Origin of the sequence: Polluticoccus soli (assembly GCF_029269745.1) — a bacterium.
In the GTDB taxonomy this organism is placed as follows: Bacteria; Bacteroidota; Bacteroidia; order Chitinophagales; family Chitinophagaceae; genus Polluticoccus; species Polluticoccus soli.
Map to the genome: position 1 here is coordinate 1 of NZ_JARJHT010000001.1, position 53,670 is coordinate 53,670.

Annotated in this window: 65 protein-coding genes, 1 tRNA gene and 1 rRNA gene (1 of these 67 only partly in view); 32 read left to right on the plus strand and 35 right to left on the minus strand. The window is 46.0% G+C overall.

All coding sequences use genetic code 11. The features are described 5' to 3' along the window. Nucleotides 1-164 (minus strand): 16S ribosomal RNA (locus P2W83_RS00005); the annotation flags it as partial. A gap of 734 nt (nt 165-898) precedes the next feature. Here P2W83_RS00005 and P2W83_RS00010 point away from each other — a divergent pair. The 3 genes from P2W83_RS00010 (at nt 899) to P2W83_RS00020 (ending at nt 5,281) form a co-directional block, all read left to right on the plus strand. Further along, the gene (locus P2W83_RS00010) at nt 899-1,300 is read left to right on the plus strand and encodes a hypothetical protein (RefSeq protein ID WP_276131616.1); all 402 of its coding nucleotides are present in this window, start codon (nt 899-901) and stop codon (nt 1,298-1,300) included. A 34-nt stretch (nt 1,301-1,334) separates the two neighbouring features. Next, a complete protein-coding gene (locus P2W83_RS00015) occupies nt 1,335-2,345 on the plus strand; it encodes a retropepsin-like aspartic protease (RefSeq protein WP_276131617.1) in 1,011 nt (336 codons plus the stop codon). A 74-nt stretch (nt 2,346-2,419) separates the two neighbouring features. Continuing rightward, nucleotides 2,420-5,281, plus strand: a complete 2,862-nt coding sequence (locus P2W83_RS00020; RefSeq protein ID WP_276131618.1) for a TonB-dependent receptor — start codon at nt 2,420-2,422, stop codon at nt 5,279-5,281. A gap of 60 nt (nt 5,282-5,341) precedes the next feature. On the opposite strand, the gene P2W83_RS00025 is transcribed toward P2W83_RS00020, so the two are convergent. Beyond that, nucleotides 5,342-5,902: a TraR/DksA family transcriptional regulator gene (locus P2W83_RS00025; RefSeq protein WP_276131619.1), complete on the minus strand. Its 561-nt coding sequence runs from the start codon at nt 5,900-5,902 to the stop codon at nt 5,342-5,344. A 73-nt stretch (nt 5,903-5,975) separates the two neighbouring features. Here P2W83_RS00025 and P2W83_RS00030 point away from each other — a divergent pair, with 73 nt between their 5' ends. Further along, nucleotides 5,976-6,623 carry a hypothetical protein gene (locus P2W83_RS00030; protein WP_276131620.1) on the plus strand — a complete coding sequence of 216 codons (648 nt, stop codon included), beginning with the start codon at nt 5,976-5,978 and terminating at the stop codon, nt 6,621-6,623. Here the strand turns inward: P2W83_RS00030 and ileS are convergent. After that, complete coding sequence (gene ileS, locus P2W83_RS00035) at nt 6,620-9,994, minus strand: isoleucine--tRNA ligase (protein ID WP_276131621.1); 3,375 nt, start codon at nt 9,992-9,994, stop codon at nt 6,620-6,622. The two genes, P2W83_RS00030 and ileS, sit on opposite strands and share 4 nt — an antisense overlap. A 428-nt stretch (nt 9,995-10,422) precedes the next feature. On the opposite strand from ileS, the gene P2W83_RS00040 reads away from it, so the two are divergent. Then, on the plus strand, nt 10,423-10,848 hold the full coding sequence (locus tag P2W83_RS00040) for a S1 family peptidase (protein ID WP_338090245.1): 426 nt from the start codon (nt 10,423-10,425) through the stop codon (nt 10,846-10,848). Nucleotides 10,849-10,947: 99 nt separating this feature from the next. Here P2W83_RS00040 and P2W83_RS00045 read toward each other — a convergent pair whose 3' ends face one another. The 4 genes from P2W83_RS00045 to P2W83_RS00060 form a co-directional block, all read right to left on the minus strand. Continuing rightward, nucleotides 10,948-11,454: a hypothetical protein gene (locus P2W83_RS00045; RefSeq protein ID WP_276131622.1), complete on the minus strand. Its 507-nt coding sequence runs from the start codon at nt 11,452-11,454 to the stop codon at nt 10,948-10,950. A gap of 186 nt (nt 11,455-11,640) precedes the next feature. Beyond that, complete coding sequence (locus tag P2W83_RS00050; protein ID WP_276131623.1) at nt 11,641-12,285, minus strand: HNH endonuclease domain-containing protein; 645 nt, start codon at nt 12,283-12,285, stop codon at nt 11,641-11,643. After that, nucleotides 12,263-13,486 carry an AAA family ATPase gene (locus P2W83_RS00055; RefSeq protein ID WP_276131624.1) on the minus strand — a complete coding sequence of 408 codons (1,224 nt, stop codon included), beginning with the start codon at nt 13,484-13,486 and terminating at the stop codon, nt 12,263-12,265. Before P2W83_RS00055 ends, P2W83_RS00050 begins: the two co-directional genes overlap by 23 nt. A 25-nt stretch (nt 13,487-13,511) precedes the next feature. Beyond that, nucleotides 13,512-13,964, minus strand: coding sequence for an OB-fold protein (locus P2W83_RS00060; RefSeq protein ID WP_276131625.1), 453 nt, complete (start codon nt 13,962-13,964; stop codon nt 13,512-13,514). A gap of 140 nt (nt 13,965-14,104) precedes the next feature. Here P2W83_RS00060 and P2W83_RS00065 point away from each other — a divergent pair, with 140 nt between their 5' ends. Beyond that, a complete protein-coding gene (locus tag P2W83_RS00065; protein ID WP_276131626.1) occupies nt 14,105-14,662 on the plus strand; it encodes a dihydrofolate reductase family protein in 558 nt (185 codons plus the stop codon). Nucleotides 14,663-14,679: 17 nt separating this feature from the next. Here the strand turns inward: P2W83_RS00065 and P2W83_RS00070 are convergent, their stop codons facing one another. Then, complete coding sequence (locus P2W83_RS00070) at nt 14,680-15,003, minus strand: hypothetical protein (RefSeq protein ID WP_276131627.1); 324 nt, start codon at nt 15,001-15,003, stop codon at nt 14,680-14,682. A gap of 249 nt (nt 15,004-15,252) precedes the next feature. On the opposite strand from P2W83_RS00070, the gene P2W83_RS00075 reads away from it, so the two are divergent. Then, nucleotides 15,253-15,939, plus strand: a complete 687-nt coding sequence (locus tag P2W83_RS00075) for a terminase small subunit (RefSeq protein WP_276131628.1) — start codon at nt 15,253-15,255, stop codon at nt 15,937-15,939. Nucleotides 15,940-16,008: 69 nt separating this feature from the next. Here the strand turns inward: P2W83_RS00075 and P2W83_RS00080 are convergent, their stop codons facing one another. The 4 genes from P2W83_RS00080 to P2W83_RS00095 all read right to left on the minus strand — a co-directional run bounded on the left by P2W83_RS00080 (nt 16,009) and on the right by P2W83_RS00095 (nt 17,940). Continuing rightward, nucleotides 16,009-16,452 (minus strand): DUF1801 domain-containing protein, encoded by a 444-nt coding sequence (locus P2W83_RS00080; protein ID WP_276131629.1) that lies wholly within the window; start codon nt 16,450-16,452, stop codon nt 16,009-16,011. 50 nt (nt 16,453-16,502) lie between these two features. Then, nucleotides 16,503-16,844 carry an ADP-ribosylation/crystallin J1 gene (locus tag P2W83_RS00085; RefSeq protein ID WP_276131630.1) on the minus strand — a complete coding sequence of 114 codons (342 nt, stop codon included), beginning with the start codon at nt 16,842-16,844 and terminating at the stop codon, nt 16,503-16,505. A gap of 67 nt (nt 16,845-16,911) precedes the next feature. After that, entirely contained in the window at nt 16,912-17,445 is a 534-nt protein-coding gene (locus P2W83_RS00090) for a hypothetical protein (RefSeq protein WP_276131631.1), read from the minus strand. A 24-nt stretch (nt 17,446-17,469) separates the two neighbouring features. After that, nucleotides 17,470-17,940 carry a cupin domain-containing protein gene (locus P2W83_RS00095; RefSeq protein WP_276131632.1) on the minus strand — a complete coding sequence of 157 codons (471 nt, stop codon included), beginning with the start codon at nt 17,938-17,940 and terminating at the stop codon, nt 17,470-17,472. A 177-nt stretch (nt 17,941-18,117) separates the two neighbouring features. Here P2W83_RS00095 and P2W83_RS00100 point away from each other — a divergent pair, with 177 nt between their 5' ends. Beyond that, nucleotides 18,118-18,681, plus strand: a complete 564-nt coding sequence (locus P2W83_RS00100) for an HdeD family acid-resistance protein (protein ID WP_276131633.1) — start codon at nt 18,118-18,120, stop codon at nt 18,679-18,681. 87 nt (nt 18,682-18,768) lie between these two features. Here P2W83_RS00100 and P2W83_RS00105 read toward each other — a convergent pair whose 3' ends face one another. Further along, on the minus strand, nt 18,769-19,377 hold the full coding sequence (locus P2W83_RS00105; protein WP_276131634.1) for a hypothetical protein: 609 nt from the start codon (nt 19,375-19,377) through the stop codon (nt 18,769-18,771). 254 nt (nt 19,378-19,631) lie between these two features. On the opposite strand from P2W83_RS00105, the gene P2W83_RS00110 reads away from it, so the two are divergent. Beyond that, complete coding sequence (locus P2W83_RS00110; protein WP_276131635.1) at nt 19,632-20,030, plus strand: VOC family protein; 399 nt, start codon at nt 19,632-19,634, stop codon at nt 20,028-20,030. 17 nt (nt 20,031-20,047) lie between these two features. On the opposite strand, the gene P2W83_RS00115 is transcribed toward P2W83_RS00110, so the two are convergent. Together P2W83_RS00115 and P2W83_RS00120 are read right to left on the minus strand one after the other, a co-directional pair. After that, complete coding sequence (locus tag P2W83_RS00115) at nt 20,048-20,515, minus strand: OsmC family protein (protein ID WP_276131636.1); 468 nt, start codon at nt 20,513-20,515, stop codon at nt 20,048-20,050. Next, entirely contained in the window at nt 20,512-20,712 is a 201-nt protein-coding gene (locus tag P2W83_RS00120) for a YgaP family membrane protein (RefSeq protein ID WP_276131637.1), read from the minus strand. The genes P2W83_RS00115 and P2W83_RS00120 overlap by 4 nt, the downstream gene beginning before the upstream one ends. A gap of 493 nt (nt 20,713-21,205) precedes the next feature. On the opposite strand from P2W83_RS00120, the gene P2W83_RS00125 reads away from it, so the two are divergent. Both P2W83_RS00125 and P2W83_RS00130 read left to right on the plus strand, forming a co-directional pair. After that, entirely contained in the window at nt 21,206-22,516 is a 1,311-nt protein-coding gene (locus tag P2W83_RS00125) for a hypothetical protein (RefSeq protein ID WP_276131638.1), read from the plus strand. Nucleotides 22,517-22,608: 92 nt separating this feature from the next. Further along, nucleotides 22,609-22,902 (plus strand): NIPSNAP family protein, encoded by a 294-nt coding sequence (locus P2W83_RS00130; protein WP_276131639.1) that lies wholly within the window; start codon nt 22,609-22,611, stop codon nt 22,900-22,902. 116 nt (nt 22,903-23,018) lie between these two features. Here the strand turns inward: P2W83_RS00130 and P2W83_RS00135 are convergent, their stop codons facing one another. Further along, nucleotides 23,019-23,312, minus strand: a complete 294-nt coding sequence (locus tag P2W83_RS00135; protein WP_276131640.1) for a hypothetical protein — start codon at nt 23,310-23,312, stop codon at nt 23,019-23,021. Between the two features lie 65 nt (nt 23,313-23,377). Further along, nucleotides 23,378-24,325 (minus strand): class I SAM-dependent methyltransferase, encoded by a 948-nt coding sequence (locus P2W83_RS00140; protein WP_276131641.1) that lies wholly within the window; start codon nt 24,323-24,325, stop codon nt 23,378-23,380. A gap of 41 nt (nt 24,326-24,366) precedes the next feature. Between P2W83_RS00140 and P2W83_RS00145 the strand changes: the two genes are divergently transcribed. Beyond that, entirely contained in the window at nt 24,367-25,584 is a 1,218-nt protein-coding gene (locus P2W83_RS00145) for an MFS transporter (protein ID WP_276131642.1), read from the plus strand. Here P2W83_RS00145 and P2W83_RS00150 read toward each other — a convergent pair. Further along, a complete protein-coding gene (locus P2W83_RS00150) occupies nt 25,559-25,831 on the minus strand; it encodes a DUF4242 domain-containing protein (RefSeq protein WP_276131643.1) in 273 nt (90 codons plus the stop codon). The genes P2W83_RS00145 and P2W83_RS00150 overlap by 26 nt on opposite strands. A 242-nt stretch (nt 25,832-26,073) precedes the next feature. Between P2W83_RS00150 and P2W83_RS00155 the strand changes: the two genes are divergently transcribed. Then, nucleotides 26,074-26,781, plus strand: a complete 708-nt coding sequence (locus P2W83_RS00155; RefSeq protein WP_276131644.1) for a cupin domain-containing protein — start codon at nt 26,074-26,076, stop codon at nt 26,779-26,781. Between the two features lie 10 nt (nt 26,782-26,791). Here P2W83_RS00155 and P2W83_RS00160 read toward each other — a convergent pair whose 3' ends face one another. Both P2W83_RS00160 and P2W83_RS00165 read right to left on the minus strand, forming a co-directional pair. Beyond that, nucleotides 26,792-27,595, minus strand: coding sequence for a carbon-nitrogen hydrolase family protein (locus P2W83_RS00160; protein WP_276131645.1), 804 nt, complete (start codon nt 27,593-27,595; stop codon nt 26,792-26,794). Between the two features lie 36 nt (nt 27,596-27,631). After that, nucleotides 27,632-28,696 carry a ligand-binding sensor domain-containing protein gene (locus tag P2W83_RS00165; protein ID WP_276131646.1) on the minus strand — a complete coding sequence of 355 codons (1,065 nt, stop codon included), beginning with the start codon at nt 28,694-28,696 and terminating at the stop codon, nt 27,632-27,634. 137 nt (nt 28,697-28,833) lie between these two features. Here P2W83_RS00165 and P2W83_RS00170 point away from each other — a divergent pair, with 137 nt between their 5' ends. The 5 genes from P2W83_RS00170 to P2W83_RS00190 all read left to right on the plus strand — a co-directional run bounded on the left by P2W83_RS00170 (nt 28,834) and on the right by P2W83_RS00190 (nt 33,619). Then, entirely contained in the window at nt 28,834-29,613 is a 780-nt protein-coding gene (locus P2W83_RS00170; protein WP_276131647.1) for an oxygenase MpaB family protein, read from the plus strand. A 66-nt stretch (nt 29,614-29,679) separates the two neighbouring features. Further along, nucleotides 29,680-30,105 (plus strand): DUF1801 domain-containing protein, encoded by a 426-nt coding sequence (locus P2W83_RS00175; RefSeq protein ID WP_276131648.1) that lies wholly within the window; start codon nt 29,680-29,682, stop codon nt 30,103-30,105. Between the two features lie 349 nt (nt 30,106-30,454). Beyond that, nucleotides 30,455-31,696: a DEAD/DEAH box helicase gene (locus P2W83_RS00180; RefSeq protein ID WP_276131649.1), complete on the plus strand. Its 1,242-nt coding sequence runs from the start codon at nt 30,455-30,457 to the stop codon at nt 31,694-31,696. A gap of 17 nt (nt 31,697-31,713) precedes the next feature. Beyond that, the gene (locus tag P2W83_RS00185) at nt 31,714-33,042 is read left to right on the plus strand and encodes a DEAD/DEAH box helicase (RefSeq protein ID WP_276131650.1); all 1,329 of its coding nucleotides are present in this window, start codon (nt 31,714-31,716) and stop codon (nt 33,040-33,042) included. A 22-nt stretch (nt 33,043-33,064) separates the two neighbouring features. Further along, nucleotides 33,065-33,619, plus strand: coding sequence for a hypothetical protein (locus P2W83_RS00190; RefSeq protein WP_276131651.1), 555 nt, complete (start codon nt 33,065-33,067; stop codon nt 33,617-33,619). 7 nt (nt 33,620-33,626) lie between these two features. On the opposite strand, the gene P2W83_RS00195 is transcribed toward P2W83_RS00190, so the two are convergent. Together P2W83_RS00195 and P2W83_RS00200 are read right to left on the minus strand one after the other, a co-directional pair. Beyond that, the gene (locus P2W83_RS00195) at nt 33,627-34,061 is read right to left on the minus strand and encodes an SRPBCC family protein (protein WP_276131652.1); all 435 of its coding nucleotides are present in this window, start codon (nt 34,059-34,061) and stop codon (nt 33,627-33,629) included. Further along, nucleotides 34,058-34,402 (minus strand): hypothetical protein, encoded by a 345-nt coding sequence (locus P2W83_RS00200; RefSeq protein WP_276131653.1) that lies wholly within the window; start codon nt 34,400-34,402, stop codon nt 34,058-34,060. Before P2W83_RS00200 ends, P2W83_RS00195 begins: the two co-directional genes overlap by 4 nt. Before the next feature lie 307 nt (nt 34,403-34,709). Between P2W83_RS00200 and P2W83_RS00205 the strand changes: the two genes are divergently transcribed. The 6 genes from P2W83_RS00205 (at nt 34,710) to P2W83_RS00230 (ending at nt 40,244) form a co-directional block, all read left to right on the plus strand. Next, a complete protein-coding gene (locus P2W83_RS00205) occupies nt 34,710-35,531 on the plus strand; it encodes a hypothetical protein (RefSeq protein ID WP_276131654.1) in 822 nt (273 codons plus the stop codon). A gap of 50 nt (nt 35,532-35,581) precedes the next feature. Beyond that, the gene (locus P2W83_RS00210) at nt 35,582-35,845 is read left to right on the plus strand and encodes a hypothetical protein (RefSeq protein WP_276131655.1); all 264 of its coding nucleotides are present in this window, start codon (nt 35,582-35,584) and stop codon (nt 35,843-35,845) included. Nucleotides 35,846-35,965: 120 nt separating this feature from the next. Beyond that, complete coding sequence (locus P2W83_RS00215) at nt 35,966-36,568, plus strand: hypothetical protein (protein WP_276131656.1); 603 nt, start codon at nt 35,966-35,968, stop codon at nt 36,566-36,568. Between the two features lie 165 nt (nt 36,569-36,733). Then, nucleotides 36,734-38,191, plus strand: a complete 1,458-nt coding sequence (locus P2W83_RS00220) for a tetratricopeptide repeat protein (protein ID WP_276131657.1) — start codon at nt 36,734-36,736, stop codon at nt 38,189-38,191. Between the two features lie 83 nt (nt 38,192-38,274). Continuing rightward, complete coding sequence (locus tag P2W83_RS00225; RefSeq protein ID WP_276131658.1) at nt 38,275-38,970, plus strand: hypothetical protein; 696 nt, start codon at nt 38,275-38,277, stop codon at nt 38,968-38,970. A gap of 122 nt (nt 38,971-39,092) precedes the next feature. Next, nucleotides 39,093-40,244, plus strand: coding sequence for an alpha/beta fold hydrolase (locus P2W83_RS00230; protein WP_276131659.1), 1,152 nt, complete (start codon nt 39,093-39,095; stop codon nt 40,242-40,244). Nucleotides 40,245-40,304: 60 nt separating this feature from the next. On the opposite strand, the gene P2W83_RS00235 is transcribed toward P2W83_RS00230, so the two are convergent. Further along, complete coding sequence (locus tag P2W83_RS00235) at nt 40,305-40,703, minus strand: DUF4890 domain-containing protein (protein ID WP_276131660.1); 399 nt, start codon at nt 40,701-40,703, stop codon at nt 40,305-40,307. Between the two features lie 120 nt (nt 40,704-40,823). Here P2W83_RS00235 and P2W83_RS00240 point away from each other — a divergent pair, with 120 nt between their 5' ends. Beyond that, entirely contained in the window at nt 40,824-41,006 is a 183-nt protein-coding gene (locus tag P2W83_RS00240) for a hypothetical protein (protein WP_276131661.1), read from the plus strand. A gap of 16 nt (nt 41,007-41,022) precedes the next feature. On the opposite strand, the gene P2W83_RS00245 is transcribed toward P2W83_RS00240, so the two are convergent. Genes P2W83_RS00245 through P2W83_RS00260 form a run of 4 tightly spaced genes read right to left on the minus strand, consistent with a single transcriptional unit; the run spans nt 41,023 to nt 44,844 of the window. Then, nucleotides 41,023-41,295: a DUF4342 domain-containing protein gene (locus P2W83_RS00245; RefSeq protein WP_276131662.1), complete on the minus strand. Its 273-nt coding sequence runs from the start codon at nt 41,293-41,295 to the stop codon at nt 41,023-41,025. Nucleotides 41,296-41,341: 46 nt separating this feature from the next. Further along, nucleotides 41,342-42,709 carry a c-type cytochrome gene (locus P2W83_RS00250; protein ID WP_276131663.1) on the minus strand — a complete coding sequence of 456 codons (1,368 nt, stop codon included), beginning with the start codon at nt 42,707-42,709 and terminating at the stop codon, nt 41,342-41,344. 15 nt (nt 42,710-42,724) lie between these two features. Then, entirely contained in the window at nt 42,725-43,891 is a 1,167-nt protein-coding gene (locus P2W83_RS00255; RefSeq protein ID WP_276131664.1) for a THUMP domain-containing class I SAM-dependent RNA methyltransferase, read from the minus strand. A 47-nt stretch (nt 43,892-43,938) separates the two neighbouring features. After that, nucleotides 43,939-44,844 carry a diacylglycerol/lipid kinase family protein gene (locus P2W83_RS00260; RefSeq protein WP_276131665.1) on the minus strand — a complete coding sequence of 302 codons (906 nt, stop codon included), beginning with the start codon at nt 44,842-44,844 and terminating at the stop codon, nt 43,939-43,941. A gap of 79 nt (nt 44,845-44,923) precedes the next feature. On the opposite strand from P2W83_RS00260, the gene surE reads away from it, so the two are divergent. Further along, the gene (gene surE / locus P2W83_RS00265) at nt 44,924-45,658 is read left to right on the plus strand and encodes a 5'/3'-nucleotidase SurE (protein WP_276131666.1); all 735 of its coding nucleotides are present in this window, start codon (nt 44,924-44,926) and stop codon (nt 45,656-45,658) included. Between the two features lie 270 nt (nt 45,659-45,928). Here the strand turns inward: surE and P2W83_RS00270 are convergent, their stop codons facing one another. Further along, nucleotides 45,929-46,078 carry a hypothetical protein gene (locus P2W83_RS00270; RefSeq protein WP_276131667.1) on the minus strand — a complete coding sequence of 50 codons (150 nt, stop codon included), beginning with the start codon at nt 46,076-46,078 and terminating at the stop codon, nt 45,929-45,931. A gap of 82 nt (nt 46,079-46,160) precedes the next feature. On the opposite strand from P2W83_RS00270, the gene P2W83_RS00275 reads away from it, so the two are divergent. After that, entirely contained in the window at nt 46,161-46,595 is a 435-nt protein-coding gene (locus tag P2W83_RS00275; RefSeq protein ID WP_276131668.1) for a hypothetical protein, read from the plus strand. 79 nt (nt 46,596-46,674) lie between these two features. Beyond that, complete coding sequence (locus tag P2W83_RS00280) at nt 46,675-47,574, plus strand: phosphatase PAP2 family protein (RefSeq protein ID WP_276131669.1); 900 nt, start codon at nt 46,675-46,677, stop codon at nt 47,572-47,574. 66 nt (nt 47,575-47,640) lie between these two features. Here P2W83_RS00280 and P2W83_RS00285 read toward each other — a convergent pair whose 3' ends face one another. Next, nucleotides 47,641-47,922 carry a hypothetical protein gene (locus P2W83_RS00285; RefSeq protein WP_276131670.1) on the minus strand — a complete coding sequence of 94 codons (282 nt, stop codon included), beginning with the start codon at nt 47,920-47,922 and terminating at the stop codon, nt 47,641-47,643. Between the two features lie 143 nt (nt 47,923-48,065). Between P2W83_RS00285 and P2W83_RS00290 the strand changes: the two genes are divergently transcribed. Beyond that, nucleotides 48,066-48,138, plus strand: a tRNA-Gly gene (locus P2W83_RS00290). A gap of 8 nt (nt 48,139-48,146) precedes the next feature. On the opposite strand, the gene P2W83_RS00295 is transcribed toward P2W83_RS00290, so the two are convergent. Then, the gene (locus P2W83_RS00295; RefSeq protein WP_276131671.1) at nt 48,147-48,401 is read right to left on the minus strand and encodes a hypothetical protein; all 255 of its coding nucleotides are present in this window, start codon (nt 48,399-48,401) and stop codon (nt 48,147-48,149) included. A gap of 25 nt (nt 48,402-48,426) precedes the next feature. Then, nucleotides 48,427-48,657, minus strand: coding sequence for a hypothetical protein (locus P2W83_RS00300; protein ID WP_276131672.1), 231 nt, complete (start codon nt 48,655-48,657; stop codon nt 48,427-48,429). A 99-nt stretch (nt 48,658-48,756) separates the two neighbouring features. Between P2W83_RS00300 and P2W83_RS00305 the strand changes: the two genes are divergently transcribed. Beyond that, complete coding sequence (locus P2W83_RS00305) at nt 48,757-48,933, plus strand: hypothetical protein (RefSeq protein WP_276131673.1); 177 nt, start codon at nt 48,757-48,759, stop codon at nt 48,931-48,933. A 74-nt stretch (nt 48,934-49,007) separates the two neighbouring features. On the opposite strand, the gene P2W83_RS00310 is transcribed toward P2W83_RS00305, so the two are convergent. Further along, nucleotides 49,008-49,382, minus strand: coding sequence for an HPF/RaiA family ribosome-associated protein (locus P2W83_RS00310; RefSeq protein ID WP_276131674.1), 375 nt, complete (start codon nt 49,380-49,382; stop codon nt 49,008-49,010). Nucleotides 49,383-49,573: 191 nt separating this feature from the next. After that, nucleotides 49,574-50,257, minus strand: coding sequence for a DUF4397 domain-containing protein (locus P2W83_RS00315; RefSeq protein ID WP_276131675.1), 684 nt, complete (start codon nt 50,255-50,257; stop codon nt 49,574-49,576). A gap of 172 nt (nt 50,258-50,429) precedes the next feature. Here P2W83_RS00315 and P2W83_RS00320 point away from each other — a divergent pair, with 172 nt between their 5' ends. Then, complete coding sequence (locus P2W83_RS00320; protein ID WP_276131676.1) at nt 50,430-51,353, plus strand: hypothetical protein; 924 nt, start codon at nt 50,430-50,432, stop codon at nt 51,351-51,353. Nucleotides 51,354-51,569: 216 nt separating this feature from the next. Next, the gene (locus P2W83_RS00325) at nt 51,570-52,883 is read left to right on the plus strand and encodes a BON domain-containing protein (RefSeq protein WP_276131677.1); all 1,314 of its coding nucleotides are present in this window, start codon (nt 51,570-51,572) and stop codon (nt 52,881-52,883) included. Between the two features lie 66 nt (nt 52,884-52,949). Here the strand turns inward: P2W83_RS00325 and P2W83_RS00330 are convergent, their stop codons facing one another. Together P2W83_RS00330 and P2W83_RS00335 are read right to left on the minus strand one after the other, a co-directional pair. Next, nucleotides 52,950-53,393, minus strand: a complete 444-nt coding sequence (locus P2W83_RS00330) for a response regulator (protein ID WP_276131678.1) — start codon at nt 53,391-53,393, stop codon at nt 52,950-52,952. Nucleotides 53,394-53,489: 96 nt separating this feature from the next. Then, nucleotides 53,490-53,670 carry the 3' portion of a hypothetical protein gene (locus P2W83_RS00335; protein WP_276131679.1) on the minus strand. 50 nt of this gene lie beyond the right edge of the window, so 181 of the gene's 231 nt are visible here — the last part of the coding sequence; the start codon falls outside the window, past its right edge; the stop codon is at nt 53,490-53,492.

Here is a 53,670-nt window from a genome sequence, read left to right on the forward strand (position 1 = left end):
CCGAATTTCTTCGGGCTATGCCCCAGATAAAGGTAGATTGCGTACGTGTTCCGCACCCGTTTGCCGGTCGCCACCAGGTATTGCTACCCGTGCTGCCCCTCGACTTGCATGTGTTAAGCCTGCCGCTAGCGTTCATCCTGAGCCAGGATCAAACTCTCCATTGTAAAGATTGTTTGTTCACTGACTAATTTTGTACTCTAACGTTCATTAAAAATTTGCGTTATTTGGAAATTAGACGTGTAACTTAATTTGTTACGCTTAATTGGCCTACTACTTAAAGTAGGTCTTACCTGTAATGAGAACTTCATCTCATTTGCTGTTGCTTCCCAATCTTTCAAAGATCTTGTCAACACTACTGTTGACTCTTGTTATACCATAAGGAGTTGAACCTCATCCCGGCCTTAAACCGTGTATCTTTTTTGTTACTTTTTAAAGAACTTTTTGTTTCCCTTTTTCGTTGGGGTTGCAAAGGTAGAAAACCTTTTTGAAACCGCAAAATCTTTTTTCAGATTTTTTTCTTCAGAACCTTCATTCCGAACCGTTTCACTTCACCGTCAATCGCTTTAAGAACTATCCCTTTTTCGTTGGGGTTGCAAAGGTAGAAAACCTTTTTGAAACTCCAAAAAATCTTTTCAGATTTTTTTTTCAGAACCTTCATCCTGATCGTTTCACTTCACCGTCAATCGCTTTAAGAACTACCCCCTTTTCCGTTGGGGTTGCAAAGATAGGCAGCTTTTCTTTTCTACCAAATCTGTTTTGAATATTTCTATTCGCCATCCGAGTTGCAACCATCACTTAAAGAGCTTTCCGCCGTAGCGGGCGGCAAAGATAGAACGTGTGTTTCGTTTCTGCAACACCTTTCTTAAAAAACTTTAAAAAGCCGTAGCTTTATTAGTCTATGGGGAACAAGCTCATCAATTCTATACTTATTGTTGCTTCATGCTCAGCAATACTATTAAGCTGTAAAGACCTGGGTTCCAATGACGCCCAGGTACGGCAGATGGAAGACTCTGTATTTAAACGCTACCCTACAGTGAACGGTGTAAGCATAGAGGTAAAAGAACACCAGGATGTTATCGTGACACTACGCGATAAAGAACTGTATAGTTCCCCACAGGCCGAGCAGCAGCGCATTACCAATGAAATAGCACAGCTCACTATACAGCTGTTTGAAAAGAACAATTACCTCGACGAAGGCACTGTGATCTTCGCTGAGAACGAGAATGGTATTGAAGCACAACCGGATAAAGAAAAGAAATATGACATGCAGCTGGAAAAACTGTTGTCTGTTGGCAAGTAATTTGTGTTACTATTAACGACTAACAGTTCTTATCATGAAAGCGAATTTTATACGCTCTTTCATGTTTTTTTCCATCGCACTCTGCTGTCATGCATTTGTGCTGAATGCGCAAAAAACCGCTACCAAGAGAGTGAGCCCTCCGGCGCTGGCTACAGTGCCTTTTCAGTATGCCCAGTCCCTAATATTTGTAAAAGCCAAGATCAACGGCAGCCGCACCATGTACCTCTTCCTGATAAATACGGGCGCAAACACTACAGTCATTGACACGCGTACGGCAGATATGCTAAAACTACCCGTGATACGTGAAGAAGATACCGTAGAGGGTACCGCAGGTACAGAAAACGTGAGGCTTCATACGATCAAATCCATTGATATCGATAAAGCGTCAGTGAAAAACATGGAGATCACCAGCCGCGACCTGAGCAATTTTGTCACGCTCAACGGCCAGAAAATAGATGGGATCCTGGGAACCGACTTTTTAAAGAACTTCTCTGTTACTATTGACTTCTACCAAAAGACAATGGCCTTTACCAATATGCGGGCCCCTGTTGGACGGCAGAAAACAATGCCGTTCAAAATAGTGGATGGTATTCCCCGCTTCAGCGTACGGCTTAACGATACTTTTGACACCTATCTTACTTACAACAGTGCTGTAAGTATGGAGCCCAGCCGAAACAACTACATCAATGTATCGTACAGCCAATGGCAGGAACTCAAGCGACTGACACCTTATATGAACCACTCCAATTTTGTAGCCGGCAAGGGCGTTGGCGGTAGCGTGTACATGCAGGTAGTAAAGATCAGCGGCCTTCGTGTATGCGAGCTCGACCTGAACAGCCCATATATGGTAGTACAGACCAAGGAGGGTTACTTCAAAAGAGATGATGCAGTTGGCTTCTTTGGCAACAACATTCTTGAGAAACAACGAAAGGTTACTATAGACTTTCTTGGCGAGCGTATCGTGCTGCAAAGCATGTTCAACCCGGCTTCGCGATCTAAAAAACCGGTTAAGCGCAGACCCATTCCCTACTTCACTTCCTACTAAGGGCATATTTTTTGTTTGCTGCACAGTTAAACTTTTGACTTTGCAGCATATCTAACCCTTAGAATGGAACCAGAATGGGAAATAGGCTCTTATTGACAGGACTCCTGTTGTTTGCTTCAGGATATTCATTTGCACAAGTAAGCATCAATGGTAAAATAATAGAAGCGGCAGATACAGCAGGCCTGATCGGCGTAAACGTATTCGTAGCGCCGGTTAGCGACACCTCGCAGAAGAACGGTACTGTAACTGACGCGGATGGCAATTTTTACATAGACAATATAACTCCCGGCCAATACCGGCTTCACGCATCTTATATTGGATTCACGCCACACGTTCGCACCATTACTATCAACGATCAAAACATTAACCTCGGCACCATTGCGCTGCAGCCTGCCGCTTCTACCCTGCAAACAGTGGTAGTGCAAGGACAGGCGGTGCAGGCAACGCAAATAGGTGATACCACGCAGTTTAATGCCAGCTCTTTCAAAACCCACCCCGATGCCAACGCCGAAGACCTGGTCACCAAAATGCCGGGCGTAACGCGCGATGAAGGCACACTTAAGGTAAATGGCGAGGAGGTATCAGAAATACTGGTCGACGGTAAACCATTTTTTGGCGATGATCCCAATGCAGCAGTGAAGAATCTACCAGCAGAGATAATTGATAAAGTGCAGGTATTTGATAAGCTAAGTGACCAGGACCAGTTTACCGGCTTTAACCAGGGTGAGACACGTAAGACCATCAACATTATTACCAAGCCGGGCAAGAACGCAGGCAAATTCGGTAAAGTATATGCCGGATATGGCACAGACGATCGCTATAACGTAGGTGGCAATATCAATTTCTTTAAAGGCGCACGACGTATTACAGTCCTCGGTCTTTCGAATAACATCAACCAACAAAACTTCAGCTCCGATGACCTGCTCGGTGTAACTGCAAACCTCCGCAGCCAGAACCGCGGCGGTGGCGGACCACGAGGTGGCGGCCCGGGTGGGTCTGAGGGACGTGGTGGCAGCGGTGGCTTCAGGGGTGGTAATCGCGGTGGTGACGGCAGCAACTTCCTGGTGACACAGCAGGGAGGTATTGTGACCACCAGCGCCATCGGACTGAACTACAGCGACGAGTGGGGCAAAAAGATCAAAGTATCGAGTAGTTATTTCTTCAATCATACCAACACCGATAACACGAGCACTATTACACGTCAGTACGTTAATACCGACGATAGCAACCTGGTATACGACGAAAACAGCTTTACTAATGCCCGCAATATTAACCATCGGCTAAACGGACGACTCGAATACACCATCGACTCAGCGAATTCGCTGATCATTACACCACGCATCAGTTTCCAGGATGCTGAGTATGGTAGAATACTAAATGGCAACAATACGCAGGACGGTCTGTTCTTTGGCCGCACCGTAAACAGTGATACGTCTGACAACAGCGGCTATAATTTTTCTAACAACATACTATACCGCCACAGGTTTGCCAAGAAGGGACGTACCATTTCATTCAACTTCGGCACCCAACTCAACGACAAACTAGGCGACGGCCAGTTATTCTCGCTTAACGAATTTGCAGACGGCGACACTAGCTTGCTCGATCAACAATATCACCAAACATCCGGAGGATACACGCTTTCCGGCAATCTGAATTATACAGAGCCACTATCAAAGAAAAGCCAGCTGATGGTCAACTACGCGCCGTCATACACAAATAATGATGCAGATAAAGAGTCGTTCAACCTCAACCCAGCCGACGGACAATACAATGTACTCAACCCTACCCTTTCCAATAAATTCGACAATACTTATTTGACACAACGTGGAGGCTTAAGCTATCGCTACAACGACACTAACTATAATTTTAACGTAGGTGTAGATGGACAGATCGCCAACCTGGAGGGCCACCAGACCTACCCTACCATGTTTGATATCGATCGCTCATTCAGGAACATTCTGCCTAATGCCATGTTCAACTATCGCTTTAGCAGAAATAAAAATCTGCGCATCATGTACCGCTCGGGCACAAACGCTCCCAGCATCACCCAATTGCAAAACGTTGTTGACATATCTAATCCACTATTGCTAAAAACCGGTAATCCCAGCCTGGTGCAGGATTACGACCACAACCTCATTGCACGTTATAGCGCTACTAACACACGTACTTCGCGCAGCTTCTTTGTATTTGGTAATGCCCAATTCACACAAGATTATATAGGCAATGCCACCTTCATTCCTACCAAAGACACCGTGATCAATAGTGGCTTTTTGGTGAACCGTGGTACGCAGATCAATATGCCGGTGAACCTCGATGGTTATATGAACGCGCGCATCTTCGCTACCTACGCATTTCCTGTAAAAGCTATTAAAAGCAACCTGAGCCTGAATGGCGGCGTTGGCTATAGCCATACACCGGCTATCATTAATAATGAACGAAACTTTTCGAATAACTATACCACGAGCGCCGGCTTTACGCTAGGCAGCAACATCAACGAGAACCTGGATTTTACACTTAGCTACCGTGGCAATTACAACATAGTAAAGAATACCCTGCAAACCGATCTCGATAATACTTACTACTACCACACGGCAGGCCTGCGACTGAATTATGTATTCCTGGAGCGTTTTGTGTTCAATACAGATGCAACCCATAACCTTTACACAGGCTTAACCCAGGATTTCAACCAAAGCTTCCTGCTATGGAATGCAGCATTGGGCTATAAGTTTCTTAAAGATCGCTCGCTGGACCTGAGGCTCAGCGTATACGACATCCTGAACCAGAACAGGGCTATCAGCCGCACGGTCACCGAGACTTATATTGAGGATAGCTTTACCAATGTACTACAGCGTTACTTTATGCTGACGCTTACCTACACGCTACGAAATTTTGCCAGTGGTAAAACATCCAACCCCGAGCTCAATCAACCGAGATAAAATAAAGAAAGCCGTTACGATCGTAACGGCTTTTCAATTTATTTGCACTTAATAGTTGTACTACTTGGTCATTGTCTTCTTTGCTTCGATGCTCAGTGTAGCATGAGGCACAGCACGCAGACGCGCTTTGTCGATCAGTTTACCTGTTACACGGCAGATACCGTAAGTTTTGTTCTCGATACGTACCATCGCTTTTTCCAGGTGGTTGATGAACTGGATCTGGCGGCTTGCCAGCTGGGCCAGTTGTTCGCGTTCCATGGCACCGCTGCCATCTTCCATGCTGGCATAACGGTTCTCGGTGTCTTCAGTGCCCGCTTCGTCTTTGCGGGTGATCAACCCTTGCAGGTAAGCAAGTTCCTTACGGGCGCTTTCCAGCCTGCCGGTGATGAGTTCTTTGAATTCAGCCAGTTCTTCATCGCTATAGCGATACACTGGGCCTTGAAGTTGTTGTGGTTCGTCCAAAATGCTGCGTGTATATTCAGGTTGATAATTGATCATTGTCTTGCCCGCCTTGTCTGCTTCCTTCGCCTTGTTCTCAAGACGGCGGTGCGCCACCACTACGTTTGGTTTCTTATCTATCGCGCGTATTGGAGTAGCTTGTTTAGACGGAGCACTCTGCACAGAAGCGCTGGCCGATGATGGCCTGCTGGGCAGTGCGCTCTTTGCAAATGTAGTTACTGTTTTGGTAGGAGTCTTGGGAGTAGGTGCTCCTTTCTTGCTCGATTTTGCAACTACAGGCGCCGGGCTTGGTGCTGGCTTCTTTACTTCAGGTTTCTTTACTTCAACTGGTTTCGGAGCCGGTTTAGCAGGAGCTGCAGCTACTTTTTTAGCCGGAGCTGGTGCCGGTTTTGCTGGCGCTGCTTTTTTTGCCGGAGCCGGTGCTGGTTTTGCCGCTGTTACTTTCTTAGCCGGAGCTGCCGCTACTTTCTTTACTGGGGTTGCTGCTTTTTTTGCCGGTGCTGATTTCGCCGTCGTCTTGCTATTCGTCGTCTTTTTCAATGTCTTCGAAATTTTTGGATCTGTTTTTTTGGCTGTTGCCTTCTTAACTATTGGTTTCTTTGCAACAACCGCCTTCTTTGCTGCCGCTTTTTTAGCAGGAGCCGCTTTCTTCACAAGTGTCTTTCTACCAGACGCCTGGTGCTGGGCGGTAGCCTTTTTTGCGGTAACAGCTTTTTTGGCAGGAGCTGCTTTCTTTTTTACTGCCGCCTTTTTTGACGGAACAGCCTTCACGGATTTACTAGCCACTTTCTTTTTAGCCGGCGCAGCTTTTCTAGCGCCTGATGCAGAAGCCTTTGCGTTTTTAGCTTGTTTGACCGGTTTCTTTTTAGTGGCCATAACTTAAGAGTTTTTAGATATTAACACTTTAAGAGTTGCTTCGTTTACCTCAATTTCGGTACCAGATTGTATATCAGGCACTAATTGAATGTTGTCTGCCAAAATTTCCGTACAAATATAATCACTGAAATTAATAATTGCAGACTTTAATGGCTCGTACTCTTCTATCGTAACCACAATTCTATCAGTCAGTTCCAACCCAGATTCCTTCCTTATCTTCTGGATCCGGTTCACCAACTCGCGGGCATTGCCCTCGTCTTGCAGCTCGGGAGTAACGGTTATATCGAGGGCCACGGTCAGGTTATCCTTATTGGCTACCGACCAGCCCGGTATGTCTTCGGCTATGATGTCAACATCTTCTACGCCTATGGCTACCGGTTCGCCCTCTACTATCAGTTCAAACGTTTTTTGCTTCTCTAAAGTGGTAATGTCCTGCTGTCCCATCTGCCCGATGGCGGCGGCCACAGCCTTCATTTTTGTACCCATACGGGCGCCCAACTGCTTAAAGTTAGGCTTTAATTTCTTCTTGATAAAGCCCTCTGTGTCAACAAGATACTCAATTAACTTGACGTTAACCTCGTTCTTGACCAATTCCTCTACTTTCTTTATCTGCTCCTGCATATGACTGCTCATTACAGGCACCAGTATCTTCTGCAGCGGCTGGCGTACTTTCAGGTTCACCTTCTTACGGATAGATAGAACTAAAGAAGATATGTCCTGCGCCAGTTGCATGCGCTCTTCCAGGTCGGTGTCTATTACGCTGTCGTCTATCACCGGGTAATCGGCAAGGTGTACAGATTCTGCCTCATGACGTTTGGTGATGCCATTCAGGTTCTGGTACAGCCAGTCGGCGAAGAAAGGCGCGATCGGCGCCATCAGCAGCGATAATGTTTCCAGGCATTCGTACAGGGTTTGGTAGGCGCTTATTTTATCTGCCTCGTATTCTCCTTTCCAGAAGCGGCGGCGGCAAAGGCGCACATACCAGTTACTCAGGTGTTCGTCAAGGAAGTATTCCATAGCGCGTCCGGCCTGTGTAGGCTCGTAGTCGTCCATGTATTTGGTTACATCGCGCACCAGCGAGTGGAGCGATGAGATGATCCACTGGTCTATCTCAGGACGTTGGTGTACAGGTATGTATTTCTCTTTGAACGTGAAGCCATCAACATTGGCATACAGTGCAAAGAACTGATACGTATTGTAAAGGGTACCGAAGTACTTACGTTGTACTTCCCTGATACCTTCAATATCAAACTTCAGGCTATCCCACGGCGATGCATTGGTAATGAGGTACCAACGGGTAGCATCGGCGCTGTATTTCTCTATGGTCTCGAACGGATCCACCACGTTGCCGAGGCGTTTGCTCATCTTGTTGCCGTTCTTATCCAGCACCAAACCGTTAGAAACCACTGTTTTATAAGCCACGTTGTCGAACAGCATAACACCCAGTGCGTGCAGGGTGTAGAACCAACCGCGGGTCTGGTCAACACCCTCGGCTATAAAATCTGCCGGGAAGTTGTGTTTCAGCTCCCTTTTAGGGTGCTTGCTGAACGGGTAATGCAGCTGCGCATAAGGCATAGCGCCTGAATCGAACCATACGTCCACCAGGTCTGGCTCACGGTACATGGGCTTGCCGTCTTTCGACACCAGCACTATCTGGTCTACATAAGGTTTATGCAGGTCGAGGGTTTTATCGTCGATGAATTGGTTGAGGTCCAGCTTCTTATCTGCCTTCTTCACTTCTTCCTTCAGCTCCTCGATGCTGCCGATGCACTTGGTTTCCTTGCCATCTTCTGTTATCCAGATAGGCAGCGGAGTACCCCAGTAGCGACTGCGGCTCAGGTTCCAGTCCACCATGTTTTCCAGCCAGTTACCAAAGCGGCCTTCACCTGTTGCTTTAGGTTTCCAGTTGATGGTCTTGTTCAGCTCCACCATCCTGTCCTTTACGGCTGTGGTCTTGATGAACCATGCGTCCAGCGGATAGTAGATAACGGGCTTATCCGTACGCCAGCAGTGCGGGTACGTGTGTTCGTATTTTTCCACCTTAAAGGCCTGGCCGCCGACCTTCAGCTTTACAGCTATGTCTACGTCCACGTCCTTATAGTCACTGTCGTCTTTATAGTTCTTTACATACCGCCCGCTGAACTCGCCGGTAAAGTCGTGAAACTTACCTTCTTTATCCACCATGGTCAGTATGCCTATGTTGTTCTTCTTGCCTACGCGATAGTCATCTGCACCAAAAGCAGGGGCCGTGTGTACGATACCCGTACCGTCTTCGGTGGTTACGAAGTCGCCGGTGATCACCCTCCACGGATCGCCGCCTGCTATTTCGCGGGTGTTACCGTCAAACGGCAGCAGCTGGTCGTAGCGTACGCCTTCCAGTTGCGAGCCTTTGAACTCCATCACTACCCTCCACGGAAGCACTTTGCTCTCCGCGTCGTAGGTGAACATTTCGTGGTTCTCTCCTTCGGGCTTGAAGTATTTGCCTACCAGCGCTTTTGCTAGTATCACGTTGATAGGCTGGTGGGTATATTGGTTAAAGGTCTTAATTAATACGTAGTCGATATTCGGACCAACAGTCAGACCGCAGTTGCTGGGCAGCGTCCATGGCGTGGTTGTCCAGGCAAGGAAGTGCACGTCCATGATGTGCTTGCCATCCGGTGTAGCCGAGGCTTCAGCAGCTTTGTTGAATATCTCGCGGGCAAAAGCGCTCTGCAGGTGATGGTCTATATCCATCATCTTGAACATGGCCACCACGGTGGTGTCTTTCACGTTCTTATACGTGCCCGGCTGGTTCAGCTCGTGACTGCTAAGACCGGTACCCGCTGCGGGTGAATACGGCTGTATGCTGACGCTTTTGTAGAGGTACTTTTTGTCGTACAGCTGCTTCAGCGCCCACCACAAGGTTTCAATATATTCGTTGTCGAAGGTTACGTACGGGTGTTCCATATCCACCCAGTAGCCCATCTTTTCAGTAATGTCCTGCCACTTATCCTTGTAGCGCATCACCACCTCGCGGCACTTCTTATTATAATCTTCTACCGTGATCTTGGTACCGATGTCTTCTTTGGTGATACCCAGCTCCTTCTCTACCCCAAGCTCTACAGGCAGGCCGTGCGTATCCCAGCCGGCCTTGCGGCGCACCTGGTAGCCCTGCATGGTCTTGTAGCGGCACACTAAGTCTTTGAGGGTGCGGGAGATAACGTGGTGAATACCGGGCATACCGTTGGCGCTGGGCGGACCTTCGTAAAACACGAAGTCGTCGGCGCCATCGCGGTTATCGACGCTTTTTTTGAAAGTATCGTGCTTCTTCCAGTTTTGCAGGGTTTCCTGCTCTATGGAAGGCATATTCAGCTGTTTGTATTCTTTGTACTTAGCCATTGGTCAGTCTCGGGGGGCAAAAGGTAAAAGATAAGCCCTTCACTTCCAAATTCTTCCGCACATTCTTATCCCAACCTATCAAAATTTAGGTGCGCAAAGGTAGGAATTATTTGAAATATGGAGTGTTAAAGCCGGAGGAGGATCAATGATACAGTATTGCCAATAGCGTTTAATTTGCAATATGAAATTTCGAGATAAATTTTTCATGGCGGCTTCAATATGTTATGGAATCGCCATCTTGAACGTTGCAAAAGTGCATGGTCAAAAAATCTCTTTGGACGAAAAATCTATAGGGATGGTGCGAGTCGACGACTCAATTACGGCAGGAACTGGCTTTGTAGCTCTAAAAACCACATATGTATTTACATGCTTGCATGTACTTAGAGGCTCCGACAACATAAGTTTTCAGCCAAATTCATAATAAGGTAATTCAACTTAAACCAAAATATTCTTTCCCTGATGCTGATATCGTAGTCTTAGAAGCAGTCGAAGAAATATGCCGAGTTCCCTTGCCGATGGGAAACGCGTTAGACTACAAACTTGGCGATAGCTTCTTTTATATTGGCTTGGACATAAGGGCGAGTATCGATAAAACTGGTGCTTTACAAGCAAACCATGGCAAGATTCTTTCAATAGGAAATTCTTTGATTAATAACAGCGAAATTCCATTTATTGAGTTTAACGGTGTGGGTATTCCTGGCTATTCTGGAGGACCAATCTTAAACACATCCGGAGTAGTAATCGGTATAATGAGGGAAGTATGGTGTTATGATCCAGAAAATCTAAAATATACTCAAACCAACTATCGAAATCGTGGACATGCATTGTACACCATCAGAGGACTGATTCAATAAGCTTTTGTCATTGCTGAGCCTCATGAATAGGAACTCGCCGACGTCAAGGTGATGCTGCCAAGTCCTATAAGGGACATATTAAACAGAGAGACAATTAAGCTAATGGGTTGTTCTTGATTGATAACTCCCATTCCATGCTTTAAAATTGATTTTAGACCTGTCGTTCACCAATATTAATTGTTTTTGATGGTTAGTAACGCCCTGTTGGTCTTTGTACTTATGTGGCGTTGCCGAGTTCAACAAGTTATGCGATACAATGCCAGTCGTGTCTTTTGTTGCACTTATAGCCATATTACTATATTGTAACTGGTCATTTTTAAATGTGTCCGTGCTTGTTAGGGGTGACCACCAGATGTAGTACTGCACACCGTTGTAGATTATGAAGCTGGTATCAGCTACCGTTTTTGTATATACAGTGTCATATTTACCTGTGAATTGCCCCATTGTGTCGGTAAGCATTCCGTAAAGAGTATCACCGCTATACCAGTTAGGTATATACTTCGAGGTTGGAGTGTTAACTGGCGGATTGGTAGGTGTTGTAGGATTTGTTTTCTTACTGCAAGAAACAAGACAACATAGCAATAGAATCAATATGGTATTTCTCATAGGAGTAAATATAATAAATAGCCGTTAACCTTCTTAATTCCCCGACGAATCTCTTGCAAAGGACCCGCCGGCATCAAAGTAAAGGCGCCGGGTTCCTATTCAGGAGACCCGGCGATGAAAGAAAAATATGGAGCATTAAGGTACGGGGAGGGATTCGCATCTATAAATTGGTGAATGATAACGGAGTTACCCGTGGCCCTTAAACAACTGTTCAATTTCCGATATAATTTCCCGATCCATCAACTGAGAATATTTTAGCTCTTGCACATCCAAGCCTTGTGCAGAATCAAACGAATCCCTTTCCAACAAGTCAAGTTTAAAGTACTCCTTAGTGTATATTCCTTTGAGACTGTTGCTTAACACGACATATTTAATAAGCCTGCTTTCACCATATCTATAAATTTCAACATTTATGTGATGAGCGTAAACATCAAAATTTGGATGAAGGAATTGATAGTTGGATGAGTCGTCATGTTGTTCTTTCGCCAAAGTAACGTCAAATAGAAAAGACGTATCCTCTTTCTTAATCTCCATATTGCAACGCTTACATGAAATGCTCAAATTAAACGGAGAAAACATAAAATGATTAAACACCGACTTAGGTAATATATGCTCAATGTCCAACACCATATTAAATTCGTCAGTTGTATCTCGTCTACAATAGCAACATTGCTCATTTAATGCTTGTCGAAAAAATGCTTTAATTTTCTTTTTGACTGGCTCAATTACTTCATTTTCCCAAATTTTTCCCCCATTGTTAATCGCTTCTTTGATTAGTATTAAATCGCTTTCGTCAAGCTTTAAGCCGCTAGTTGAGGGGTGTTGATTCATTGTTATTATTTGGTTTGTTAATAATCTTTTGAGCTATTTCCCTAACACCATATATCAAATTAGTTTGAGATGGCTGATAAATATCGTTCTCAATCTTGGCTAACTTTTGAGTAATTGTATCAAGTGTTTCTTCACCTTCGGCCAATCGATTTAACAAATCGATTAAATGTTTTGAAAGAAATCTGTTTTGAGGAGTGATTACATCAAAATATCCATAGAAGGCCTCTTCAATATTAATGGGATCGCTATCCTTCTTAAAAAACTGAAAATTTTTCGATTTAAAAACTTGTGTTGAGGGATTGAACACCTCAGCTCCAGTAACCACAACCGCCGAATGCGTTGCTATAACAATTTTGGGCTGGTAATAGCTGAATAGACTAAGTAATACTTTCACATAATCTTTCTGCCATCGAGGGTGCAAACTATTCTCTGGCTCATCAACTAGAATGGCAGAATTTTCATCGATAAGGGTAGCAATATAAATCAGCGAAGAAATAAAACTCAACTCACCGGAACTGGCGTCATATAAAGGGATTTCGCTGTTCTCTCTCCTCAGATAAAGATCAATTGAATTCACCAATTTTAGCCGCTTCAACAGGCGCTCCCACTTTAGAAGTTGAATAAACGTGACCTTGTCTACTTCATGAAATGAAAAATCGTTAAATGACAACCAAATTATCTTCTCCTGTTGAAAACTTTGAAGTTTATACAGAAGAGCTTTCAACTCTTCAATGCCTTCATTGGGTATAAGCTCGAGAAATTCTTCATCGCTATCAGACGTCTGCATTTTCGTGTTTCTTTCAATTAAAGCAAACTCTAGTTGATCGACTGACACTGAAATATTCTTGACTCCTATGAGTGGTTCGTAGCCCACAAATCGCAATGCTTCAGCAGCATTTTTTAATCTCGTAAAATCTTCGGGAGATATATTTATCAACGCGTTTTTTACGGATGTTCTAACACGCTTTCGTCCTCCTCTATCTCTTAACAAATACAAACCATTCCCGGCTCTTGGAAACTTGTCATATACAGAGTTTGCAATCGCAATTACCTTTTTATGATTTCGAATATATCGGCTTGCTAGTTGTGACAGGAGTTGGCTTTTACCACTACCATTCTCACCAATAAGTATATTTACATCGCCTTCCTTAGAAGAGGAATTGATTAGTTCCAACGGAACATCATTGAAAAAGTAGTACATAGTGATACAATAAAATATACGGCAATTAATTAGCTAAAACACAATCATCAACTAGTACGTTCATCATAAGTCCTTTGCACACACCTTTAACTGCAATTTGCTGTCCTTTTGATAAAGACGCAACTTGTTGAGGGTCTGCAAACGTGCATTGCACTGCACGCAGTTCGTCAGAAGTCGCATGTATCGTTATGTATGCATCATCCATTATGTCCTTGCCAATATCAGCAATTGTACCCGCGACTATCATTTTTTTGCCCTTATACTGATTATCAGCGGCAACCTCATTTTTTATATAGGCATTTACAATTTCTGTTGCATCTACCCGCATAGCATTTTCTACGGGAGCGGACGAAGCTGATTCGCTCGCCGTCGATTTAGTTTCGTCATCGCCGCCAAACATGCCGATGGCAACAACTACAATCAATACAATTCCTGTTACTTTTAGCCATTTCGGCATTCCTTGTTTTGCTTGTTCCATAAGAGGGTACGTTTTAGTAACAATAAATATATAAACATTATTACAAATAATGCAACCCTGCCATCCTGGGTTTGCAACTCAGGACTTGATATTATAAATTCGGTTATCAAAATCCCCTCCTCAAAGTCAAACCTACCAAAATGAGAAAACTAATATTCGCCATCAACACCACCCTGGACGGCTGCGTGGATCACACAAAGGGCATCGGTAATGAAGAGATACACGAATACTTTGCGCACATGCTGGGCGAGGTGGATACACTCGTGTATGGTCGTAAAACCTATGAACTGATGGTCCCGTTCTGGCCCGATATGGCAAAAACCCATTCCGGGTCAACACAGTCCATGAATGATTTCGCCCATGCATTCGACGCCGTCGAAAACATCGTTGTCTTTTCGCGCACGCTGGATAAGGTAGAACACCCGAAAACCAGGATTGTCAGCACAGGCCTGAAGGAGGAAATACTGAAGCTGAAACAGGAAGAAGGCAAAGACATATTGCTTGGCGGTGTAGATGTTCCGTCACAGCTCCTGGAGCTTGGGCTGATAGATGAATTCCGTTTTGTGGTGCAGCCTTTGATAGTGGGAGAAGGCAGAAGGCTGTTTGACACGGTTAGCCCGGCGGAGAAATTGCAGTTAAACTTGATCAAATCAAAAGTGTTTGAGTCCGGGTATGTCGCACTTCACTATGCGAAATAGCTAAAGATAGCCAGCGCCTATTTGCCCACTTCCTTTACCTGGCTTTGATATTTGATCACAAATTCTTCTGCCGCTTTCATGTTTTCCGGATAGGTCACCAACCCTTCATTCGGTCTTCCAGTCCATGCTTCATACACATGCTGATACGGAAAACCATTATTGATCAAAAACTCTACCACTTGCCATTTCTTCAAGTCGTCTCTAGCTGGCGGGCGGAAACGATGAGCCACTAATACCGTTTCGTTACCGCACTCCGGGCAAGTCATATTGATCTCTTTGCTTTCGTTACCATATATACTGAAAGCCTTCCTACACAACAAGCAAACCTTTTTATGGCCCATAAGACGAAGATAAACATTCCTGCCGCAGCAAATACAATCAAAATAACGTATATCCCTTCCCCGCCGGGCCTCCTGCATAGGCACCCGGCGGCATCAAGGCCATTCGGCGGAATGCGACCCAACGAAGGTTGTTGTTATATTTTTTTAATTTTACATTATCAATTATAAATAGTATCTTTGCTATTATTATAAACCGCCTGTTTTCTCAGTCTGCACGAAGGCTGGGATATAGGAATTAAAACTATCGTCATGAACATGAATCAACACGCTTTTGTGTGCGCGCTGCTGCGGCATGGCAACAAGAGCGAGGCCTACAAAACGGCCTACCAACCCAAAAATGAAAATCCCCGCTCCATCGAATCGGCCGCCAACAGGCTGATGCAAAACCCTGAAGTGTCGGCAGCCATCGCAGAAGCGCAGGAACGGATGCTGGAAAAGGCGCGGCAGGTGCTGAAAGAAAAGTACGTAGCTGAATTGCTGACGGTGCAGCGCAAGCGTGAGCTGCTGGCGCAGATAGCCGAAGGTAAATGGATGGAACAACCGCCCCCGGATCATATAGAAGGCCAGCGTGTGCCCGTAATGGTGCCCACCCTTAAAGAAAGACTAAAGGCGATAGATATGGATAACCGTATGGACGGCAGCTACCGTGTGGCCACGAAAAGCCAGACTACAGAACCTGGAGGGCAGCCGTCGGCGCAAAATGAAATGCAAGACACTCAGCCTGCCGGTAAAACAGGCAAAACGCAACAAAACACAACAAAGCAGCCCCTAAAGCTGCCCACAGCTATTTATGTACCGGTAACAAACAATAAAATTGAGAAGCCGGCTATAGAACCACGGGCAGTACCTCCGGCCCCTTATCTGAACACACCGAAATTTTTTGCAGAAAACAACAAAGTGCAACAACCCGGCTGGCTGCGAACCGTGAGACTATAGGAAAAGAAAAAAGTAGTTGCCGTCGTAACTAGTTTAGAGATCAAGGTGTCCGCCCGGCGTAGTCTTCAACTACGCGGTACCGGCTTTTTCACTCGTCACCTCCACCCCATACCGTATTGCCGCCTCCAGTACATCAGGGTTTATATCTGCCAGCTTTTTGAACTTGATGCAGTACCCGGTCACGCTGGCCTTGCCCAGGTCTTTGCCAAACGTTTGGGCCAGGTAGGTCTTATCCTTAATACCCATGATATGAACAGATATCCCGGCGGTGTTTCCGCTCAACCCAATTTGAAAGAACTCCCTGGTGTCTCCCTTAGCATATTTTATGGTGTACGAGCCATAGCCTATGGTAGGGTTGCTAACGACTTTACCTTCGTCGTTCGTACCATCGAAGAACCATATTTTACAACCCGGCAACGCCTTAAGTATGCGCTGGTGCAGCGCTTGCATATCGCTGCGTTTGGCTTCAGGCTGGCTGGCAATGTATTCCTTGATCTGGTCTTGTACGTTCATAGAAATATCAAGTTACGTAGTTATGCTGCCTTTTCAAATTCGGACAGGCTCTATCTAAACTCCTTAGTCACCTCTATAACCCCGATAATATGATCATTGAATTCGTCAAGTTCTTCTGCCGGTACCCAAAGCTCGTCGTGCAATTGCCCGCCTACGTTTTGCACCGCAAACTTTTCCAGGTAAGCCGAATCGACCTCGAACTTTGTAACATACCCAACCCCATAGGCAGGCACATTCCAGTCTCGCGTTATCTGCACTGCATACTCCTCGTTAGTGACAGGATAAAAGATAGGTTGGTCAGGCAGCCGTGGCGGAAAACGCTTCCAGCCGCTTTCGGCTATAAGGTCTAGTTCTTTTTGGCTCACCGGGCGGTATAGTGTAGTTGTCTGCATCAGGGCATAAAAATATAACCATGTTCTGAGTTTGCAACTAATCACATCCGGTCAACAACCTCCTTAGCTACCGCCTTGAACGCATCAAGAGAGGTATTAGCGTGAGTTTATTCACCTTCATGCGTATCGCTTTATTGCCCTTACGAGCCATGATGAAGTAAAAGTTTTGCCCATCGGTATGGAACCAGGCTTCATCGCCAATGCCTGTAACGGTTTGGGCACCGTTCTTTTCATTGGCGGTTTTGTAATACGCCAGTAAACGATGCGCTGTGGACGCATCGTTGTACTGCTCGTACATAAAATATATGTTGCCAGTCTTTCCGCTCTTTTTATCGGCGGCAATGGCAGTATAGGTGTTTTGGAAAATAAGCGTGTCTGCCACGACACTGGTTGCACTGTCGGACAAACGCGCGGGTTCGCCCAATATTCTTTCAGCATCAGCCAGGCTGAAGAGCGTGTAAAAACCTACATCCGCTGTACCCTCCCGCAGACTAGCTGCGGGAGTTTCCACAGTATCGGCTACCTGTTGCGTATTATCGCCCGTTGATCCACAACCCCATAGGCTGGCGGCGATAATGACACAACAGCAGAGCTTTTTCATGATCAGCTTTAGCAAGCCTGGGCACTAACGTTGTACCTTTTTCCGCGGATCATCATTCGGGTCAACGTAGTTGATCTCGAACGGTCCCATGGCATTCACTTGCACAATGGTTTCTTCATCTGCACCCGCGTAGTGGGTCATTTTTGCGGGCAACAGCATAAAGCTGCCCGGGCGCTGAGGCGAGAGACCATTCTTTTGGTATTTGTCACCCATTCCCATTTGGAATTTGCCGGAAATAACGGTTACCAGTTCATCGGTAGGATGCCAGTGTGCCGGGATAACGTAGCCAGCCGGAAACTTGAGGCGAACCGTGAACAGACCCGCTGCTGCCGGGTCGCCACTGAGCACTGCAACCTTAGCGCCTGCAGGCAGGCCCGGAGGTCCATCCATCCACTGTAATTTATCGGGCGATACTATAACATGGTTGTGTTGCGCATTGGCTGCCGGGAACGAACAGATGAGCGTGCCTGCGAGCAGCAGTGTAGTTAACTTCATGGTGATAGTTTTTTGAATTAAGGTTTGCACAAATACAATGCCGTCCCCTCTCAAAGCTCGTCAACAGAAAAACCAAGACGATACATAGTCAGCACGTTAAATATTTCATGGCAAACTTCTACACAGGCGCCAACCAGCAATGGTCTAACTTACAGCTTCTCACCAAAACACTAGATCATGAAACAGCCGGTAAGGGAAGCCATCAGTCATTGGTACCTCCCGCTTATCACAGGTATTCTTTTCATTATTGCAGGCGTGTGGGCGTTGAGAACTCCGGCAGCGTCTTATGCTACACTGGCCATTTTGTTTGCCTGCATGTTTTTACTTTCCGGTATCATGGCCATCATGTATGCCCTGTCCAACCGCAAGGTGCTGCCAGGTTGGGGCTGGACACTGGCTGTGGGTATTGTAGATATGCTCGTTGGCTTGCTAATGCTATCCACTCCCGCCATTTCGATGTTGGCTTTGCCGCTATATGTAGGATTTGGCATACTATTCCGGGCTATCATGGCAATAGGTACTGCCTTCGAATTGCGTAAACAACATGACTCGCAGTGGGGCTGGTTGGCGTTCATTGGATTCCTGGGCGCTATGTTTGCGTTCATGCTCATTCGCAATCCAGTATTCGCCGGTCTCACTATAGCAACCTATACGGCAATTGCTTTGATAATATTGGGAATTGCACAAATAACCGCGTCAATGCGACTGCGCAAACTGAATAATCTGTTTCACGATGCGTGAAAGCAGCCGATCAAAATTTTCTTCTCCGGCGGGTCTCTTGCAAAGGACCCGCCGGCATCATTTATTCTAACAGTTATTGTTAAGCCGCTACGCGATCGCAGGGGGATTAACGCTACCACCTTTCAGCACCTTTATCACCATCGCACCTGTACCCCATTTTTTAAGGGCTTTACTACGTGCTATCTCCATCGCTGTAACCGCATCCTTCTTCAGCAGATCAACTATCTCTTTATAGTGACCTAACCTCAACGTTGCCACAGTGGCGTCGAGCCCGATCTTACGGTTCGGGTAGTTCCTTACGCCATGCGAATTATACTTGGTATCCGCGGTTCCCGGAATGTGTTTCGACGTATTGAACGGATTGTTCTTCGCCTTGCCACCTTCACCTTGCCTCCAGGCCATTAGAAACTTGAGTTTCTCTTTGGTCTCTTTCACACCCAGTTCTTTAAGAACGGCTTTGTAAAAGCCCAGGTCAGTGCTGATGTCTATTTCAGGCTCGGCTTCATGTTCGCTATCCGTGCTATCACGGCTTATACTCTTTGGTTTGTGATATTTCTTATTAACCTTTGCCACGTAGGCTATTTCAGCCGCAGCAGATTTTTGCTGTTGTATCGTGGCTTTAAAACCTGTAAGTCCTGCGAGGGCTATGCCTAAACTCATCATGACCTTCTTCACTATAGCCTTTCTCTTTTTCATAAGAATCACCAATGGTCAGGGCAAAGGCACTAATTTTGGGCCATAGTGCCTAATATTCAGCAGCTTTAACAGTATTAAACCCTGCCGTTTCCAACCTTAACAGATAGAGATGGCGTCTCTAAAAATTCCGTGAAAAAACTCCCCCGACGTAGCGTAACCTGCATCCAACCAGCAGTAAAACTTAACTACTCAGCACTTCAAACTGATGTGCTACATTAGCATGAGATTAAAAGATCACTCAAAAATCCAGCAGTATGAAAGCAAGAAAAATATGGGCAAATTTTAGTGTAAAAGATACAGAACGCACCAGGCAATTCTATACACAACTGGGGTTTACTCCCAATGGCCCCAACACCTACCCTAAGCTCGCCAGTTTTCTGTTTGGCGATGATAGGTTTGTGATCCATTTTTTTGAACAGGGCTCACAGATCGATGAATATTTAACACCCGGTTCACGAAACACAAGCGAGATCATATTCACACTTTCGGCAGAAACAGAAGCGGAAGTAAAGGAATGGGCAGAAAAAGTTAAGAACGCCGGAGGTACCATTTTCAACGAACCAGGGAGAGATAAAACCAATCATTACGGTTTCGCCTTTGCCGATCCAGACGGTCATAAATTCAATGTGCTATTGATTGAAGCAGGAATGTAACCCTTGCCAAAATTGTACTAACCTTCGACTGACTGAGGTTGTCTGAGCGGCATATTGTTAAAGATCTCTCTCCCATTATACACCACCTGCCAGGTAACAGGAATGATCTTCTTCAGCATGTGACTTATCCCACAGATCCGCTCCTGCGATTGCATAACAGCATCAAGCGCTGCAGTCTCATCGGCCTCACTGCCCCTCATTTCGTAAACAACATGTGCAGCCACGTATTCAATAGGAGGCTGCTTGCTGATCTCGCCACTTACTTTTAGACTAAGGTCCTGCAATTGTCTGCCTTGTTTTCTCAACAGGGTTACCACATCCATACCCGTACAACCCGAAAGGGCCGACAACACAAATGGTTTGGGAATAGGACCTGCATCTTCGCCACCCGCCCGCTCTGGCGCATCCATTACTATAGTGTGCCCGTTAACCAATGCATTAAACTGCATTTTACCCATCCATTGGGTTTCTATTTCATGCTTCATTTTTTACGTGTTGAAATGCGGAATGGAAAATATAAAGGGCAAAAGCCAACAAAGGCGGTGATCACAAAAACTATTGCAAAAGCGATAAGTATGATGGCAGCAATTCCGCTGACAGCACCTGTAAAGTATAGAACTACTATCGCCAATGCTGCCGCCACCCTCATAATAGCATCGGTAAAGCCCAGATTCTTTTTCATTGCATTCCTTTTAGGTTTACATAATATGATTCAAACACGGATGCAATTAAGGACGAACAGGGGTAACGATCACTGACCTTTGTCATTTTTTCAGATGCCCTTTGTCATTAAGGGCGCAATCAGAAAGTCAGGAATATTGCATTCGATGCAATGTGATTTTAAATAATTTATTGTATATTTGCACTAATACCATTTGAACCAAAAGCAGGCAAGCTGTGAATGATTTTGTCTGCTCAAAAAGGCACACAATTGTCCACAAAGCCATTAAGATGCCGTGGCAACAAAAGTGACCATGTCCATGTCAGGCAAATCCACAGCAAACAATTAACCAGCAATAGATTATAGAACCCTAACGAAAATACCATGACAGAAAAACGACAACAATCGACAACAAAATTGATGATGCCCATAACAACCTCAGCCGAAAGCTGACTTTGATTTTGCTGTAACTTTAGGCAGGCAAACTTTTGCGTCCACCTAAACTCATCATACCATGAAACAGTTGCTCCGATTAATTTCGAGCTGCCTGCTTTTCTGCCTTGCCACATCTTCTCTGCAGGCCCAGGAAAACGACACCCTGCTGACCTCGCACCAGCTCGACTCGATGCATAGCTATAATGTTGACTACTGGGGAGCTATTACTCCCGGCCGCGGCTTCCAGGTGGTAAAGACGGAATACGGCACGCTGAACATAAGCGGCTATATGCTGTTTCGCTACCTGAATCAGCTGCCGGCCACGCAAACCTACTACGACCACCTGGGCAACCAAAAGGAAACAGACGGCAGGAATGACATCATCTGGCACCGCGTGCAGGCGTTCATGACGGGGTGGATCTATGTGCCTAAACTCAATTACAACATCACCTTCTGGACAGTGAACGCTACCAACCAGGTGGCTATTGCAGGTAATATGAGCTACCGCTTTCACAAGTACTTCAACCTGAGTGCGGGTATCAACTCACTGGGTGGCACACGTTCGTTACAGGGCTCACACCCCTACTGGCTGGGGTCGGACCGGGTGATGGCCGATGAATACTTCAGGACGGGGTTCACCAGCGCCATTTGGGCCACCGGCGAACCGATCAACACGCTGCACTATTTCGTAACCATTGGGCAAAACCTTAGCGAGCTGGGCATAGCGGCCGGTAAATTCAATCGTAAGCTGGGTTACGGTGCCAGTTTGTACTGGCTGCCTACTACCGATGAATTCGGTCCAAGAGGAGCATATGGCGACTGGGAATATCATAAGAAGCTGGCAACCCGCTTCGGTTCTTCTTTTGCACACCACCGGGAAGACAGGTATAATGACCTAAGCCAAAATTCACCAGACAACACTTCCATCCGCATCTCCGACGGCAACTTGCTCTTTCTCTCGGGCGCACTTGCTCCTGATGTCACCATACAGGAGGCAAACTATACGCTCTGGTCGATGGACGCAGGATTGAAATACAAAGGTCTATTTCTGCAGGCCGAGTATTACAGGAGAACACTCGACAAATTCAATGCTGACGGTCCATTACCTCAGCATTCTATATTCGACGATGGCTTCATGATCCAGTTAGCAGGGTTCCCAATCAAGAAAAGACTGGAAGTGTACTGCGCCACATCACAAATATTCGGTTCGTTCAAAAACTCTAATGAATACCTCTTAGGCCTTAATGTCTATCCATTCAAAACCCGCAATGTGCGTTTGAACTGCCAGGTGATCTTTGTAGAAGCATCGCCGGTAAGCAGCGTATTCGGTTATTACACAGGGGGCCAAAGTGGAACGACCCTATCTGCCTTCGCATCGATCTTATTCTGATGCAGGCGGGTCTTGATATTATCTTTTCCGGCAGAGCTGATTATTCTAAATATTCTTCGGAGCTTTAATACCTCACTCTAAAAACACCATTTATGATCATCGTACACGACATCTTTATCTGCAAGCCAGGCCAGGCTTCTAAGGTGGCCAAAATGTTTAAAGAAGCTATGGAGGGTAATAAAGAACTGGTGAACATCATGACGGATATGACTGGCCAGTACAACCGTGTTATTATGGTAAGCCAGTATGAAAACCTTACCGCCTATGAGCAAAGTTTCGAAAAATACATGCAGCACAGCGAGGAGATGAAAAAGATGCAGGAAAAAATGCAGGGCTATCACGACATGTACCTGACAGGCTCAAGGGAAATATACAGGGTCTGGTAGGGCAATAACGCACAAACAACAAAAGCCGCTTTCGGGCGGCTTTTGTATTACATAAAAGTCATTGCCGGATCCTGTTCAAGAGATCCGCACAGTAATGAGATCGTATACCAGGGTTATTATTTCACCTTCTTCACCAACTGGTTTTCATTTATATACCGCTTTCCGCCTTTTTTGTTCACCCAGTAGTACTTGCCATGACCGTTAACGTACACGTCTTCGCCATTGGGAGCTACTTTGTCTTTTAGCTTCTGGTCCTTGACCCGCGATGTGGCTTTCGAAGCGGCCTCAGCCGTATTATTGCCCACCGCTTTAGCACCCTTCTTCACTTTTTGCTTCACCTCCTGCGCAGGCGCGTAGTAGCTCAGGCTTAAAAACAAGGCTACTGCCGGTAGCCAGATGATCTTCTTCATAAGATGTGATAATTATACTGACAGGAGCAAAAAAGCTATGCCAGTAAGGCGCTAAGCGCCTATCGTCACACCGCCTTCAGCATCCATGTAGCCTGTATCTTGGGGGGAGGCTCTTTGCTATTGCGCCATTCTTCGGGAAGGACTTTTAGCACCTGAGGCAGCACACTCAGCTTTTCATTGTCAGGCACAGCCTCCTTCACCACTTCAAAACCTTGCGCGTTGAAGAACTCAGCTGCAGCTTCATAGCCGTCAAACTTATTCTCCTCTACGTTGTGTTGCTCCATAAAAGCCGCTTCACTTTTACTTTGGGGTAGTTCTGCGCGCATCTCTGTAGAACGTTTAACATAGATGTCGGCGGTTATCCAGCAGCCACCTCGTTGCTTCAATACGTTATGGATGGTTTGACACAAGCGCACTTTCTCCTCCATGTTCAGGTACATCAACAGCCCTTCGTTCACTATATTGACCGGTCCGTCAAACCGTGAGACAACGGCATTGAATGCATCCTCATCCAAAGCATTCAGCGGCTGCAGCTCCAGCTTGCCTTGTAGCATTTCCTTATTCAACCCAAGATGGTCGATCATTTGCTGCTTATCTGCTATTACTTCGGGCAGGTCGGTGTCGATATAGTGTATCGTTTGGTCTTTGGCGCATAGGTCCAGTCCACGCAACGAATAACCCGACGATAATTCGAGAATATTCTTTATATCCGTTTGCTGCAACAACTGGTCGATACTCCAGTAGCGGCTTTCAAAATGCATCACGCGTATCCAGAACCAAAAGTCTTTCTCATCAAAGTTCAGATCAAAAATCTCGGGGCCCTGCATCAAGGCTGCTGTCTGCTGTGCATAAGGTATGTTCGTATAACCTTTCATCAGCAAAAGCGATTTTGCCGATGGACTGATGCTGCTATAATCTTTTGGGTCTTGCATATTGAATTCGAATCCTGCACCAAATTTATCTAATAATCCCTTGTCAACCCGTCCTCTTATCAACCGGTGTTTGCAACTCATGTTTTGTCGATGTAAATTCATTCAACAACAGAGAGTTCTGTATGAAAACTATTTTGCCGGTCATTGTTATTGCGCAGTTCTTTTGCACCTCGCTGTGGTTTGCCGGCAATGCTGTTATCACCGACATCGCCCGCGAATTGCAGGTAGGACAAGATTATCTTGCCCATATTGCCAGCGCAGTACAATTCGGGTTTATAACAGGCACACTGGTCTTTGCTGTATTCAGCATCTCCGACAGGTTCTCCCCCAGCCGCGTGTTCTTTATATGCTCGCTAATCGCTGCTGCTGTAAATACGCTGGTCACGCTTAATGGTATCAACGCCGGCCAGTTAATACTTTTTCGTTTTCTGACTGGCTTCTTCCTTGCTGGTATTTATCCGGTAGGCATGAAAATAGCTTCCGACCATTACCAACAAGGCCTTGGAAAATCGCTGGGTTTTCTTGTGGGGGCACTTGTCTTGGGTACGGCTTTCCCACACCTACTCAAGAGCATTGGCGCCGCCTTACCCTGGCAATATGTTATTTACGCTACCTCGCTACTGGCGGTCGTTGGCGGTGTTGCCCTGATGCTGCTAGTTCCCGATGGCCCGCATCGCGCACCAGCCGCAAAGTTCAAGATATCATCTTTCCTACAAGGCTTTCGCAATAACGAGATGAAGGCCGTAGCCCTGGGATATTTTGGTCACATGTGGGAGTTGTATGCCTTTTGGGTCTTCGTACCAGTCATACTCGCCGCTCATAACAGCTATCACCCCGAGTCGGCTATAAACGTTCCTCTATCATCATTCTTCATTATAGCCTCCGGCAGTATTTCGTGTGTGATGGGTGGATACTTGTCTCAATACTTTGGACCGAAAAAAGTGGCCACTGCAGCTCTATTGATATCCTGTTTATGCTGTCTTGTTTCTCCACTCATCTTATTGACGTCTTCTTCTTTGTTGCTGCTGATCTTCCTGTTTATATGGAGCATGGCCGTTATTGCTGACTCGCCTTTGTTTTCCACGCTCGTAGCAACGTCGGCGCCAGCACGTGTAAAAGGCAGCTCGCTCACCATTGTCACCTGCATGGGCTTTGCGATCACCATTGTGAGCATACAACTAGTAGGCGCACTGCGCACCCCGGAAAATGCCGGATACATTTATACGCTGCTGGCGGTAGGACCAATACTAGGACTTATAGCCCTGATAAAAAAGTCGGCTAAAACAGAACGCAAGCCTCAACCGGAAAGCTTGTCTACTCCGCCGTCACCATATCGATAATGGCAGACACCTTGGCCACAGAATCGGCGGGAAAGCCGGCTTGTGTAGCATGTTTGCGTACCATTTCTTCATTCGGGGCATTGTAAATGCAATAGATCTTATCAGCGGTAACATAGCTCTGTATCCACTGTATTTGCGGGCCAAGCTCGTTCAAAACTTTTGCGGAGGCCTGTGATACCTCTCTTAGTTTTTCAGGAGAGAAATTTCCCGCACCGGGAATAGCTCTTTCGATCACATACTTAGGCATAACATTATCGTTAAGATCATTGCCTACTCTATACAGTTTTCGGCGTCCCTGGATGATGCATTTATAAGCGCAATATTACACCAGCCACCCTGCAAAACGCCAGATCCATTCTTTAGTTTTTCGCTTTCCTTGCCACGTTAAACGAGCTCAGCTGTTACCCTTTTCCGATATGCACAGAAATAGAAGCATCGTCATCATATTAAACAAATAACAACTACCTTAGATGTCTATAATTCTTCACCATGAACATCAAAAGCTGTTTTAAGCTCCTTCCAGCTCTATTTGTGATCGTCTACTTCAGCTCCTGCAAAGAGAAAGGCAATAACGATACCGCGCATGATCATGAACACGAACACCACGGTCATGACCATCCACACAGCCACGATCCTGCTAAAGAAACCTTTTCTATAGATGGTCTGGTGGCCGAAGTAAAAACAGTTCCGGATTCTATCATCCAATACCTGCACAAGCAACACCATTCTCACAAAGTGCTTGAAAGAAGAATGGTACCGGCTGGTTACGAAACCCGCGAAATGAAATACTGGAAGGACCATGCAGTAACGCTAGACCAGCTGCCCGTAATTAATCCCGGTCCCGGCGAGTACGTGCACGTAATGGAAGGCTACAAGAACGGCTACAAAAACCTTGTGATCGGTATTACAGAAACCTTCCCCGGTGGCGCGCCGCCCATGCATACACACCAGGGTGAAGAATCGCATGTGCTGCTGGAAGGGAAAATACTTTATGCCCTTGGCGACACAATGTTTACCATAGAAGCTCCATACATCGTCAACATACCACCAATGGTACCGCATGCGTTTAAAAACATAGGCGATAAAACAGCCAACCTGGTGGTAATATTCCCTACCAACGTGTGGCAATATGATGTGCTGGACTATTTCCCTTTTTCAGATTCGAACATGAAACGGTTTGGGTTGGCAAATAAATAATAGACTGGAATTAAACCTCTGAACCCATTCCATACAACTCATTCTTCAACCTCTTAGCAAGGAAGCCGGTTGCTTTAGCGAGATCTATATCTACCACGAGCACACCAGCATTTCCATAGCGTTCGTGTGCAACGAGGCTGCCGTCGGGTGCGATCACTGCGCTGGCCGATTCGGGGTAAGTGGAGGCATAGTTGATGCTGGCAAAGTAGATGGTATTCTCGAGCGCGCGAACCATCATGGCCTTTTCATAGTAAGGATTGGCCATACTGCCCCACTCTGTCAACGTTGGTCCAGACTCGTTGCTTCCGGTAAAATGCGGATGGAACACGATGTGCGCACCGCGTTGTGCAGCCCACCTCACCGTTTCGCCATAGCGAAATCCCTCGTGGCAGATCGAGATGCCAAATCTCAACCCGTTCACCTCAAACATGGTGCGCTCGGTGCCAGCCTTCCATATATTGTCTTCTGAAGGGTCGAGCTGGTTTTTGGTTTGGTAACCGAGAACCTCGCCAGTGTTCGATATAACATGAGCCACGTTGAACACTTCATCGCCAACATACAAATCCATGGGAATGATAATGGCGATAGCATGTCGTGCAGCAATGTCTCTTACTTTTTCAAGAGCCGGCTCTAGCCTTTCTGCAGTTCGATCTTCCCGTGAATAACCCATACCAGGGTAGCCAGGCAAAAAAGATTCAGGAAAACAAATGATCTCTGCCTGCTGACTGGCTGCCTTCTTAACAAGGTCTTCCAGCGACTGCAAACCGGCTTCGAGAGAGGATGGTATTGGGGGTGATGCGAGGGCTATTTTCATAAAGGGAAGTTACGGATTCTCATGTAGTATATCGGTTTACTCAGAAAAGCTGGTGAACGTTTTGCCATCGTACCGATACAATCCTGTGTTCCGGGTACCAAACCAAATGTTACCGGCTTTATCTTCCAGCATGGTCCATACGCCGTAGTTACCCACGCTATTAGCCGCAATGTTCTTTAAAGTCGCACCATCGTAAAGCCAAACATTACCATCGCTGGAATAACCATCACTTTTTTCGCCACCGCTAAACCAAACATTACCGGCGTTATCCACCAGGGCAGCCAGTCCAATGTCGTTACCTTCCATAAATCTCGTAAAATCCTTTCCATCGTAGCGCCAAACTCCGTTGTGCCTGGTGCCTATCCACAAACCGCCCCGGCGATCTTCTACCACATAACGGATCCACCCTTCACCACCGGGTCTATACCTCGTAAGACTCTTGCCGTCATATTTGATCAAACCTTCACTGCCGGGCAACATACCCGATGCAAACCAAATATTACCGGCTTTATCCTGTATCATACAATCCACCATCTTCAGGTTGAGCCCTTCACTATTTATGATGTTTTTATCATCCAGGAAACGACTAAAAGACCTCCCGTTATAACGATACATTCCATCGCGGCTGCCGAACAGGATCGTGCCATCCTTGTACTGCATCATGCTCCAGACCTCATTCTTCTCGTATGGATTTTTCCCGGAAGCGCTACTCAGTGTTAAATCACTACTAATAGAAAGCGCGACCGGGACACGGGTTATTGTCGCCCCATCAAACCGACTGGCGCCGTTGTCCGTTCCAAACCAAATATTGCCCGATCTATCTTCTAAAACCGACCATACGGTATTACCGCTTAGGCCGTCATTCGTAGTAAACTGGGTAAAACTTTTTCCATCGTATCGGTAAACACCTTCCCCGGTAGTACCGAACCAAAGATTTCCTGCTTTATCCTGCAGGCTGCAGTGGATGTTGGCATATTTGCCTGTTCCTTGTGTTTTAACCAGTTTCGAATGGCCGGAAACTAACTGTTGCGGGTTATTATCCTGCCCATTGCAGGAAGAAACAATTACAGTTGATGCTAATAGGAGGTAAAACTGTTTCATGACCAGGTGTGATTGATCAACTAAAGTTAACACAAACACGAGCATTGCTTCGCGTTTCGGCAATTACAACAAAACTTTAGGAATATACTTTCTCTCGCGAGTAACATCTTTGGCAAGCATATTGCAATGCTGTAGCTATGGAAAGCCAAAGCACATCCTTGTTCGTTGCAAAAGACTCGATCGTCCGGAAGATCTGGGGCAATGCGGATACCATCCTGTTCATCTTTGCAGGCGCAGCAGCCGAGTTTGCGCTCAATAAGGCGGTGCACTGGCTGTACTTCACAGGCAAGCTTCCTTCCGATCCGTTGGGTCGCCTTTTCTCCACCGTTAGCTATGCAAGGAAGATCATATTCGCCCCAACTGCCGAAGCCAACAAAGCAATTGACACTATCCGCAACATACATGTCGCGGTAGAAGCAGCACGAGGCGCGGCCATTCCCGACTGGGCCTACCGCGACGTGTTGTTCATGCTCATACACTATTCTATTGCTTCTTACGAATTATTCGAACGAAAGCTAACCAACGATGAAAAGGAGGAGGTCTACAACGTTTTCTACCGCGTTGGCTTGCGGATGGGTTTGAAAGACCTGCCGCCTGATTATCTAACCTGGCTACCGGCCAGGGATGCACACCTGGAGGCAAACCTTGAGAAAAGTCCGTACACGCTCGACTTATTTAAGCAATACAAAAAACATTTGGGTGCTTTGCGGTTCAGGGTTCTCATTGAAGGACAAAAACTGGTGATACCAGACAGGGTAAAGCAGATGCTGGACTTCAGTGATTTTTCGCTGCTAACACCCGTGCTTCCAGTGTACAAGGTAACCAAACTGATGAAGATGGACTGGATGCTGAAGAACCTATTGCTGCCTTCTGAGTACAAAGAAGAGATCAGGGGACTGGACAAGTTTGGTTCGTAAGATTTTCCTCGACGGAATCTAGTCAAGCGCGGAAATTCAATACTTTCGTGAACAATCATTTCCTATATGGCTGAGAAAAAAGGAAAACTGGCAGAGATAAAAACAAAAGCTACCGCTGCCAGTGTTGAAGATTTTATCAATAATGTGCCGAATGAGCAAAAACGTGCTGACAGCTTGGTGATACTGGAAATGATGAAGAAAGCAACCGGCGAAGAACCCAAAATGTGGGGCGCCTCGATCATCGGTTTTGGCGATAAGAGATATAAAAGCCCAGCTTCAGGCAGAGAAGTTGACTGGTTCCTGATAGGTTTTGCGCCTCGCAAAGCCAACCTGTCCATCTATCTAACGATGGACATTAAAAAACAAGCAACCGCCCTTGAGAAACTGGGCAAATATAAAACCGGTGTTGGTTGCCTCTACATCAACAAGCTGGCTGATATCGATATCAAAGTGCTGAAACAGATGATTGATACAGCTCTGAAACTGAAGTAGGGCTATTGACTATTTCAGATTGCAGTATATAAAATCGGGTGAGTTAGGCGGGGGATTATCGGCTTCGCATTTATCTTTTGCTTTCGATTCACTAGATGCTTTCACTTCCTTTTCGTACTTCTGGTATATAATCCCACCTTCGCAAACGCAGGTATAGGTCTTTTTACACGCAAGCAGGCCGGTAGAAATTGCAAATAAGGTTAACAGCAAACAATACTTCATATCAATGGTTTATACTAGAACGAGTTAGTAGCAAATTTATTATTAAGCATCTGCTTCGCATGCAGTGCTAACACCCTCACCTCCCCCAAACTATAAACAGCTATCTTTGCAGGCTAGACTGCTATAGATGAAATTTGAGCAATATAATATCTCGCCCGAGATCAAACGGAGTTTGGAAGAGCTTGGCTTTAAGCGTCCCACGGACATCCAATTCAGATCCATCCCCTCTATATTAAAGAGAGACGATGTATTAGCTATTGCGCAAACAGGCACCGGTAAAACTGCTGCTTTTGCTATCCCGGTACTACACATGCTTCAGCAACGCAGCCGGGATAAAAGGCCCGGCCAGGTGACCTGCCTGGTGATGGTGCCTACACGCGAGCTGGCGATACAGATCTCCGACGTATTCAAACAGCTTGGGAAATATACCAAAGTAAGCATACTGGGACTGCACGGAGGTGTTGACCAGGAACCGCAGGTGAAGAAACTTGATAAGGGTGTAGATGTACTTATTGCCACGCCGGGCCGTATGTTCGATCTCATCCACCAGCAATTCATCGACCTCAGCCGGGTGGAGATATTGATACTGGATGAAGCCGACCATATGCTGGACCTCGGTTTCATTAAAGACATTCAACACATCATCAGGCAGCTGCCACGCAAACACCAGACCTTATTCTTCTCAGCTACCATTGATGATGAGATCAAAGACCTCGCTTATTCGGTAGTGAACAATCCCATCAGGATACAGGTATCGCCCAAAGACCCGGTTTCCAAAAACGTAGACCACGCTGTGGCCTATGTAGAGATGGACGACAAACGCTTTTTCCTGGAGCGCCTGGTAAAGGAATATCCTGAGAATAAAATACTGGTCTTCGTTCGCACTAAGGTGCGCGCAGAAAGAGTGCTGGCGGCCATGGAGCGTGTTGGCATCAAAGCATTGACCATGCACGGCGGCAAGGAACAAGAGCATCGCCTGCAGGTAATGAACGAGTTCAAGAAAGGCACCGTCAAAATGCTTATTGCCACAGATGTGAGTGCCCGTGGTATCGATATACCCAATGTTGACTATGTAGTGAATTACGATCTCCCCGATGTGCCTGAAAACTACGTACACCGCGTGGGCCGTACAGGACGTGGTGTACAGAAAGGTCACGCCATTTCGTTTTGCAGCACAGAAGAATTACCTGTGCTGAAAGAGATACAGGAGTACCTTGGAAAAGACATCCAGGAAATGAAGATCGATAAGAACGACTATAGAGAGACCATCGTCTTCTCTGAAGAAACACCAAATGACAATTGGCGTAAGCTGCTTGAAGACAATGAAAAAGCGGCGGAAAAACTTGGAAAGAAAAAGAAGAAAAAATAACTGCTATACCTGCTCATATGACTTTTGACGATCTGAATCTCAACCCTGCCCTTCGTAATGCGCTTACCGACCTGGGATATGATGTTCCCACAACTATCCAGCGCAAAGCATTCTCCGTTGTCATGTCCGGCAGGGATGTGTGTGGTATTGCTCAGACAGGTACCGGTAAAACTTTTGCTTACCTTTTGCCTTGTCTGCGTTTGCTCAAATTCTCGAAAGAGCGGGAAACACAACTACTTATTCTCGTACCAACGCGCGAACTCGTGCAGCAGGTAGTGGAGGAAGTGAAGAAGCTGACAACTTACCTAACCCTGGAAGTTGCAGGTATATATGGCGGTACAAACATCCGTCCTCAGAAGGCTATAGTTGAAGCAGGCGTTGATATAATAGTGGCAACACCCGGCAGGCTTTTAGACCTTGCATACGATGGCTCGTTAAACATGAAGACCATCAAAAAACTGGTGATAGACGAAGCCGACGAAATACTCAACCTTGGCTTCCATACACAGCTGAATAACATACTCGACCTGCTGCCTGCCAAAAGGCAGCACCTGCTTTTTTCTGCGACCATTACAGAAGAAGTAGAAACGCTGATGCGCACGTACTTCAACGATCCCGAAAAGATAGAAGCTGCCCCAACAGGCACTCCACTGGAAAACATAAGTCAACAAGGGTACAAGGTTCCGAACTTCTACACCAAGCGCAACCTGCTAAAGCACCTGCTCGACAATAATGCAGACATGAGCAAGGTGCTGGTATTTGTTGCAACCAAAAAACTGGCCGACACGCTTTTCGAAGAGCTGCAGCCGGAGTATGGTGAAACTATGGGTGTGATACACTCAAATAAAGAGCAGAACTATCGCTTCAATACCGTGAAACAATTCCAGGAAGGGACTTTCCGTTTTATCATTGCAACAGACATCGTTGCGCGCGGACTTGACATAGCTGAGGTAACACACGTTATCAACTTCGATATTCCCGATGTGCCGGAGAACTATATACACCGCATAGGCCGTACAGGACGTGCTGATAAGCGCGGTGTTGCCATTGCATTCATTACCGAAAGAGAAGATAAAGACCTTGCAGCGATACAGGCGCTCATGAAGTACGAGATCCCAATCCTGCCTTTGCCCGAAGATCTCGAGATATCAGACGTATTGACTGAGGATGAAAAACCGAAGGTCTTTATGAAAACAAACCTTATCAAACTGCCTAAGATAGACGAAGGTGGTGGGGCCTTTCACGAGAAATCGGCCAAGAATAAAAAGGTAAACAAAAAGGTGCGGCACGCGGACAAGATGAAAGAGAAGTACGGTAAACCCAAAAAGCGAGGCAAAAAGAGATAGCAAGTTTTTCTTAAATTCGGTAATGTCTCGATCAGCAGCATTAGTGGTCCCTCTTTTGTTGTTCATCTTTTTGCAAGTATGTTCTTGCAGTACTCCTGAAATAAAAACAGGCGAGGCAACTACCTATGCTGTAACAAACGACTCCTCCAAGGCTGTTTCAAAACAAAGACTGCCACTTGGCCAGGACAGAATATCGGCAGCCTATGCGCAAGCCATAGCTGAGTATATAAAAGCCGTGTACAAAAATGGCAAGGAATTACCGGATACTTTGTTCATCGGAAAACACGAGGATCTTCCGGACATTGATCTCCCTGCTATTATTCAGAATGCAAACATCGCCTTAATAACAAATGAAGAGGCACAACAAAAGCTACAATACCGCTCCTCGTTGGTTTTCTTAAACGTAATGGGCTGGATAGACGAAACCAATCCGGAATTCCTGGTTGTTACGTTTTTTGAAAACAAGCCGCAACACAATTGCAACATCTACCTGGAACGCAATATCAATACTGATCAATGGGACCTGGATAGTTTGAATTTTGAATATCCCTACGGCCGCCAGCTAAGAAACCATTAAACAGGTACTATTCCGCCGCCTCAACCTGTTTTTTGATCTTCTCCAGGGTTACGTTCCAGTAAAAGGCCAGGTGTTTGTAGATGGTTTCTGTAGGAAAGTTGCTGGCTGTAAACAAGAGCGTTGTTTGCGATCCCGAAGGCTCCAACTTAAACGCGATGCTGGTGTAGTTCCCCGGTTCATCCTTTAGCCTCGATATCGAACTCAGATGACTGTACTCCAGTGCGACTCCTGCTTCGTACTGCAATACGGTCCCTTTATTTTCAAAAGGCACTTTATAATGCTTGCCGCGAATAATAAATGAACCTCCAACGGTCCAATCGGTAACAATTTCGATAGGTGTCTCCGACATCCATTGTTGTATCAGCACCTTATCGGTAAGCGCTTTCCAGACGCTGTCAACCGGAGCATTAATTGTGATTGTTTTACTGAAAGGCCCGATCATGGGTTTTGTTTCGGCGCCTGCTGCTTGGGAAGTTTTTTAAACTTCTTATAATCTTCCGCCTCAGTAAATTGTTGTATCTGTTTTAGGATATACCCATAAGTAAGCTGCTCCTTTTTATTCGTCGCATCCACCCTAATGCTGGCTATAGCCGCCGGCTGAACAAATAAGGTCATATCAGTATTATCCAGGCCGCAATGCAGAAAATTCTGGCATTCCTTCATGACCTGCTCAGGTGTTTCGTCCTTTATTTCTTGTGCTAAAAAAGCTTTGCAGTCAAACTCTTGTTGTGCAAAGCATGCCGAAGACATGAACACAAAAAGACCTATCAGGCTGATTCTCATGACTTAAAGTTAAGAAGAAAAACTGGTGGTCTCAAGCCCTGATATTTATTTGCAAAAATGGTAATTGACATCCACCCGTTTGCAGTGTCAGCGCGACTATACCCCGTTTTTGCAGAGTTTCTTCGTTGCTATCTGTAGCTAATTTTGGCAAAAGAAATTGCTTCAGGATTCTGTTCATCTAAAATCCATTGCGTATGAAAAGCATATGCTGATCCGCATAGCCTGCACCTGGTTGATGCATGGTCATGTCAATACATGATCCGTTGGACCATCGAAATAGAATTTACACGAAATAGACCTACCATTCATGAAACAAATACTACTATACATCACATTGTGCTGCCTGTCTACAATGTTGCTTGCCCAGGCACCAAAAAAATTCAATTACCAGGGAATAGCACGCAATAATAACGGAACACCGCTCGCCAATCAGGCACTTGGCATCAGGCTCAGCATAATTAACGACAGCGCCAACGGCGCATTGCGATACCGGGAAACACACACCGTCACCACAAACGGTTATGGACTATACAATCTATCCGTAGGTGGTGGTACACCCGATAGCAATACTATGGATAGTGTAGTATGGGCCGCCGGCGACAAATGGATGCTGGTAGAAATAGACCCTGCCGGCGGCAGCAACTATATCGCCATTGGCACCTCTCAGCTATTGAGTGTCCCTTATGCCTTGTACTCAGAAAACTCGGGCAGCCAGGGCCCTCCCGGTTCTATGGGCGTAATGACAGTGGCCACCTTCAACGGACCTATCGGGTCTATCGCCAGCGGTCCGGGGTTTGCTTTTGTCGGTCCTACCACTATTCTCACTTTATCTCCCGGCTATCTGCGGATGATCGGTTCCGCAAACGCTGCATTGGGTCTCGCATCAGGCAGCCCAATCACCATCTCAACAAGTTTATGTTATCAGCAAAATGGAGGTCCAATAACAAATTTTAATACCGGAGGATACTTAGTCAGCCAGGTCAGCACTCTGCTAACCGTTGTCCCGGCATCCGCTACTGTTGTGCTTGCGCCAGGCACTTACACTGTTGGGTACTGTATAGCAAACAACAGTGGCGTGGCAGTAAACAATAACGACTTCGTAAGCGGTTGGATATTAGTAACACAATAGCAAGACATAACAACATATAATCGTTCATCATTAAAATCAAACCTTTATTTATGGCTACAGTAATTGTCAATCACAAGGTAAAAGACTACGCAACATGGAAACAAGTTTTTGACGCAGACGAAGAGAGACGCCAGGCCGCAGGCCTTAAACTCATGGCTGTGGGACAGAAATCGGGAGAGCCTAACAACGTGTACATCGTATTCAGCATGACCGATCCTTCTACCCTGCCATCCTTTATGGGCAGTGCTGAATTGCAGGAAATAATGAAAAAGGGCGGTGTTATGGGCATGCCTGAGGCTGTTGTTGTTGAGTAACGATTTATTACGTGGAGCAAAGGCGGGATTCAACCGCCTTTTGCTTTTTCAGCCGATCTGCCGCAACAAATATCATTAAATTAGCGTATATTTGTATTGAACCTAAACCCTGAAATCACCATGAGACAACCTTATTGGAAACCTCAGCATGAAGTATTCATTCACGGCATGCTCGCGCACGGAAACAAAACAAAAGCCTACAACGATGCTTACCCGGGCGTATCTCCCACCTCCGCCCGCAAGGCAGCCAACCGTTTACTTAAATATACCCACATTCGTGAGCGTATAGAGCCTGTATTTGAACGCGCGCGCAATAAAGCGATGCAACAACTCGAACTTGCTGCCGGGACACGGATAGCAAATGACCTTACTACCGTTTATGAACGCAGAATTCTGCTTGCCGGGATCATTCGCGGAGAAATCACTTTGCAACGAGCCATCAGGCTGAAGGGACGCATAGAAGTTGCAGAACAGGACATGGACCCATTTGTAGTATTGAAAGCTATAGAGCTTGACTGCAGGTTAGAAGCCGGCTATTCCTGGCCAACCCACGACGATATTATTCAACGTCAACAAGACCGGATCAACCATTATCTAAATAGCCCAAACGGTCAGGGGGTGCCGGCATGGCTACAGATTGACACAGATTGGCGGCCAAAGCTGCCACAGGCAAGCATTTCGTCTTTTTACCCGTCCGCCTTTTGTAACAAAAACAGTCCCTAAAGTGGCTGTTTGCAACAACTTTTTTGTTGAATAATTGTTGCTTAGGGATGAATAGTCAATAACACTGAACACCCGAAAGCCATTAAGTATATTTTTCATATAACTACTTGATTTTCAATTAGAATATTTTATCTTCATCCCAATCACCGATTTCACAAATAAGAGATGAAACACCTATTCCTACTCATGATGGCACTACCCCTAACCATGAGCGCAAAAAAGCAGGGGAAACCTTTTATTGATTCCCTGGTTAGCACATTGCCGGCGGTTGAAGAAGACACCAACAAGGCGCAAATGCTTAATGATATTGCCTACGCTTATCATATTGTCGCGCCTGATTCAGGTTTGGTCTATGCCCAAAAAGCTATGGCGCTTTCACATCAATTGCATTGGCAATGGGGAATTGCGATCGCTACCAACAGTCTTGCCGTAAACCACCAGGCCAAAGGCGATCAAAAAGCCGCACTGGCGGGGTACAACAAAGCTTTATCGCTTTTTACAGAACAAAACTCACCGCAAAGCATTGCCTCCACCCAGGTGAACATTGCCAATGTGTACGCCGACCAGGGCGATCGTGCAAACGCACTCTCCCACTACTTCAAAGCGCTCACCACCATAGAGCTAACTAACAACCAGCAACGCGTAGCGATGGTACTGGACAACATCGGGAGCATATACTTTGATGAGCGCGATTATCAAAAAGCACGCAAATATTACGAGACAGCGCAAACGCTTTATACAAGTGTTGGTGATACATTAAACATGGCACGTACCACGGCTAATCTCGGCCTGGTACTGAGCGCTTCCGGAAATAACGAGGCTGCGCTTAGACATTTGTTTCCTGCGCTCGAAACGCATAAAAAGCTGGGCAACGCTAAATCGGCCATAAGTGTGTTGACCGCTATTGGTGAAACCTATGACAACCTTGGTGAGTACCAAAACGCCTTGCTCTACAAAAACGAGGCACTAAGCCTGAGTAGAGAGATCGGAGGCGAAATCCAGTTAGCTGTGTGCACGGGAAACATCGGCGCAAGCCTGTTCAAAAGCGGAATGGCAAAGACTGGCCCGGAAAAAAACATGGACCTGAAAAAGGCTACCGATTACCTGGCAACCGGCGCGAATATGTGCCGCACCATAGGACACCCTGCAGCTTTTATAGAATTCAGTATTCAACTCGCCAAAGCCTATGCGTCGATCGGGCAATACAAAAAAGCCTTTGAGGTCACAGCTGAATACCTGACGGTGAAAGACTCGGTTTTTGCTGCAGGTAATAAAGTCGAAATAGCGCAACTGGAAGCTAATAAGGAACTGGCAATAAAAAACAAGGATCTGCAGATGAAAAACGACGAGGTTCTCCTCACCGAACTTCACGTAGCAGAAAAACGCAGCGACCAGCTGATGTATACTGTCAGCATATTGCTAATTATACTGGGTTCAGGAATGGCCTTCCTGATGTTCAACCAGTACAGAAAGAATGAGCCCATACGCGGTGAAGAAAGCCTGCCTAATATTTTAGCTACAGAACGTTCTAAATACGACCAGCATACTCAGCACAAAGCAGCCAGCAAACACAAAAGTTTGTTGACGGAAATAGAAGATACCGAACCACAATCTCACAAATAAAAAGCGGTATAACAGCCCGTTTTTGGGCACGAGTTTTAAAATACGCTGCAGAACTTATATTTTTCGGCCAACAACAACACACTATGAAGAAACTATTCATCCTTATTACACTGTTGGCAGCCGCCAGCACGACTCAAGCCCAACGTTACAGGGGCTTCAACGAGCACCCTAAATTCCGCATTGGCCTCCAAGGCGGCTGGAGTTACAGGCTTGCCAAAGTAAGCGACCAGGTTCCGCCCGGTTTCAGGACTTATGTGGAGAAGCTAAAACCGGGTTATAACTATGGGGCGGACGGTTCATTCTTTTTTAGCCGCGCGCTTGGCGTTGGCATCAGGTATTCCGGTTATCGCACCAGCAATTCAATGGATATTGAAATGCTGGATACTGCAACCTACAACCTCATCCAGGGAAAAATGAGCGATGACATAACCGTAAGTTATGTAGGCCCTACTTTTAACCTTAGGTATATCTCAGAAAGTGAGATCTTCCATTTTGTCAGCACCTTTTCTTTAGGCTATCTATCTTATACAGATAAGACATTACAGATCACGCCACTCAAACTTCAAAGTGCTACTGTTGGTGTGGTGGTTGGTGCGGCTGCCGATTTTGCCGTTCATGAAAATATTTTCCTGGGTGCTGAAGTATCGCTGCTGACAGGCAACCTGACCTATTATGATGTAGAAATTAACGGTACCAGCCAGCACGAAGAACTTCCAGAGAATCAATACGAAAGCCTTTCGCGTATTGATGTTTCTGCCGGTGTACGGTTCAATTTTTAGCATGCATTGACCAGCTAGCCACCAAACATTAACAAAGCGAAAAGCCAATGGATATCAAGAGTTAGGAAATTGGCACAAGTTTATTTCCGCCATCACAAAAGCAAAGACCGATGCCGTTTGCGATGTTGTGGTTTTTACTGTTTGATTTTCTGTCGCTTGGATTACTAGCGGTCGATGGTTACCTGGGTTATGAAGCGTACATACACCGCTATGCGGCTAACCAGCTGTACCCGCTGACTTGTTTATACTGGGCCGCCGGAATTGCTGCGTTTTTGTTGTTTGGCAGATATCCTATTGCTCTGCTTCTTAGCCGATGGGGAAGAAACGGGCGCAAACCCAATCTCTGGCGCACCCGCACCCGCGACTATATAAGGCGGCCCGACGGAACTAAAATATGCGTGTACTATTATGGTCCCGAAGATGCCCAGCCCATCATATTCGTACACGGATGGAATTCTGACCACAGGGAATGGTTCTACCAAAGGAAGTTCTTTGAAAAACAATACAGGCTCATCTTTGTAGACCTGCTCGGGCAGGGACGATCTTCACGCCCCGTCGATAAGGATTATTCCCTGACAAGAATGGTCAACGACCTGGATGCAGTCATTAAACACGCCGGCGCGCACAAGGCAATCCTTTGGGGCCACGGCGTGGGCGGAATGATCCTGCAAACCTACTGCGGCAAATTTATGAGTGCCCACCCTATTGAAGTGAAAGCCGTGATCCTGCAGCATACCACTTACATAAATCCCGTGCGCACCTCACCACTAAAAAGAATTATGACCTTGCTCAGAAGACCAGTGTTAACTCCTATATGCTACATGGTCATCATCTTGTCTCCGCTCTTTTGGACCTTGCGATGGCTGAGTTTCCTGAATGGAACACACCATTTGGCCATGCGCTTCCTGGCTTTTACAGGCAGGCAAACCTGGAGGCAGCTGAATATGATCTCTTTCCTGTCGGCAAAAACAGCCCCCACAGTAATTTCGCGAGGGATGCTGGCCATGTTCAGCTGGGGTGTTGAAGACTGGCTGTACAGGATCAAGGTACCAACGTTAGTGATCGCGGGCAAGAGGGACCGCCTCACTAAAGCAGCAGCCAGTGTTCATATAAGCGAGCAGGTCCCCAATGCTACATTAGTCACGCTCCACAGTGGCCACATGGGACAGATGGAGCGGCATGACGACGCCAACAAAGCTGCGCTGGAATTTATAGAGGCCCTGAATACGGGCAACTCGCTGACTAAACAATCAACTGCCCAACCCAATGGCTAAAATGCAAAACGGGAATGCTCAGCATCCCCGTTGCATAGAAACAAAACACTACTCACTTTCTTAACCCTGTCTCAATCCTTTATCCCCCTGCCGCTCCTTCATCTTATTCATGCGTTCAGCCTTTATGGTTTCGTATTTCTTTAACTGGTCAGCCGACAGGATAGCTTTCAACCGGGCATCCTTTTGTTCATGCATCGCTTTGAACTTCTCCCTATTCATTTCGGCGCCCTCAGCCCTTGCCGCCTTCATCTCTTTAGCCGATTGCAGGTTCAGTTCATACACCGCCTTTTTCTGCGCGTCTGTAAGCTGCAGGTCTTGCTGCATCCTTTCAGTCTGTTTTTCAGCCCTTTGTTCCGGGGTCATATTCCTGTGCGCGCCTTTACGGTCGTGTACTTCCTGCGCATTTGATACTGCCTGCACACCGAGAAACAGTGCCAGCGCCAACATAAGTCTCTTCATGGATATTCAATTTATTATAAGACAGGTAGGGAGAAGGGAAGTTTAACCCCGGCAGCTTAAAATAGTGTTAATGCCGAGGCTGGCACCAGTTTTTTGCTCTTGTTAGAAAACGTCAAAAGCATGAGACCTTTCCTCTCAACAGCGTCCGGGAAAATGGTATTTGCCGGCATCCTTGTGGTACTCACTGGTGCCCTCGCTAAGGCAGCCGGCTGTCCATATGATAATGCAATACTTATTGTTGGAATAATATTAGCTGTAATTGGCGGCATTATGCAGGCGACATCCCACAGCCTAACTGATTAATCCTGTCTTAACCGAGCTATGAAGCATCGGTTGTTGTATTGGGTTGTTGCAAGTCCTCACGTTCTACAGCAACGGTGCACTCCCCCACCAATGCTGCTACTGCACCTACAGCCGCAATTATAGGTGCCAACAATGCACCAATAACCCCAACGGTCAGTGGAAAGCTCATGAATTCTTTGCCGTGCTTGTCTTTTATGGTAACCCTACGTACGTTACCTTGATCTATCAGTTCCTTCACCTTTTTCACAAGGTTCTCACCGCTGATATGATATGATTCATGGGTGGCCATAGCAGTTTTTTATAAGGGTTCTACAAAAAACAAGCCGCGGATTCGCTTATAATGTTTTCAGATATTCTATCACAGCTTTGCGCTCCTCATCAGTAAGGTGATCTCCGAAATAGTGTCCCGCATTATTGTAGCCTTTTAGCGTCGTGTTATAAGTCACTTTAGCAATGGGTGTTTCATGTTTTGTGTACTTCCAACCGACTGCACTATAATCATATACCGGATTGTTGAAGTCGCGAGTCCAGTACTTGGGTCGTAGTTTACTGTTGAGCAATGCTTCGATAGTTGGCACTGATCCATTGTGCAGGTAAGGCGCTGTTATCCACACCCCGTCAAGCGGTGGCGCTATATAACCGTTGAAAGGCACTATATACGGAGCGTTCTCTCCCTGCGAGAACCAGCTCTTGCTGAACCACTGAATGAACGGCACGTTCAGCTGAACGCCATCTGCCAGTGTAGGATCGGTCTGAATGATTGATGCAGGTATCAGTAAGTTAGGATACTGGTCCTCTGGGCCATAACTGCCATGACATTTACTGCAGTTCTCACTAAAGACAGCCCGGCCCTCATCCGCAAGGTGTTTATTGACTTCCTGTGGATATACGGGCGGACGCAATGATCTAATGAATGCCAGCACATCACCAAAATGATTACTCACTTCCCTGGCTTCTGATGAATCTGAAACCGTAAGCAGGTTACTAAGCATGAGGTACTTGGCAAAATCTCCCCGGGCAAAGCCATTGTAAAACATCGCATTCTTCTTCTTCATGAGCCACCAGGCAGGCACATCAGTCGGTATCACCTCTTCAGGAACATCGAGCAAAGCCTTATCACTCCACTCTAACGTCTGCGGATCACGGTGCGATACAAGAATGATAGCTAGCTTATCGGCAGCATTCACGCCACGCACCTCTGTTTCCATCAGCGGGAAGGTTGTGGTAAAAGACGTGAAAAAAGGCTTAGCTGCACTATACTGTTTAGGCGCAACAGCCTTCATTAATTTCAGTCGTTTGCTGAAATCTACCAGTTTGGTATTACTAAAGTCGAGTGAATTATTACCCAGCCCAATTACCAGCTTACCTTCAAACGTATGGGAATGACACTGCATACATGTAGGTATGACCATGTCGACGCCGTTATGTGTTACAACATTGTATCCGTGACCAACGGTTGCGTTCATGCCTGTGCGATTCAGCAGATTCGTCTCATTTTTGCCGTTGACATAGGTATAGAACTTATACGGCACCCCACTTTTCAAAAAGTCGCCAGTAGTAAGGTATTGATACCCCTTTGCAGAGTCGCCGGGACGCTGCGTAGATGCTGCGACCGAAACTGGCACAACATCCTCGCCTTCACCGTTGCCAAAAACAATAGCTACAGAGCAAAGCACAAGTGATATTACCAGTATTCGTTTCACGTCTTTACAAAGATACTAAGCATCTGTACGCCGGGTACCTGCATACAGCTCATATTCCAATAAACGGCAATCGATGGTACTTGTATAAAACTCAATGCGACGGCTTGCTTTCAGACCGATCTTTTTTGCCAGTTCGAGGTTGCCGGTAAAGATGTAACCGTGATATCCCTTGCACTTCTGTTTCATAAAATCGCCGATACGGGCGTATGTCTCTTCCAATTCCTGAACATCTCCCAGGCGTTCTCCATATTCGGGATTGAGATACACGACACCACCGCCCTCGGGTACTGGCGTCTCGGCAAAATCACAAACCGAGAATTCTATAAGGTCGGCCACGCCTGCTGCCAGTGCATTTTTTCGTGCGTTTGTTATGGCCATATCGCTGTAGTCTGTAGCAATGATGCGAACGTCAGCGTCTTCCTTTATTTTTCTTTCTAATGCTCCCCGCTCTTCTAAATATACGTTTTCGTCGTACCCCTGGAGGTGCATGAAAGCATAATTGGTTCGAAAAACACCTGGTCGCGTGTCAGTCGCTATTAACGCGGCCTCAATAGCCACAGTGCCAGATCCGCACATAGGGTTGACAAAAGGCGATTTCCGATCCCACTTGGTCGCCATTATTGTGGCAGCTGCAAGTGCCTCCAGCATTGGCGCCCTACCGGGTATCTTTCGGTAGCCATGCCTGGCGAGTGAATCTCCAGACGTATCTACAAAGACCTCTGCATGTTCGTTTTTCCAGAAGAGGTGTACCACCGCGCCTACAAGCTCTGCGCCAGTTGAGGGTCGTTTCCCCGTTTTGGTACGCAGTCTGTCAACAATTGCATCCTTTACACGCAAGTTGGCAAACATGCTGTTGTTAATAGTATCATTCAGCACATTACTCGTTACAGAAAAATAACCTTCGGGGTGTAAAATGGTTTCCCAGGGAAAGCCCGATAATCCTTGATAAATATCGTCGGCATTGTATGCCTGAAATTGTTTCAAACTGTACAACACCTGGCTTGCACAGCGCAGATTGAGGTTCAGCTTTATACAGTCATTGATACTAGCCTTGATGCGCACTCCGGTGACAAACGTATCTTCTATCTCAAACCCTAATTCTTTCACCTCTGCTTCAAGATAAGGTGCAAGACGTTTATGGCAGGTAATTGTAACGGGCGCGGCAGTAGTATATAAAGACATAATTGAGGCAAAGGTAACCTGATGCCGTCGAACTATTTCACCATGAGCTAAAACTCGTTGTCGGGAACAAGGAATTCAAGAACATTTTTCTGAACTGCAACCTCCACTTTGACCGGGGCATCGGCTTTCAGAATTTCATCGTCGGCATGGAGGTGCAACCCATCCCATTTTATTTTTATATCACTAGCTTTAAGGGCACTGAAACTAAAAGCGGTCTCATCATCAGCCAGCTTATCTTCTATATAACGTACCAGTTTTTCCCGCTGATTTTCGGGGATGATGATCACTTCAAATTCGCCGTCGGATGGATCTCCCATGGGGTTCAAATCGAGATTGGGACCAATCGACCTGATATTCATTACTTCAACCAACAAAAATTCTCCCGAATGGTCTACGCCGTCGAGCTCGAGCTTGCAGGGTCGCGCCTTATATGTTTTTGCAAGTTCCAGCAACACATCTAGAGCGTTGATAATATTTTCTTCTGATGTGTGCTCCTCCTTGTCCTTTCTTTTCTTCATTTCTTTCATGAGATTCGGGAATAGCCCGAATCCAAAACCCTCAATAAAGAAGATGTCCTCTGGAAGGCCCTGGACTTTACCGACATCTATTTTTTGAATGTTTTCTTCTGACCATGAAGCGACGGTAGCCTCATCTGCTTCAAACCCAAAGGTTCTACCGATATTATTTGCAGTTCCCAGGGGCAACACGGCAATTGGATAGTTCCGATCAATGACCTTGCGATCTAAGAGTTCGGTAGCTACCTTTCTTACTGTCCCATCTCCACCTGCAACCACCAGGAAATCTACTTCCGGTTCTATTTCTTTCCAGCCTTTTTCTTTGGTCGAAGAGTACAAACATTTGTAACCATGGTTTTCTATCAACGATACTAACGTCTCCTTCGAATATTCACCGTCTCCCGCATTAGGGTTATGCAACAGTTTAGCAACCTTCATACATACAATCTTACGTATTGCCTCTTCACTAAAAATGTACCAGCTTTCAGGCTGGCATGATACTGTTGCACATTCGCGCATGAGGATCCTTATAACAAATGATGACGGAATATACAGTCCGGGCATAATGGCGTTGGCCAAAGTGGCAACAAAATTCGGCGAGGTACGCGTAGTTGCCCCCGATGTAGAGCAATCATCAATGGGGCATGCTGTTACCCATTCCCGTCCCATTTCACTAAAAAAATCCCCCATTACTTTTGAAGGAATTGAAGCCTACCGGGTTAATGGCACTCCAGCCGATTGCGTGGCGTTGGGCACACACCTTTCGAAGACTGACGTGGTGCTTTCCGGTATCAATATGGGACCAAATCTTGGCAATTCGATGTGGCACTCAGGCACACTGGCTGCCGCAAAACAAGCGGTTTTGCTCGGCATTAAAGGGATCGCGCTAAGTACGCCTGTAGGCAAAGACGAGCCTGATTTCGACGCGCTCGCCCCTTTTGTAGAAAAAACGCTGGCATTATTACTCGAGGAAAATGAATTAGCACTATATAATGTCAACTTCCCCCCACGGCCGATCGGCATGAAATGGACACGTCAATCGGTGCGGCTATACGATGGTAAAATTGTCCCCGGCGTGGATCCTATGGGGCGGAAGCATTACTGGTTTACCGTAACGCCGCTCGAATCAGCCGAAGAAGATACCGACAGGTGGGCTGTGGAGAATAATTTTGTGTCAGTTACACCTTTACGGCTAGATCTCACCAGCGAAGCTGGTTTGAAACACGCAAAAGAACACCATCCACTGGACTAAGATGAACAAATAATAAAACAAAAAAAGGACAGCATTTGTGTTGTCCTTTTTTATGATTGCTAATTATTTGTTTCAGAAATTTTTACAATCCTTTGTTCATCTGCAGTTCATTCTATTTCTGATCCATTCTTCACAACCTTGCGACTAATGAGTTTAAAACACCGTGCCAATAATCATAAATAAAATTGGCAACGATTTACCTTAGTAGAAAGATACACAATTACGACCTTCCACAGCTAGGTCGTAATACATTGAAAATAGCGAGTGGCATTAATCGCCAAAGCCTTTTCCCATATCTGCTGGTAATGAGTCTTTTTTTTCTGCAAAGAATCTTTGAAAGATCCATTGTGCCAGTCTTTGTCCCATAGCAACCATTGCCAGGAACAACACAAAAACGATGATGATCAATGCTGTTTGCATAAAGGTGGGGTTTTACTTAAAGTTACGAATCATGCAGCACCATTGAAGCGGGTTTAAATTATATTTACCCAAAAGTTTGCCAATGCGTTTCTTCTTTCTTTTGATAGGTTGCTTATTCATTTTATCGTCGAACACTTGTAAAAAGACAACTCGCGAACAAGCCGCCGGCGCCGATAGCCTTTCGCTGCACCGTAGTGGTGGGTTCGCTGGATTTTCAGACTATTATATGATCTATCCCGACAAGGTTTTGAAGGATAACACCCCTCACGACCAGGAGCATATTTATGACTATCCCGAGACATCAAAGATCGCTGCAGGTCGGGCGTTGTTGAAAAACATACCTGACGTCATGTGGGCGCACAACAATGGAGATTATGGCACGACTGTAGCTGACGGTATTGACTACTCAATAACAGCCTATGTAAAAGGTGAAGAGTATTCCTGGATAATACGTCACGATCCTCCCGAACAAATCCAGCAATATGCGCAACGGATAAACGAGTTCTTTTCGAAATAGGGATTCAATAAAGGAAAGCCATCCTACAGCCGTTGGCATGGAAATATAGATCAGCTGATTAAGAATATCTTAAACAGCTATGATGAAGAAATTTGCGGCAGGCGTGCTTTTAATGCTAGGCCCCACGCTGATACGCGCACAAGAAACCCTTGTAGGAGGAGAAGTTCTTGCACTAAACAATGCAAAATCAGCATTTTACCTGCAACAGAAAGATCGACCTCCCGCAATGCCCGGTGGTATTTACAAAATCAACAAAGCGGTCGATATTCCCATAACCGCAGTTGGGGCTGCCTGGTCGCTCTATGCATTTTCTAAAATATACAGCAAAGACCCGACGCCACTCGAAGAGATCAAAGCGCTTGATAAAAATGATATCAACGTTTTTGATCGTTGGGCGGCCGGCCATCATGACCCGGCCGCCGATAGAGCCAGCAATTACTTATTCTATGGATCGATCCCCGTACCGTTTGCTCTCATGGCCGACAGGGAGATAAGAAAAGACGCGCTCAAAATTAGTTTTCTATACCTCGAAGCAATGGCAATAACAGGGCTTGTCTATACCGGTGGCACTTACTTCTTTGACAGGTTTAGGCCCGAGACGTACAGCGCTGAGATATCGGACGAAGACAAAACAAACGGCAATTTGCGCAACGCATTCCCAGCGGGTCACGTGGCCTTAGTTGCTACAGCGACATTTTACACCGCCAAGGTATATTCCGACTACCATCCAGGTTCCGATTTGAAATATGTGCTCTATGGTGGCGCTGCAGCTGCCACAGCAACAACGATTTACCTCAGACATAAAGCAGGTAAACACTTCCCTACCGATCTATTGTTCGGAACGGCACTAGGTACGCTCTCCGGAATCCTGGTGCCTCACCTGCATAAAAATAAGGTAACCGGCAATGAAGCTTACAGAATATCACCTTTCATCGGTGACAAAACATACGGTCTCACATTCAATTATAACATTAGGTAGTGATTCAACCAACATAAATGAAAATAGCCCGGTGCTTCCGGGCTATTTTCATTTTATTTAGACGCCTCATTTGTCCACCTTATCGTGGCCATGTGTTTTTACAACTTTGTCATATAAACCCATGATCAGGAATGGTGCAGCCCATTGACCAATAAATAACGCCAGGTGGTCGCGCTTCATAAGTTTCGCAACCAAAGCCACGCCCATTGCGCCTAATGAACTCCACAGAAAAATATCTGAAGGCAGTTTTGCTGTTTGCTCCTCAATTGCTCGTGCTACCGGACCTTCGCGATGCTCTGTGTTTGATGCTACTTTACTTGCCATTTGCCCCATTGTCTTTGTTGCCATAATTTGATTTTTTAAGAAATTAATACTCGCGATTATGAATGAAGGCTTCTCTCCATTGCACAGCGGAAGGCGTAAAATCTATGCCATAGCGCTTATAGCCGCTTGCATCAAAATCCAGTATTTAGTAGCTTAGAAACAGAAAAGCGGAAGTAGCTCAGTTGGTAGAGCATCACTTTCCCAAAGTGAGGGTCGCGGGTTCGAGTCCCGTTTTCCGCTCGTTACAATTATTCGTTGGTAAGATTTGAAGTAGATTGTTTTTCGTCTATCACTTCTTTGATCGCCTGGCAGATCTCGTAGTTCTGGTGGCGTGTAAAATATTCCAGGGAAGCCTCCAGTTCCTCTATGCTCCTATCGCGAAATGTTTTCTTGACTTCCTCTTTAGGTGCATGCCGCAGAAGAATATCTGTATTAGCCTGTAGCTCTGTCAGACTATCCCTTAAGGCCTTAAGACTTTTCAGAAAATCATCCATCTCGCTCATAACCCAAAGTTAGCGATATAGCGGCTTAGCGTCGAAATTTCCTTGCCATTTCTTTTATCTCATCCTCAAGCGGCTTGAGCTTTTCAGGCAACTGTACAGGTATCCATTCGTCCTCCATGAGCTCCAACTTAAACGGCTGAACATCATGATTCAAAACTGTCACTTCAAATTCGGTGATCTTTGGAGTCTTAGCCTCGAACTTAATAGCCGCCGGTCCATGCTCAGTTTCTGTAGTGTAGAAGAAAGTATACGCCATACTTCACGGGATCGTTTTGTTTAAGGAGGCGCAAAGGTACGGGAAAACATTGTATTTATTTGAATTATCTTCCTTAAATTTGCAAAAATTTTAACCACCATGAGAGAGATTTATACCTATTCTGAAAGGTTAGTGGAAATGGAAAAAGAGGCAGAACAGAAAAATTTCTTTGCGCATACTGACCCTGCACAGTTTGATAGCTACAATGCGCGCGCCTGGTCATCCAAGGAGATTCCCCACGAAGTAGAAGAAGAGAAGTTGCTCGAGGTATACTAAAAGCTTGAGTCAAAGAAGCATTTTACTGAGTAAAAAAGCCCCTTTCCAGGGGCTAAGATCTTAGGCTGCAATTCCTAATCTACGTCATCAATATCTAATGGTGCATTTTCATCCGTAAACGCGTCAGGAGAAACACTTCTGTCTGGCTGTCTCCTCTCATTCGAACGGGCTTTGCTACGTTCCATCACACGTTCGAGCGTATCCACTGTTTCTACAACTGCACGCTCATATGTATCGCCGCTTTTTTTAACAAAATGATCCTTGCCCGGCACTTCCAGCCTGATCTCACAATGAAAACTGGCCGGGTCGCTTGCTGGGCCCGAATACAAAGTGACATCTGCCCTCACAATATTACTGGCGTGAGTTTCAAGCTTGCTCACCTTCTCTCGTATAAAATTTTCCAGCTTACTGCTGGCCTTAAATCCCGGTGATTCTATAATGATGTCCATACGATCGTCGTTTATAAAACAGACACTATTATCGTACCAGCCTACGGCTGCTGCAGAACGAGCTTTGTGAGATTATGTTAAAAACCTGTATTGAAGAGAAGCCCAACAGCTGCGACAATTCAAAATCGATAGTTGTAAACGAAAAAGCCGGTTGAAATACACCGGCTTTCCATTCTCATTCGATAAATATCTTACTGATTATTAACCAGTGTGAGTGTAAGAGCTGCACTACCCGACCCCGCCACTGTTCCGGTTATCATTAGTGTGTATATTTTACCTGCATCTAACTGTTGTCCCGACAGTGTACGGCTCGACGGTACGTTGGCTGGGTCCTGAACGATGATCTGGTAACTGCCGGCTGCCACTTGTCTGAAAGGCGTGGCTTGCTTGAACATAACATTGGAATCCAGTTTAGTTTGTCCCACATACACAGACTCACTTAGATTATCAGGGCTGAGGTTGACAAACCGGATCTTAGCATTCCCGGTCGGGGGCGCGGTAAGGTCATCCGTTATCGCTATAGCAGATGGGCTTGTAACGGTACCGGTTGCAAATACACTATATGCATTATTAGCCACAAGATCGTTATTGACGCTAGCCAACGGTAGGTTGGAGTCTTCGATCACAAAGCCGTGTTTTACATTAGTCCCTGGTGTTACGTTGATGTACGCCGAACTTGCCAGGTAGGTAAGACTATTCACATTCTGAAGAGCGACGTCATTCACCTGTACCCGCAAAGCGCCGGTACTAATACAAGCATTGGTATACTTCACCTTAGCCATGTTGGATGGCGTTGGCGTATTATCATCGTCATTTCCATTATTACAAGCAGCCGCAAAAACTGCGGTGAACCCAAGTAGTAGCAACTTCTTCATCCTTGTGTTTGTTTAGAAGATGGAATTGCAAAGACCTTGCCACTCGCAGCAACACATTACAACAACCTAGCAATTAAATATTTTAAAATTTAAAAAAACTTGCTCCTGAGCACACAAAAGGCTTGAATTAGTAGCAACTATTATTTAATATTACTATCAAATCACTTGTAGTATGAAACGCGCACACCTGGCTTTAGGCTTACTATTTCTTTCCACCGCTGCTTTTGCACAGTCTAAGAGGATCTACACCGACGAAGGTTTTGACACGAAAAAAGTAGAAAAACTTTATTCTGCCGAAAGCCCCGGTAAACAATTTTGCGCCAGGATGGCTGCGCTATATAAAGTAAGCGACTCTGGGCACATTACGCAAAACGATTATAACCGCTTCCTTATGGACTTTGATAACATGGTGAAGAATATGGCAGCAGGCAATGTAACAATACCTGCAAAGCTGGTGTCAATGTCTAATATCCTCAACGAGATCAATGACGTAGCATACAACATTGATGGTCACCGCGACGCTATCTATCACCTCGCAGCGCCTATATATAAATCGGTTACCGAAAATTGGGGAGATGAAGTGATCAACACTGCGATAGCCACTTCTTACTTTAACCTTAGGGAATATGTAGTGTCAATGGCTAATGATACCAAGCTGACCAAAGCGTTGGCAGTTATCGACCGTAACCCTGTAGGATTTGGCGAACATGCACCTTCATGCGATTATGCCGTGTCCATCAATCCAACTACCTCAAAAGACAAGATCGATATCTACTTTTCAAACGTTGGTTTGTTCTACAAGGCAACAAAGAAATATCCGGCAGATGGCTTGCTGGCAGGTCCCATCATTGGTTGGGAAGGCTACAAGGATGAAAGCGAAAGCATCATGAATATCCTGAAAACATATTCTGACATGAACAACAATACTGCTTACCACATCCAGCCTGAAGAAAACAAAACTGGTAAATCGGCTGTTATCAAACATCCTTTGAACAGTGATTCAAAATGGTTCGTGTGGGTATTCCGCAATAATAAATTGTACTACTCTTACATGGCTGAACCTTGCGGTGACAGGGCGCGCTGCCGTGTCAATTAAGAGTTTCAGCTTATATTCGAAGTGCGCCTCCCGGCGCACTTTTTTTTTGCTTAACGATTATTTCATGCCAGTTTGCGACAGTTGTGTGAAGCGGCTGGCTGAATGTGTAAGCACTTCCCCATCGCAATTGCGGTTCACTGCTATACCGCAGGGTATAATTTTATTGCAGCCAAAGCAAAATCATTTTATACTCATTTCTTAAAAACATCCATTGCTATGGCAGACAACAATCTCATGCAAGGTGGCTCAAGCAGCCATTCCTCCAATTCAGACTGGGATGAAAATCAAAACCGCTATCGCCGCGAACGCGAAAGCGGCAAGCAGCAGCGTACCAACTATGGCCAAAACCAGGGAGCCAATCGTGAGTCTGACTTTGATCAAAATCAGGGCAACCGAGGCAATTGGGGCAATACTGGTTCGGGCTACGGTCAAAGCTCGCAAAGCAGTTACAACACCGGCAACTTTAGCAGCAGCAACCAGGGATGGGGACAACAGGACTACGAAAACCGTGGTTCGGGGCAGTCTGACTATGGAAACCAGGATTATGGCGCCCAGGGATACGACCGACGCCTCCGTGGCGGGTCAACAAACTACGAACAATCGAGCTATGGCAACGAAGGTTACGGCAATCAAAACTGGGGTGAACAAGGTTATGAAAGAGACTATAACCGCGGCTTCGGCGACCAGGGATACCGCAATGAGCGTCGCAGGTCGTCTAACTTTGGTTCACAGTCAGGTTACGGCGATATGTACAATCCAACGTCAGGTGGCTATGGCAGCGACTATAATCGTAACTGGCAACGTCGCAGCGGCAATTTAGGTAGCGCCAACTCTGGTTATGGCAGCGACTACGAACGCGGTGAATATGGCCGCTGGAACCCTGGCTACGGCTACAATAGCCCGTATTATGATACTCACTCCGAGCAAGGCTGGGGAGACCAGTCTCAACGCGCTTCGTTTGGTCGTCGCGGACGCTATGGAAATGAGGGCTACATGGGTTCTGACCCTAACCGAAGAAGAGATATAGATTACAACCGCGACAGGGGCTATGATCGTGACCGTAATTGGTGGGACCGCGCTTCTGATGAAGTATCTTCCTGGTTTGGAGACGAAGAGGCAGAACGCCGTCGTCGCATGGACAAGGAACATGATCATCGCGGACGTGGGCCTCGCGGTTACCAGCGTTCTGATGAAAGGATCAAAGAAGACATAAATGACAGGTTAAGCGATGACTCTTACGTTGACGCAACAGAAGTCAACGTTGAAGTAACACGCGGAGAAGTTGTATTATCTGGCACGGTAGACAACCGTATGGCCAAGCGCCGTGCTGAAGACCTGGCGGAATCTATTTCTGGTGTGCATAACGTTGAGAACCGTTTGCGGGTTACCGACCATTCGAGCTATGGCGATAGCATGAGGAACACTGGCTCTTCTTCGGCAGCCAGCAGCACAACTCCCGGCTCTGCGTCAACCGGATCAACATCAAGCAATACCAACACTTCAGCTACAGACAGAAGCAAAAGGTCTTGATCTTCATTATAGCATAAAAAGAAAACCCCGGTTAATTCCGGGGTTTTCTTTTTATGTTTTTAGACGTTACGCCATTGCTGGCAACTCTACTGTATCGAACCAATAATTCACAAACGAACTGATCTTTTCAAGTGTCAGCCTGTCGTTGGCCGGCTTCTGAATAAACGAATTCGCGCCCAGTTCATATGCCGCTGCTACATCTTGCGGGTAAGCAGTTCCGCTCACCATCACTACCGGTATCTTTTTGTATACCGGATGCGCTTTCAGCTCACGCAAGACGTCGAGCCCACCATGAAGCGGCACATTTTTATCCAGCAATATCAGATCGGGAAAGGCAAAATGCTTGCCCGATCCGCAGTCTGTAAGGTACTGCATCACCTGGTGTCCATTTACAAGAAATACAAGATCAATGCTGTGTTCGTTTGAAGACAATGTTGACTCTGTTATATGCCTGTCGTCTGCATCGTCTTCTAGCATCAGGATAGTATATGTGCGGGATTTTTCTTCCATGTTGTGACCGTCTAGTGGGTGTAAACAAATTTAACCACCTGCATGCAGATAGCACTGATATTTATTATAACTATAAACAATGACCTGAGAACTAAATCAGAAGCTGTTTTCCCGGCCCTTGATCTGGTCCTTTGTCTGGCCTGTTTGCAGTTCGATTGCCAGTCGGTCGGCTTTTTCTCTTGCTTCATCGTCAGATGATGCTTCGATTATAGCCCAGATCGTTTGTCCTGTTTTTTCTTCGTGAAAAGTTTCCTTGGCAGGTAGCTCCTGCTCAGTG

What these genes read in the sequence shown, in the direction of transcription:
- P2W83_RS00095 (WP_276131632.1), bottom strand. Translation starts at nt 17,940, where the DNA reads ATGAAGTTAACTACACTGCTGCTCGCAGGCACGCTCATCTGTTCGTTC.
- P2W83_RS00100 (WP_276131633.1), top strand. Translation starts at nt 18,118, where the DNA reads ATGAAACAGCCGGTAAGGGAAGCCATCAGTCATTGGTACCTCCCGCTT.
- P2W83_RS00125 (WP_276131638.1), top strand. Translation starts at nt 21,206, where the DNA reads ATGAAACAGTTGCTCCGATTAATTTCGAGCTGCCTGCTTTTCTGCCTT.
- ileS (WP_276131621.1), bottom strand. Translation starts at nt 9,994, where the DNA reads ATGGCTAAGTACAAAGAATACAAACAGCTGAATATGCCTTCCATAGAG.
- P2W83_RS00235 (WP_276131660.1), bottom strand. Translation starts at nt 40,703, where the DNA reads ATGAAGAGACTTATGTTGGCGCTGGCACTGTTTCTCGGTGTGCAGGCA.
- P2W83_RS00135 (WP_276131640.1), bottom strand. Translation starts at nt 23,312, where the DNA reads ATGAAGAAGATCATCTGGCTACCGGCAGTAGCCTTGTTTTTAAGCCTG.
- P2W83_RS00060 (WP_276131625.1), bottom strand. Translation starts at nt 13,964, where the DNA reads ATGGAACAAGCAAAACAAGGAATGCCGAAATGGCTAAAAGTAACAGGA.
- P2W83_RS00255 (WP_276131664.1), bottom strand. Translation starts at nt 43,891, where the DNA reads ATGTCTTTATATACTACTGCCGCGCCCGTTACAATTACCTGCCATAAA.
- P2W83_RS00270 (WP_276131667.1), bottom strand. Translation starts at nt 46,078, where the DNA reads ATGCAAACAGCATTGATCATCATCGTTTTTGTGTTGTTCCTGGCAATG.
- P2W83_RS00300 (WP_276131672.1), bottom strand. Translation starts at nt 48,657, where the DNA reads ATGGCGTATACTTTCTTCTACACTACAGAAACTGAGCATGGACCGGCG.
- surE (WP_276131666.1), top strand. Translation starts at nt 44,924, where the DNA reads ATGAGGATCCTTATAACAAATGATGACGGAATATACAGTCCGGGCATA.
- P2W83_RS00115 (WP_276131636.1), bottom strand. Translation starts at nt 20,515, where the DNA reads ATGAAGCATGAAATAGAAACCCAATGGATGGGTAAAATGCAGTTTAAT.
- P2W83_RS00185 (WP_276131650.1), top strand. Translation starts at nt 31,714, where the DNA reads ATGACTTTTGACGATCTGAATCTCAACCCTGCCCTTCGTAATGCGCTT.
- P2W83_RS00325 (WP_276131677.1), top strand. Translation starts at nt 51,570, where the DNA reads ATGGCAGACAACAATCTCATGCAAGGTGGCTCAAGCAGCCATTCCTCC.
- P2W83_RS00285 (WP_276131670.1), bottom strand. Translation starts at nt 47,922, where the DNA reads ATGGCAACAAAGACAATGGGGCAAATGGCAAGTAAAGTAGCATCAAAC.
- P2W83_RS00260 (WP_276131665.1), bottom strand. Translation starts at nt 44,844, where the DNA reads ATGAAGGTTGCTAAACTGTTGCATAACCCTAATGCGGGAGACGGTGAA.
- P2W83_RS00210 (WP_276131655.1), top strand. Translation starts at nt 35,582, where the DNA reads ATGGCTACAGTAATTGTCAATCACAAGGTAAAAGACTACGCAACATGG.
- P2W83_RS00220 (WP_276131657.1), top strand. Translation starts at nt 36,734, where the DNA reads ATGAAACACCTATTCCTACTCATGATGGCACTACCCCTAACCATGAGC.
- P2W83_RS00065 (WP_276131626.1), top strand. Translation starts at nt 14,105, where the DNA reads ATGAGAAAACTAATATTCGCCATCAACACCACCCTGGACGGCTGCGTG.
- P2W83_RS00110 (WP_276131635.1), top strand. Translation starts at nt 19,632, where the DNA reads ATGAAAGCAAGAAAAATATGGGCAAATTTTAGTGTAAAAGATACAGAA.
- P2W83_RS00215 (WP_276131656.1), top strand. Translation starts at nt 35,966, where the DNA reads ATGAGACAACCTTATTGGAAACCTCAGCATGAAGTATTCATTCACGGC.
- P2W83_RS00305 (WP_276131673.1), top strand. Translation starts at nt 48,757, where the DNA reads ATGAGAGAGATTTATACCTATTCTGAAAGGTTAGTGGAAATGGAAAAA.
- P2W83_RS00160 (WP_276131645.1), bottom strand. Translation starts at nt 27,595, where the DNA reads ATGAAAATAGCCCTCGCATCACCCCCAATACCATCCTCTCTCGAAGCC.
- P2W83_RS00080 (WP_276131629.1), bottom strand. Translation starts at nt 16,452, where the DNA reads ATGAACGTACAAGACCAGATCAAGGAATACATTGCCAGCCAGCCTGAA.
- P2W83_RS00275 (WP_276131668.1), top strand. Translation starts at nt 46,161, where the DNA reads ATGCGTTTCTTCTTTCTTTTGATAGGTTGCTTATTCATTTTATCGTCG.
- P2W83_RS00190 (WP_276131651.1), top strand. Translation starts at nt 33,065, where the DNA reads ATGTCTCGATCAGCAGCATTAGTGGTCCCTCTTTTGTTGTTCATCTTT.
- P2W83_RS00045 (WP_276131622.1), bottom strand. Translation starts at nt 11,454, where the DNA reads ATGAGAAATACCATATTGATTCTATTGCTATGTTGTCTTGTTTCTTGC.
- P2W83_RS00145 (WP_276131642.1), top strand. Translation starts at nt 24,367, where the DNA reads ATGAAAACTATTTTGCCGGTCATTGTTATTGCGCAGTTCTTTTGCACC.
- P2W83_RS00130 (WP_276131639.1), top strand. Translation starts at nt 22,609, where the DNA reads ATGATCATCGTACACGACATCTTTATCTGCAAGCCAGGCCAGGCTTCT.
- P2W83_RS00155 (WP_276131644.1), top strand. Translation starts at nt 26,074, where the DNA reads ATGAACATCAAAAGCTGTTTTAAGCTCCTTCCAGCTCTATTTGTGATC.
- P2W83_RS00055 (WP_276131624.1), bottom strand. Translation starts at nt 13,486, where the DNA reads ATGTACTACTTTTTCAATGATGTTCCGTTGGAACTAATCAATTCCTCT.
- P2W83_RS00140 (WP_276131641.1), bottom strand. Translation starts at nt 24,325, where the DNA reads ATGAGTTGCAAACACCGGTTGATAAGAGGACGGGTTGACAAGGGATTA.
- P2W83_RS00195 (WP_276131652.1), bottom strand. Translation starts at nt 34,061, where the DNA reads ATGATCGGGCCTTTCAGTAAAACAATCACAATTAATGCTCCGGTTGAC.
- P2W83_RS00165 (WP_276131646.1), bottom strand. Translation starts at nt 28,696, where the DNA reads ATGAAACAGTTTTACCTCCTATTAGCATCAACTGTAATTGTTTCTTCC.
- P2W83_RS00200 (WP_276131653.1), bottom strand. Translation starts at nt 34,402, where the DNA reads ATGAGAATCAGCCTGATAGGTCTTTTTGTGTTCATGTCTTCGGCATGC.
- P2W83_RS00075 (WP_276131628.1), top strand. Translation starts at nt 15,253, where the DNA reads ATGAACATGAATCAACACGCTTTTGTGTGCGCGCTGCTGCGGCATGGC.
- P2W83_RS00010 (WP_276131616.1), top strand. Translation starts at nt 899, where the DNA reads ATGGGGAACAAGCTCATCAATTCTATACTTATTGTTGCTTCATGCTCA.
- P2W83_RS00205 (WP_276131654.1), top strand. Translation starts at nt 34,710, where the DNA reads ATGAAACAAATACTACTATACATCACATTGTGCTGCCTGTCTACAATG.
- P2W83_RS00050 (WP_276131623.1), bottom strand. Translation starts at nt 12,285, where the DNA reads ATGAATCAACACCCCTCAACTAGCGGCTTAAAGCTTGACGAAAGCGAT.
- P2W83_RS00320 (WP_276131676.1), top strand. Translation starts at nt 50,430, where the DNA reads ATGAAACGCGCACACCTGGCTTTAGGCTTACTATTTCTTTCCACCGCT.
- P2W83_RS00175 (WP_276131648.1), top strand. Translation starts at nt 29,680, where the DNA reads ATGGCTGAGAAAAAAGGAAAACTGGCAGAGATAAAAACAAAAGCTACC.
- P2W83_RS00230 (WP_276131659.1), top strand. Translation starts at nt 39,093, where the DNA reads ATGTTGTGGTTTTTACTGTTTGATTTTCTGTCGCTTGGATTACTAGCG.
- P2W83_RS00330 (WP_276131678.1), bottom strand. Translation starts at nt 53,393, where the DNA reads ATGGAAGAAAAATCCCGCACATATACTATCCTGATGCTAGAAGACGAT.
- P2W83_RS00310 (WP_276131674.1), bottom strand. Translation starts at nt 49,382, where the DNA reads ATGGACATCATTATAGAATCACCGGGATTTAAGGCCAGCAGTAAGCTG.
- P2W83_RS00225 (WP_276131658.1), top strand. Translation starts at nt 38,275, where the DNA reads ATGAAGAAACTATTCATCCTTATTACACTGTTGGCAGCCGCCAGCACG.
- P2W83_RS00120 (WP_276131637.1), bottom strand. Translation starts at nt 20,712, where the DNA reads ATGAAAAAGAATCTGGGCTTTACCGATGCTATTATGAGGGTGGCGGCA.
- P2W83_RS00090 (WP_276131631.1), bottom strand. Translation starts at nt 17,445, where the DNA reads ATGAAAAAGCTCTGCTGTTGTGTCATTATCGCCGCCAGCCTATGGGGT.
- P2W83_RS00015 (WP_276131617.1), top strand. Translation starts at nt 1,335, where the DNA reads ATGAAAGCGAATTTTATACGCTCTTTCATGTTTTTTTCCATCGCACTC.
- P2W83_RS00170 (WP_276131647.1), top strand. Translation starts at nt 28,834, where the DNA reads ATGGAAAGCCAAAGCACATCCTTGTTCGTTGCAAAAGACTCGATCGTC.
- P2W83_RS00315 (WP_276131675.1), bottom strand. Translation starts at nt 50,257, where the DNA reads ATGAAGAAGTTGCTACTACTTGGGTTCACCGCAGTTTTTGCGGCTGCT.
- P2W83_RS00105 (WP_276131634.1), bottom strand. Translation starts at nt 19,377, where the DNA reads ATGAAAAAGAGAAAGGCTATAGTGAAGAAGGTCATGATGAGTTTAGGC.
- P2W83_RS00070 (WP_276131627.1), bottom strand. Translation starts at nt 15,003, where the DNA reads ATGGGCCATAAAAAGGTTTGCTTGTTGTGTAGGAAGGCTTTCAGTATA.
- P2W83_RS00020 (WP_276131618.1), top strand. Translation starts at nt 2,420, where the DNA reads ATGGGAAATAGGCTCTTATTGACAGGACTCCTGTTGTTTGCTTCAGGA.
- P2W83_RS00295 (WP_276131671.1), bottom strand. Translation starts at nt 48,401, where the DNA reads ATGAGCGAGATGGATGATTTTCTGAAAAGTCTTAAGGCCTTAAGGGAT.
- P2W83_RS00245 (WP_276131662.1), bottom strand. Translation starts at nt 41,295, where the DNA reads ATGGCCACCCATGAATCATATCATATCAGCGGTGAGAACCTTGTGAAA.
- P2W83_RS00085 (WP_276131630.1), bottom strand. Translation starts at nt 16,844, where the DNA reads ATGCAGACAACTACACTATACCGCCCGGTGAGCCAAAAAGAACTAGAC.
- P2W83_RS00280 (WP_276131669.1), top strand. Translation starts at nt 46,675, where the DNA reads ATGATGAAGAAATTTGCGGCAGGCGTGCTTTTAATGCTAGGCCCCACG.
- P2W83_RS00180 (WP_276131649.1), top strand. Translation starts at nt 30,455, where the DNA reads ATGAAATTTGAGCAATATAATATCTCGCCCGAGATCAAACGGAGTTTG.
- P2W83_RS00150 (WP_276131643.1), bottom strand. Translation starts at nt 25,831, where the DNA reads ATGCCTAAGTATGTGATCGAAAGAGCTATTCCCGGTGCGGGAAATTTC.
- P2W83_RS00240 (WP_276131661.1), top strand. Translation starts at nt 40,824, where the DNA reads ATGAGACCTTTCCTCTCAACAGCGTCCGGGAAAATGGTATTTGCCGGC.